This window comes from Actinomadura sp. KC06, from assembly GCF_004348735.1.
Taxonomy (GTDB): Bacteria; Actinomycetota; Actinomycetes; order Streptosporangiales; family Streptosporangiaceae; genus Spirillospora.
In genome coordinates, this window is sequence record NZ_SMKT01000005.1 from 1 (window position 1) to 56,574 (window position 56,574).

The following is a 56,574-nucleotide window of genomic DNA, read 5'->3' on the forward strand; positions in this document are numbered from 1 at the left end:
CCCGGCAACCCCCGCCGGTACCCGGACCGGCGAGCGTCGGCTGGGGAGCTTCTTCGATTGTGCGTGAGCGGCCATCGCCGTGGCGATGCTCACACCGGGCGGGAATGTATGACGTGGCACACTGGTTGCCAAGCATGAACGCGTGCTCCGGGGTCGGTGAAATTCCGAACCGGCGGTGACAGTCCGCGACCCGGCCGAAGCCATCGGCCGGTTGACCTGGTGGAACTCCAGGACCGACGGTGAAAGTCCGGATGGGAGGCAGCGCGCGGCACGTCCCTGCCCAGGGGCGTGCGCCGGCGTATCGACGTCCCCCGGAGCCTGAACTAGGAGGCCCGGGAGATGTTCACAGGCATCGTCGAGGAACTCGGCGAGATCGTGCAGATCGAGCCGTCGGAGGGCTCGGTCGCGCTCACGGTCCGTGGCGCGCTCGTCACGCAGGACGCCGCGCACGGCGCGTCGATCGCCGTCAACGGCGTCTGTCTCACCGTCGTGGACGTCAAGGACGAGGTCTTCACCGCCGACGTCATCAAGGAGACCCTCGACAAGTCGAGCCTGGGGGCGCTGACGCCCGGCTCCAAGGTCAACCTGGAACGGCCCGTCCGCCTCTCCGACCGGCTCGGCGGGCATCTCGTCCAGGGCCACGTGGACGGCGTCGGCGAGATCATCTCCCGCGAGCCGGGGGAGCGGTGGGACGTCGTCACCGTCTCCCTGCCGCCCGAGCTGGGACGTTACGTCGTGGACAAGGGCTCGATCACCGTCGACGGCATCAGCCTCACCGTCGTCGAGGCCGCAGCCGACCGGTTCAGCGTCGCGCTCATCCCGACCACGCTCGCGCTCACCACGCTCGGCCACAAGAAGCCGGGCGACCCGGTGAACCTCGAAGTGGACGTCGTCGCCAAATACGTCGAACGCATGCTGGGCGACCGGCGATGAACTGGCTCGGCGCCGGATTCGAGGTTTTCGGCGAGCACATCCTCTGGACCGACCTCACCGGCAACGTCCTCTCGCTCGCCGTGGTGTGGCTCGCCATGCGCAAGACCCTCTGGACGTGGCCGGTGCAGCTCGCCGGTGCCTCACTTCTGCTCGCCGCGTCGCTGCATGCGCACGTCCCAGGGAACGCTCTAAAACAAGTGCTCTTCTGCGGGCTCGCCGTCTACGGGTGGGCCATGTGGACTCGTGGACGGCGAGAAGCCCACGGGCTGATCGTCCGGCAGGCGACGCTCAAGGAACGCGCCATTCTGGCCGGTGCGCTCCTGGTCGGCACGGCGGTGGTCGCGCAACTGTTCATGCATCTGGAGTGGCTGAAGATCGCCTGGTCGCCGTGGGCGAACGCCTACATCTTCGTCGGCAGCGCGGTGGCGACCTTCGCGCAGAGCCGCGCGCTCGTCGACTTCTGGGTCGTCTGGGTGCTGGTCGACCTGGTCGGGGTGCCGCTGGCGCTCAAGTCCGGGCTGTACGTCTCCGGCGCCGTCTACGGGATCTTCTTCGTGATGGTGCTGGTCGGGTTCAGGAACTGGCTCCGGGAGTCCCGGGCCGTGCAGGGGGCGGCGGGCCCCAGAGAGAAGGCGGTGACCGCATCATGAGCGGTAAGGACGGCGACGGGATCTTCGACTCCATCGAATCGGCCGTGGCCGACATCGCGGCGGGGCTTCCCGTCGTGGTCGTCGACGACGAGGACCGCGAGAACGAGGGCGACATCATCTTCGCGGCGGCCAAGGCGACGCCCGAGCTGCTGACGTTCACGATCCGCTACACCAGCGGCGTCATCTGCGTCCCGATGGAGGGCGCCGAGCTCGACCGGCTGCAGATCCCCCTGATGACGGCGCAGAACACCGAGCGCATGCGCACCGCGTACACGATCAGCGTGGACGCGCGGCTCGGCGTCACCACCGGCATCTCCGCCGCCGACCGGGCCCGGACGATCAAGACGCTGTGCGACTCGGCGTCAGAGCCGCGCGACCTCGTCCGTCCGGGGCACATCTTCCCGCTGCGCTACCACGAGGGCGGGGTGCTGCGCAGGCGCGGGCACACCGAGGCCGCCGTCGACCTCGCCAGGCTGGCCGGGCTCGCCCCGGCGGGCGTCCTCGCCGAAGTGGTGAACGAGGACGGCACCATGGCGCGCCTGCCGGAACTCCAGATCTTCGCCAAGGAGCACGGGCTCAAGCTCATCTCCATCGAACAGCTCGCCGAACACCGCAGGCGCCACGAGGCGATGGTCACCCGCGTTGTCGAGACCCGCCTGCCCAACAGGTACGGGACGTGGCGCGCGATCGGCTTCTCCAGCGCCATCGACGGCGGCGAGCACGTCGCGCTGGTCCTCGGGGAGATCGGCGACGGCGAGGACGTCCTGGTCAGGGCCCATTCGGAATGCCTCACCGGCGACGTCCTGCACTCCGACCGCTGCGACTGCGGCACCCAGCTCGACGCCGCCATGGAGCGCATCGCGGAAGAGGGACGCGGCGTCGTCCTGTACCTGCGCGGGCACGAGGGACGCGGCATCGGCCTGCTCGCCAAGCTGCAGGCGTACGCGCTGCAGGACAACGGGTCCGACACCGTCGACGCCAACCTGGAGCTGGGGCTCCCCGCCGACGCGCGCGAGTACTCCAACGCCGCGCACATGCTGCGCGACCTCGGCGTACGCTCGGTCCGGGTGCTGACCAACAACCCGGACAAGCTCAAGGGCCTGGACGGGTTCGGCGTGGACGTGCGGGGACGCGAGTCCATGCCCGTCGTCGTCACCGAGCACAACCGGCGCTATCTGACGGTCAAGCGGGACCGTCTCGGACACCAGATCGAGGGACTCTGATGAGCGGCGCGGGACGCCCCGAGGACATCACCGTCGACGCCGCCGGCGTCACGCTCGGCATCGTCTGCACCCGCTGGCACGAGCCGATCACCGACCGGCTCCTGGAGCGGGCGCTCGCGGCGGCGAAGGCGTGCGGCGTCGACCAGCCCGTCGTCGCCCGCGTCGCCGGCGCGCTGGAACTGCCCGTGATCGCCCAGCAGCTCGCCCGCGACCTGGACGCGGTCGTCTGCCTCGGCGCGGTCATCCGGGGCGCGACCGCCCATTTCGACTACGTGTGCGACTCCGTGACCGCCGGTGTGACCCGCGTCGCGCTCGACGAGTCGACTCCGGTGGGCAACGGGGTCCTCACGTGTGACACCATTGAACAGGCGATGGAACGCAGCGGGCTGCCCGGCAGCCCCGAGGACAAGGGATGGGAGGCGACTGTGGCCGCACTCGACACGGCACTGACCCTGCGAGGTCTGCGGCATCACGGTCACGCCGGGCACGGCCTGGAGCATATGTAGGGGTCTCAGGGGCCTTCGTCCCTGACCGGCTCGCACTCGGCTCTTGATCGTCCCGGGTTTTCACTCTCGTCCCATCGAAAGGCATATTCCGTGCTGTCACTCGTCCTGCCCAAGGGGTCGCTGGAGAAGGCGACCATGCAGCTGTTCGACGCCGCGGACCTCACCGTCCAGCGGACGTCGGACCGCGACTACCGCGCGTCCATCGACGACCCGCGGATCGAGCGCGTCCGGGTGCTGCGGCCGCAGGAGATCCCGACCTACCTCGAACAGGGCCTGTTCGACCTCGGCATCACCGGCCGCGACTGGATCACCGAGACCGACGCCGACGTGGTCAGCCTCGGCGAGCTGAAGTACTCCAAGGCGACGTCCAACCCCGTCCGCGTGATCATGGCGGTGCCGGACGGCGCGCCCTGGCAGAAGGTGTCCGACCTGCCGGAGGGCGTCCGGATCTCCACCGAGTTCCCCGCGATGACGCGGCGGTTCCTGGAGAAGCACGGCGTCAAGGCGACGGTCGTCCCGTCCTACGGTGCGACCGAGGCGAAGGTCCCCGACATCGTGGACGCGATCGTCGACCTCACCGAGACCGGCTCGTCGCTGCGCAAGAACGGCCTGCGCATCCTCGACACGCTCCTGACCAGCTACACCGAGCTGGTCGCCAACCGCGACGCCTACGAGAACCCCGAGAAGCGCGCCGCGATGGAGGACATCTCGCTGCTTCTCCAGGGCGCGATCCGCGCGCGCGGCAACGTCCTGCTGAAGCTGAACGTCGCGCAGGCCGACCTGCAGAAGGTCCTGGACATCATGCCCTCGATGTCGTCGCCGACCGTCACCTCGCTGGCGGGCGGAGAGTCGAACGCGGTGGAGTCGGTGGTCGCCAAGCGCGGCGTGAACACGCTGATCCCGGCGCTCAAGGCCGCCGGCGCTCACGACATCCTCGAAATCCCGATCTCGAAGATCGTTGACTGAGCCTCCGGCGCTGCCGACCGTGTGGCGTCCCCGCACCACCCGGATCGTCGCCTACCTCACGGCGGGCGTGATCATGCTCGGCCTGATCGCGCTCGCCGTGGTGGTGGCGCCCCAGTTCAAGACGTTCGACCGCGTCCTGATCGTCGGGTTCGGCGCCTTCATGGCCTGGATCCTGCACATGCTGGCCCGCTGCCGCGTCGCGGCCGACGAGTCGGGCCTCACGGTCGTCAACGCGTTCCGCACCCGCCGCCTCGAATGGCCCGAGGTCGTGGACGTCTCCATGACGACCGGCGACCCGTGGCCCACCCTCGACCTGGCGGACGGCACGTCCCTCAGCGCGATGGGCATCAACGGCGCCGAGAAGACCCTCGCCGCCCGCCAGCTCGCCGAACTCCAGTCCCTCCTCCACACCCGAGGCGAGGCCCCCGACCCCCGCTGACGGCGGGCGGCTCAGAGGGCGGTGATGAGGGTGAGGGTGCCGGCGGTGATGAGGGCGGCGGCCCAGAGGCGGTCGAGGTTGAACCAGGCGCGGCGCAGGACGGTCAGGCCGACGATCTCGTAGACGACGACGGCGATCGCGCCCGCGACGGCGAACATCGACAGGGTGTGCACGGCGGTGACGAACACGCCCGTCGAGACCGCGCTGCCGGACGCCGACGCCAGCCCGTGGTCGTGGCCCGCCGGAGCCGTCCCGGACGAGGTCAGCACGGGCAGCAGCATCAGGCCCGCGCCGTGCGCCGACGACATCAGGAACGACCACCCGGCGAGCTGCCACAGCGAGATCCGCATGCCGACCCAGCGGAAATGGCGCTTCGACAGCAGCCGCCACAGGCCGAACCCGGCCAGGACGGCGCCGCCGCCGATCGCGAGCGCCTGCGTCGCGACGACGGAGCGGGTGAGCGCGACGAGGATCGCGACCGCCCCGACGGACGCGGCGTGGCCCGCGGCGATGGCCGGGAGCGACTGCAGCACGAGGGTCCGGCTGCGCTCCTGGAAGCCGCGGGCCACGGCGAACAGCCAGCCCATGGCGGGGTTGACGCCGTGGAACGCGCCGAGCGCCACGAGGGCGGCGAGGGATCCTTCGGTCACGGGTCAGGGGTAGCAGTAGGAATCGGAGGAGGCGTCGCCGCCTTGCAGGCGCGTCTGGTGCGGGCGGAGCCCGCGGAACGCTTCGCCGTTCGGGAAGAAGCGCCGGTCGAAGGTGAAAGCGTCGGGAGTGGAGTCGAGTTTCGCCATCCACGCGCCGACCCCGTCGGGGAAGAACTGGTCGTCCCAGGAGCCGTAGAGCGAGTTGGTGATGTAGACGCGTTCTCCGTCGCGGCTTACCTCCACCATCTGCGGGCCGCCTGCGAGGGGCCGGTCAGGATCGGCGGGATGGGGTGTCCTGTTGACGATGCCGCCGATGCGGACGGAGCCTGCCTCTACCGGGTTGAACGGGTCGCTGACGTTGTAGCGCTTCAGCTCGCCGGTGCCCCAGCACGACACGTACAGCCACTGGTCGTCGACGGAGAGGTCGATGTCGGTGATGAGTGGCGGGACTGCGCCGAAGGGCTGGATGACTGGGGGAAGGGATGAGGCGTCTGCGGGCTCTGCAGGAATGGTGATGACCTTCTTGGCCGCCCAGGCGTCGCCGTCGTGGTGCCAGAGCCAGACGGACGCCGACAAGTCCTCGACGTTGACGACCACTCCCGCGAACCCGTACAGCTTGGTCGGATCGTGCGCGGGACGCAGTTCCAGCACCATCTGGTGTTCGTCGCCCAGGTCCACGGTCTGGACGTGCTTGCGCTTGCGCAGGTCGAAGAAGTTCAGCGAGTGCCCGTACTTGCGGCCGAGGAGCAGTTCGGCGACGACGCCGTCCTCCACCATGGACGGCGTGCCCCACTCGGACGTGACGAGGACGTCGTGCGCGATGTGCCACCAGGCGTCGTAGGCGAAGTACTGCGGTCCGCGGTCGACCTCCCAGCGGCCGAGCACGTCGAAGGAGGTGTGGTCGAGGAGGGCGATGCCGCCGGGCCCGTCCTCGCCGTTCGCGCCGCCGAGCGCCGTCAAGTACAAGCCCTCGGGCCCGCAGTGGACGGTGTGCGGACGCGAATACCCGGCACGTTTGGCCAGCTCGTCCGGCTCAAGAACCTTGACGATCTTCGGTGCGACAGGGTCGTCCTTGGTGTCGATGACGTACACCCGCGACGACCGCAGCCCCGGGACGATCAGGTAGCGGCGTTCGACGTGTGGATGCGGCGACCCGGGGCACAAGGCGCTGCTGCACGCGTTCCATCCGAAATGGTGCAGCTCGTCGCCGAGGAAGGGCAGGTCCGTCCAGCCGACGACGGAGCCGTAGGAGGCGGAGCCCGGGTCGACGTCCAGCACGGCGATCGCGTCCGGTTTCGCGGCGGTCCGGTCGAACGCGGCCACGTAGGCGAGCTTCTCGGCCGGCGCGGACGCGGCGTCGCGCGGGGAGGCGTAGAAGGTCGGGTCTGGCGTCCACAAAGCCATGATCGTCCTTTCAGATGACGGTGACCGGGTGCCGTACCACGGCGCCGAAGAGGTAGCCGAGCGTGTTGTGGGGGACGGTCGCGGGCTGGGTCGCGCCGGTCTCGTCGGTGGCGCGCGCAAGCAGCTCGTACGATCCCGGGCGCTGGGGCCGCCAGGGGAACTCCCAGCGCGTCCATCCGCGCGGGTCCGGGCGGCGGTCGCGGAGGCGGGCGGCGCGCCAGGTCGCGCCGCCGTCCGCGCTGACCTCGACCCGCCGGATCCGGCCGCCGCCCGACCAGGACCGGCCGCGCAGGGCGAGCGGCCGCGCCGCGGGCAGCGTCGCGTCCCAGGGCAGCTCGAACGCGGACTTGACGTTCATCGTGGTCAGCGGGGCCGACCCGTCCGGCGGGTACTCGGGGCCGAAGAGCCGGTAGTAGCGGGTGTTCCAGGGTGAGAACAGCGGCTCGTCCGCCACCTGGATGTCGCCGAGCCATTTCACGGACGCGATGCCGACCCACGACGGCACGGCCAGGCGGACCGGATGGCCGTGGTCGGGCGGCAGGGGCGCGCCGTTCATGCGGTAGGCGAGCAGGACGTCCTTCATCGCCTTCGCGACGGGGAGGGGGCGCCGCACGCGGCCGAGGTTCTCGCCCTTGTCCACGTAGTCAGCGTCCAGTCCGCGCGGCATGATGTCCACGGCCTCGCGGGTTATACCTGCGCGCCTCAGCACCGTCGACAGCCGGACGCCGTGCCACCGCGCCACGCCCACCGCGCCCAGCCTCCACGGGGTGCCCGAGGCCCCCTGCCCCTGCTGGGACGCGAAGAAGCCGCGCCCGTTGCCCGTGCACTCGATGGACGCCGTGAGGGTCTCGGCGGGGAGGCCGAGCAGGTCTTCGTAGGTGAGCTCGATCGGACGGTCTTCGGTCGGGCGCCCGGCCAGGCCGGTGCCCCACAGTTTGAGGCGCCAGGTGCGCGGGTCGATGAGCGGCGTGGCGGTGTGGTTGCGGACAAAGAACCGGTCGGCGGGCGTCAGGTAGCCCTGCCGGTGCATGGCCTCCCAGCGCATCTCGGCGTTGGTCCCGTGCTGGATGAACAGCTCCGGCGGGAGCGGCTTGACGATCCCGCCGGAAGCGGTGCCCGCCCGTGCGGCGCCGGCCCGCGCGGCGGTCGCCGCCGCCGCGGGAGGGCCGAGCGCGGTCAGCAGGCCGCCGCCGAGCCCGGCGGTCAGTCCCGCGCCGGCGGAGAGGCGCAGCAGCGCGCGCCGGGAGGGGGAGCGGAGGCGTTCGTAGGTCGCTTCGTCGGTCAGGTCGGGGTCGTCCCGGTCACCGGTTCGCATGGCTCCGATGCTGCTCAGCGACCGTCGGAAAGTCAACTTTCCATACCGATTTACTTGGATTAATGCGGGGATGTCCGGGCATGTGCGTCGTCCGTCCGGCTGAGTAGCCTGAGACCCGTGGGGAGACGGCGGCGATGACCCTGGACCTGGTCGGATCGCCCGCGGAGCTCGCGGGCCTGCTCGACAGGCACGCCTACCTGTGCGACGACGGGCTCGCGACCGCGTGCTTCCTCGCGCTGCGCATGGGGCGGCCGCTGTTCCTGGAGGGCGAGGCCGGCGTCGGCAAGACCGAGCTGGCCAAGACGCTCGCGCGGGCGCTCGGCGCGCCGCTGATCCGGCTGCAGTGCTACGAGGGGCTGGACGCGTCCCAGGCCCTGTACGACTGGGACTTCCCGCGCCAGCTCCTGCACCTGCGCGCCGCCGAGGCCGCGGGCGTCGGCGATGTCGCACGGCTGGAGGGCGAGCTGTACGACCGGCGCTTCCTGCTGGCCAGGCCGCTGCTCCAGGCGCTGGAGACGTCGCCCTGCGTCCTGCTCGTGGACGAATTGGACCGTGCCGACGACGAGTTCGAGGCGTTCCTCCTGGAGGTCCTCAGCGACTTCACGATCACGGTCCCGGAGCTGGGGACGATCAGCGCGGAGCGCCCGCCGGTCGTCGTGGTCACGTCCAACCGCACCCGCGAGGTCCACGACGCGCTGAAGCGGCGCTGCCTGTACCACTGGCTGGAGCACCCGTCGTTCGACCGCGAGGTCGCGATCATCAGGCGGCGGCTGCCGGGCGCGGCGGAGCGGCTCGCCGCCCAGGTCGCGCGGGCCGCGCAGCGGATGCGCGAGACCGGCCTGCTGAAACCGCCCGGCGTGGCGGAGACCCTCGACTGGACGGAGGCGCTCGTCGCGCTCGGCGTCCGCGACCTGGACCCGGCGGCCGCGGCGGTGACGCTCGGCGCGGTCCTCAAGTACCGCGAGGACCAGCAGCGCGTGCTCGGCGGGGGCCTGGAGGCCCTGCTCAACGGTGGCGGCGGGGGGTGAGCCGGACGTGGAGCGGGACGTCACCGAGACGATGGTCGGGTTCGCCAGGACGCTGCGCGCGGCGGGCGGCGCCGCCGATCCCGAGCGGGTGCAGGCGATGCTGGCGGCGCTCGACCATCTCGACGTCCTCGACCCGTCCGACGTGTACTGGGCCGGACGCCTGACGATGTGCGCCGACCCCGACGACCTCGCCCGCTACGACCGGTGCTTCGCCGCGTACTTCTCCGGAGCGACGGCCCGTCCGGGGCGCAGGCCGCCGCCGCCCGTGGTCGTCCGCCGGACGACGATGCCCGACCCGGGCACGGCCGACGGCGGTGAGCGGAACGACGGGCTGAAGGCGGCGACCGCCAGCGCCGTCGAGGTGCTGCGCGACCGGGACATGGCGCGGCTGACGGCCGCCGAGCGCGCCGAGGTCGCCCGCCTCATCGCGGCGCTTGACGCGGGCGCCGAGCGGCGCAGGTCGCGCAGGTTCGCGCCCGCGCCCACCGGACGGCTCGACCCCGCGCGGACCATCCGGGAGACGCTGCGCCGCGGCGGCGAGACGTCCCTGCTGAAACGCCGGACGCACCGCACCCGCCCCCGCCGCGTCGTGCTGATCGTGGACGTCAGCGGATCGATGAGCCCGTACGCCGACGCCCTGCTGCGCTTCGCCCACGCCCTGTCGATTTCCAGCGGGGCACGCTCCGGCGGGCGCGGCGTGGAGGTGTTCAGCGCCGGGACGCGCCTGACCCGCCTCACCCGCGAGCTGCGGCACCGCGACGCGGACGCGGCGATGGCGGCGGCGTCCGCGGCGATCCCGGACTGGAGCGGCGGCACCCGGCTCGGCGAGGAGCTCAAGGAGTTCCTCGACCGGTTCGGGCAGCGCGGCCTGGCCCGCGGCGCGGTCGTGGTGATCGCCTCGGACGGCTGGGAGCGCGGCGACGCCGGCCTGCTCGGCGAGCAGATGGCGCGGCTGCACCGGCTGGCGCACCGGGTGGTGTGGGCGAACCCGCATAAGGCGCGTCCCGGGTACGAGCCGCTGACGGCGGGGATGGCGGCGGCGCTGCCGCACGTCGACGACTTCACGTCCGGGCACAGCCTCGCGGCGCTGGAAGAGCTGGCCCGCCTCGTCGGCGGCGGCTCAGGGAAGGGGAGCGCACATGCGTGACGTGCTGGACGACATCGCCCGCTGGTACGCGTCCGGGGAGACGTTCGGGCTCGCGACCGTCGTGAACACCTTCCGCAGCGCGCCGCGCCCGCCGGGCGCGGCGATGGCGGTGTCGGCCTCCGGCGAGGTGGCGGGCAGCGTGTCCGGCGGCTGTGTCGAGGGCGCCGTCTACGAGCTGGCGCAGTCGGTGATGGAGAGCGGCGAGCCCGTCGTCCAGCGGTACGGGGTGAGCGACGACGACGCGTTCGCGGTCGGCCTGACCTGCGGCGGGATCCTCGACGTGCTCGTGGAGCCGGTCGGCCGGGCGACGTTCCCCGAGTTCGCGGGCGTGGCCGCGTCCATCGGGGCGCGCGAGCCGGTCGCGGTCGCCACCGTCGTCGCGGGGCCGGGGACGATCGGCGCGCGCCGCGTGATCTGGGCCGACCGCGCGTCCGGGTCGCTCGCGCCGGACGCGCCCCACGCCGCCCGCCTCGACGCCGCCGTCGACGACGACGCGCGCGGCATGCTCGCGCAGGGCCTCACCGGCCAGCGCCACTACGGCCGCGAGGGGGAGCGGCGGCTGGACGAGCTGGCCGTCTTCGTCCACTCGTTCGCGCCGCCGCCCCGCCTGCTGGTGTTCGGCGCGATCGACTTCGCCGCCGCCGTGGCCCGGATCGGCAAGTTCCTCGGCTACCACGTGACCGTGTGCGACGCGCGCCCCGTGTTCGCGACGCCCAAGCGGTTCCCGGAGGCGGACGAGGTCGTGGTCAAGTGGCCGCACAAGTACCTGCAGGAGACGGGCGCCGACGTCGACGCGCGGACGGCGATCTGCGTCCTGACCCACGACCCCAAGTTCGACGTGCCGCTGCTGGAGGTGGCGCTGCGCACCGATGCCGGGTACGTCGGCGCGATGGGGTCGCGCCGCACCCACGACGACCGCCTCGCCCGGCTCCGGGAGGCGGGCCTGTCCGAGACCGAGCTGGCGCGGCTGCGCTCGCCGATCGGGCTGGACCTCGGCGCCCGCACGCCGGAGGAGACCGCGGTGTCGATCGCGGCGGAGCTCGTCCAGCTCCGATGGGGCGGGTCGGGGCGCCCGCTCACCGACACCACCGGCAGGATCCACGCCGACGCGCCCTGACCGCACTACCCTCGCGGAATGACTCTGCACGGTGCGGAACCGCCGGCGGGCCTGCTGCTCGCGGCCGGAGAGGGCAGCCGGCTCGGACGGCCCAAGGCGACGCTCGAACTGGACGGTGAGCGCCTCGTCGACCGCGGCGTCCGGATGCTGCGGGACGCGGGCTGCTCACCGGCCATCGTCGTGGTGGGGGCCGAGCCGGTCGAGGTGATCGGCGCGGTCGTCGTCCCGAACCCGCGGTGGCGGGACGGCATGGGCTCCTCGCTGCGCGCCGGGCTCGCCGCGCTGCCGCCCGCCTGCCCCGCCGCCGTCGTCGCGCTCGTCGACCAGCCGCTGATCACCGCCGCCGCGGTCGGACGCCTGATCGCCGCCTACGAGGCCGGCGCCGAGATCGCCATCGCGACGTACGGGGGAGAGCGGCGCAATCCCGTCCTGCTGCGGGCGGCGCATTTCGGCGCCGCGGCCGAGGCGGCGGTCGGCGACACGGGCGCGCGCGACTTCCTGCGCGCCCATCCCGACCTGGTCACGCCCGTCCCGTGCGACGATGTCGCAGCGCCCGACGACATCGACACACCCGACGACCTGACCGCGCTCAGGCGCCGCGGGCACGAGCCCGGGTGACGGCGCGCCCGCGGGCGGACGGGGTCAGGACGCGGGAAGGACGCTCTCGTCCAGGGCGCCGCAGTCGACGGCGCGGCGGAGCCGGGAGGTCAGCGCCTTGATGGTGGCGGGCTCGTCCAGGACGCCGCTCGCCTCGCCCGACGCCTGCTCGTGCCACGCGCGGACCCGTCCGATGACGTCGTCGACGCCGCTCAGGTGGAACGCGTACACGGCCGCGTACCGGCTCGGCAGGTGCGCGGGATGCAGGTCCCAGCCCTGGTAGAAGCCGTGCGAGAGCGAATGCCTGACGTGCGCCGCGTGCGTCGCCCAGGCCGCGTTGACCTCGTCGGGGCCGTCGTTGCGCGGGATGACGTTGGTGGAGCCGTCCGACAGCCGCACGCCGGTGCCCGCGAACGACACCTGCATGACGTGCCGGGCGAAGTCGCAGGCGGGATGGTCGAGGCGCTGCTCGTGCGGCGGCAGCCCCAGCGCGGCCGTGTAGTCGTAGACGCCGAAGTGCGCGGCGGTGAGGCGGCCCGCGGCGGCGGTCGCGATGGCGCGCAGCCCGGTCCGGCCGTCGCCGTCCAGGATCGCGTCGGGCGTCTCGATCTGCACCTCGAACCGCAGGATGCCTGACGGCAGCCCGAGCGCCGTCTCCAGCCGGTCCAGCCACTCGGCGAACAGGGCGACGTGCTCGGCCGCGACGACCTTCGGGAACGTGATCGTGAACCCGCCGGGCAGCCGGCCGAGCCGGTCGCGCAGCGCGGTGAGGAACCCGTCGAGCGTCCGCATCGAGCGCTCGTGCCCGCCGTCGGCGAACGACTTCACCCGCACGCCCCAGTAGTGGGGGAGGCCCTTGACCTGGTACGCGGCGGCGACGGCCTCGACCACCTGCTCGATGTGGCCGTCCTCCTCGGCGTCGGGGCGCACGCCGTAGCCGTCCTCGAAGTCGATCCGCACGTCCTCGACCGGCTCGGCGGAAAGCTTCGCCGCGACCCGCTCGCGGACCAGCCCGGCGATCTCCGGGTCGAGCCCGAACGCCGCGCCGAACGACCCGGCGCCCGGCGTGTGCGTGTTCAGCAGCCGCAGCGCCTCCGCGCCGAAGTCGGCGGGGGTCGAGCGGGAGAACCGGTCGGCCGGGACGTACACCGTGTGCACCGGCTGGCGGCCGTCGGCGCCGCCGGGCCGGCGCTCGCCGTGCTCGTCGCGGACGGCGGCGATGCGATCGGACAGGTCGTCGTACGAGGAGACGCTGAGATTCACTCCGATATGATCCCTCACCCCGCGCCCGCTAGGGAACCAGGGCCGCTTAGGTGACCGCCTGGATTCCCCAGGTTCCGGTGAACTCGGTGCCCGGTTCGAGGTGCCGCAGGCCCTCGCCGGACGCGAACGCGTTCGGCGGGCACGTCATCGGCTCGACGCCTAGCCCTTCGCGAGGGTTCGGGGCGTTGTCGGCGGTGTAGATCTCCATCCATGGGTGTGACTCGTCCGCCCAGAGCCCCACCGTGCGGGCGGCGCTAGCGAGGGTCACCCAGGCGCGGCCCTCGCCGTCGCGGTTCAGGCCGGTGAACGCGTTGTCGATGCGCCGGTCGCTGAGCAGCGGGCCCTTGCGCAGGTCGTACTTCGTGCCGGTGACGTCGAGGGACGGCCCGGACGGGATCATCCGCTCGTCCACCGGCAGGTAGCGGTCGGCGCCGAGCGTGACCGAGCAGGAGTCGATCGGCTCCCCGGCCGTGAGGTACGGGTGCGCGCCGTGGCCGTACGGGGCCGTCACCGTGCCCGCGTTCCGTGCCGTGATCCGGACGTGCAGGCCGTCCGCCTCATTCAGGACGTACTCGGCTTCCAGGTCGAGGCGGAACGGGTAACCCGCCGTACCGAGGAGCCGGTGGGTCAGCCGCACCCGGTCGGGCCGCTGCTCGGCGGCCCGCCACGGCGCCCACCGGACGAGCCCGTGGATCGCGCAGTCCCGCTCCGGCTCGGACACGTCGAGCTGATGCGCCGCGCCGCCGTACGCGTAGCGGCCCCGGTCGACGCGGTTCGGCCACGGGATCAGCAGCTGCCCGAACGCGGCCGGCGCCGGTTCGTCGGCGCCGTAGGTCAGGATCAGCGGCCGTCCGTCGTGCGTCAGCTCGCGCAGGCCCGCGCCCGCCTCGGTGACGACGGCCTGGTACGGGCCCGCGCTCAGCGCGTACTGCTCCCCGGTGATCAGCTCGCTCATGGCGGCACGCTACCCCCGCACGCAGGGGTTACGCGGTCTCCGCGAGGGCGTGCAGGGCGTCGGCGAACACGTTCGCCGGCGGCTCGACGAGCCCGGCGCCGACCTGGCCCGTCCCGGCCTCGCGTCCGGCGATGCCGGTGTCGATGACCGGCAGGATCCCGGTGCGGACGACGCGGGTCACGTCCACGCCGACGGGGGTGCCGCGGAACGACAGCAGCGGGATCTGCAGCGCGGGATGCTCGGCGAGGGTGATCTCGTACATCCGCTGGGTCGCGGCGATCGCGTCCGGGACCTCGCCGCCGACGAACCGGACGATCGCGGGCGCGGCGGCGAGCGCGAACCCGCCCATCCCGGCCGTCTCGGTGATCGCCGAGTCGCCGATGTCGGGGTTGGCGTCGTCCGGGCCGTAATCGCCCAGGTAGAGGCCGTCGGGGACGCCCGCGGGGCCGGTGAACCAGCGGTCGCCCGTCCCCGACACCTGGACGCCGAAGTCCGTGCCGTTGCGGGCCATCGCCACGACCAGGCTGGACCCGGGGACGTTCCGCGCCGCGTCCGCGCACACCTTCGCCGCGGCCATCCCCGCGTTCAGGAAGAAATGGTCGTTGCCCGCCGCGAACCGCAGCGCCTCGGCGGCCCGGCCGCGCGGCACGTCCTCGGCGGCGAGCAGGCCGGGCGCCAGCTCGCGCAGCAGCAGCGACGTCGCCGCCCGGTTCCGGTTGTGCAGCTCGTCGCCCATCTGCAGCGCCTGCGCCATGACCGACATCAGGTCGAGCGGACCGTGGCGGCGGACGGCCGCCTGCAGCGCGGGCCCGAGCACCTCGCCCATCCACGTCAGCCGGTCGATCACCTCCGGCCCGTACGCCCCGTACCGCAGCACCTTCCCGAGGCCCTCGTTGAGCGAGCAGTACGCGGTGCCGCCGTGCTCGGCGTCCTCCACGACCAGCATCCACATGGACCGGCTGACGACGCCCGCCATCGGCCCGACCGCGGCGTAGTGGTGGCACGGTTCGAGCGTCGCCGCGCCGCGCTCCAGCGCGTGCTCGGCGCCGAGCGGCGTCTCCGCGAGCCCTTCGAGGAGCATCGCGCCGATGAGCGCGCCGCGCATCGGACCGGACGCGCGCTCCCATTCCAGCGGCGGGCCCGCGTGCAGGAACGTCGCCTCGTCCAGGCCGAGGACCTCGCGGGCGGGACGTACGTCCACCAGATGCGGGCGGGACGAGACCATCCGCTGCACGGCGCGGGCGTTGGCGTCCGCGTGGCCGGGGTCGCCGAGCACCGCCGCGAGCGCCGCCTCCGTCCCGGCGGGCGGCGGCCGCCAGCCGACCCTCTCCACCGGGACGGCCTGCTCCGCGAGCGCGTCCGCGAGGACCTCCACCCCGGTCGCGACCACCCGGGGGTCGCGGGCGAGGAGACCGCCGAGCGGGTGCCGCTGGTCGGTCATCAGCGCACCTTGCGGGGGGACGACCCCCCGCACCCCCCGGTTCGCTGCGCTCATCCTGACATCCCTTCGACCATCGATAGAGCGTGCCGGGCGGCCTGCGCGTTGGACGCGAACACGTCCGCGCCCGCCTCGCACAGGGCCGCCGCCTGCCGGTCGCGGTCCTGCGGGTCGGCGGGCGTCCCGCACAGCGACACGACGACGCCCAGGTCGGGACGGTCCCGCACCGCGTCCGCGATCGCCGGGGCGAGGGAGGCGGCCGGGTCGGGCTCCGCGCCGTGGCCGAGCACCACGTCCAGCAGCAGGACGCCGCAGCCGGCGTCGCCCGCCTCCGCCCGGACGGCCTCCAGCCGCAGCGCCGGGTCGATCATCGGGTGGGCGCGGCCCCGCGTGTAGGCGTCGTCGCCGAAGTCGGTGAAGCGGTGGCCGCCCGCCGCGTCCGCGCCCCGCGCCGCCAGATCCCAGCCGAGCGCGTCGCGCGCGATCGACTCGGCCTCGTCGCGGAGCGTCCCGCCGGCGAACAGCCCGCGCAGCGCCCGCCCCGCCACCGGCGCCGGACGCCGCGCCGCCTTCCAGCGGGGCCACTCGGGAACCGTCCGGCGCAGCGCCTTCAAGGTCTTCTCCGCCGCCGCCGTCAGGTCGTCCTCGCCCGCGGCCGGGAGCGCGAACACGACCGGGGTGTCGAGGCGGCGGGCCGCCTCCCGGATCAGGTCCGCGACCTGCGGCGCGGGCGGCTTGGACACCAGCACGATCAGCTCGGTGGCCGGGTCGGCGTCGAGCGCCGCCAGCGCCGCCAGCGCCGACCGGCCGCTGACCTCGGGCGACAGGTCCCGCCCGCCGACGCCGAGGACGTGGCTGACGCCGACGTCCGCCTCGTCCAGCAGGCACATCAGCTGCTGCGCGCCCGTCCCGGACGCCGCGACCATGCCGACCGGGCCCGGACGGACGGCGTTCGCGAACCCGAGCCCCGCGCCGCCGATCACCGCCGTCCCGCAGTCGGGCCCCATCACGATCAGCCCGCGGCGGGCGGCGGCCTCCTTCAGCAGGATCTCCTGGGCGAGCGGCACGTTGTCGCTGAAGATCATGACGTTGAGGCCGGCGTCCAGCGCGTCCATGGCCTCGGGGAACACGTGCGGGCCCGGCACCGACAGCAGCGCCACGGTCGCGTCCGCGCGGGCGGCGGCGGACGCGGTCGTCCGCGGCGGCGCCATCGTGCCCGGCACTCCCGTATCGGCCGGGCGGGATGCCTCGCGGAGCAGCCCGTCCAGCGCGTCCCGCGCCCGGTCGAGCGCCTCGCTCTCCGCCCGGACGGCCACCACCAGGTCGTCCGGTCCGGTGTCCGCCGGGACGCCGAAGCCCATCCGCGCCAGCATCTCGCGGTTCAACTCGGTGCCCATCGCCACCATCGCTGCAGCCACGTCCGGCCGCTCAGACAGCGAACGGCTGACCCGCATCAGCGTGACCGAATCGTGGTAGCTCCCAGGGCGCACCTCGACCCAATCGCTCATGCGGACCTCCGGTGGGGGGCGACCCCCCACACCCCCCGGTTCGCTTCGCTCATGCGGTGACCCTGGAAGCTTGACGCACAGCACTCAGGGCGAGGGCGGCGCGGCAGCCCGCGAGGATGCCCTGGGCGAGGTCCGCGCCGGACGTGTGGCCCACCGCCAGCAGGCGCCGGACGGCCTGGCCGGTCACCAGCGCGTCCTGCGGCTCGTGGCCCGCGACGCAGCGCAGCACCGCCGCGACCTCCGCGCCCGCGCCGCCCGCCGCCGCGCAGTGCAGCAGCGTCGCGGCCAGCGCGGTCGTGCGGGTGCCGGCGTCGGCGGTGACCGCCGCGCCTAGCCAGTCCGCGAGCCATACGGCCGTCCGGCCGTGCCGGAGGGCGTCGCCGACGCTGCGCAGCGACACCAGCAGGCCGCACAGGATGTCGTCGCCGCTCGGCGTCAGGCCGGGGCCGAGCCCCACGATCCGCTCCGCCGCCTCCACCGCGCCCGCGAGGTCGCCCTCGGCACAGCATTCGGCGAGCGCGGCCGGGTCCGGATGGTCGCCGAGGCCGCCGCCCGCCGTCCCCGCGCCGGTCAGCATCCCGGCGTCGGCCAGCTCGGCCTCCAGGCACCGGACGCCGTAGGCGAGCGCGGACGCCTGCACCGGCCCGAGCACCGGCGCCGGGTCCCACCAGCGGCGGACGCGCACGTGCAGCGGACCAGCCTCCACCCGCCCGTCGCCGACCCACGCATCGCCGCCTTCCCGGATCGACCGGAAGGGCTGCTCCTTGCGCGTCGCCACGACGACCACCGAGTTCGGCAGCCGGTGCGCGTCGGACGTGACGACCGCGAGCACCCGCGGCTCCGGGCCGCCCCGCATCTCCAGGTACAGCGCCGCCGGGAACACGGCGATGACCCGCGCCGCGCGGCGCGGCGGATCGAGCAGCGGCCGCAGCGCCAGGCTCGCGGCGCCGGCGGCGGGCGGCCGCCGTCCGGGCCGGGCCGGAAGCGGGATCGGGTCGCGGACGAGTGCGGTCACGGAACCTCCCGAGGCCGGCGTCGGTCGCCGTCCGGCCTGCGGACGGCCCGGCCTCTGCCGAGACGGTAGAACGGCCCCCGCACCGGACGTATGGAGAAAGCTGCCAAGGATGCTTGTCATCGTTCGTCTTAGTTGTCAGTGTTGATCAGGAAGCGGTAGCGATCACGCCGTAACGGGCGATGTACGCACCAAATAGCGAGGTGACCCCTGGCATGAGCTACACCACCACAGCGGACCCGGGCCCACCGGCCCTGCGGCTCGCGAGCACCGGAACACTGACCTATGGCCTGTCGGTCGGAGAGGTCCTCGGCGTCAGCACCCTGAACGGCGCCCGCCTCATCGCCGGACGGGCCGGTCTCGAACGGATCGTCCAGCGTCTCAACGTGATGGAGGTCCCCGACATCCTGTCGTGGGTGAAGCCGAACGAGCTCCTCCTCACCACCGGCTACCCCCTGCGCAACACTCCCCAGTCGCTCGACAACCTGGTCTCCGACCTGGACGAGCGCGGACTCGCGGCCCTCGCCATCAAACTCGGCCGCTACCTGGACTCGCTCCCCGCCGAAATGATCGCGCAGGCCGACCGCCGCGGCTTCCCCCTGATCCTGCTCCCCAACGACGTCGGCTTCGACGACATCCTGAACCAGGTCCTGACCGACATCCTGAACCGGCAGGCGTCCGTACTCGCCCGCACCGAGGAGGTCCACCGCGCGCTCGTGCAGATCGTGCTGTGCGGCGGCGGCCTCCAGGAGGTCGTCGACGAGGTCGCGACGCTGCTGGACGTCGCCGTCGTCGTCGTGGACGGCGAGCAGCGCGTCCTCGCCGGCGCCGGCCCGGACGAGCACGTCCAGGCCATGCGGGCGTTCGACGCGGGCCGGCACGCGGCCTGCGGGCGCGGCGGCTGCGGCATCATCGGCGCGCACGGCACCGGCGACCACCTGGTCGTGCCGGTGATGGCGGGCGGCTTCGACCACGGCCGGATCATCGCGTTCAGCCCCGGCGGCACGCTGCGCGGCACCGACCTCGGCATCCTGGAGCGGGCCGCGACCGTCGCCGCGCTCGTGGTGACGAAGCAGCAGGCCGTCGCCGCCGTCGAGAGCAAGTACCGGGCCGACTTCCTGCGCGACATCCTCGCCGGACGCGCCGGCGACGATGACAGGGTCATCGCGCACTGCGCCGGCTTCGGCTGGGACCTCGACCGTCCCGTGATGGTCGTCGTCGCCGAGCTCGACGGCCGCCCGCGCGGCAACCCGTCCGCCCCCGAGACGGACGGGAAGGCCCGCGGCAAGGGCGCCGAGCCCGAGGCCGGCACCCGCGGCGGCGGCCGCGGCGTGGAGGAGCGGTCCGCGCAGGAACGCCTCGCCGCCGCGTGGACGACGGCGGTCCGGCGGCACGACCGCGGCGCCGCCGTCGCGAGCTTCGCGCACGAGGTCGTCGCGGTGATCGGCGCGGACGGCGGCGATCCCGCCGAGCTGACCGCCGGGCCCGTCCAGGCGATGCTCAAGGAGGCGTCGTCGATCTTCGCCGAGCACCTGCCGGTGCGCCGGACGTTCTCCACCGGCGTCAGCCGGACGGTGACGTCCCCGGCCGCGCTGCCCGAGGCCTACGAGCAGGCCGTCAAGGCCGTGCGGGTCGGGCGGCAGCTGAACGGCGCGAGCGCGCGGGCGCACTTCGACCAGCTCGGCGTGTACCGGCTGCTGAGCCTCGTGTCCGACCCGGAGGAGCTGCACGCGTTCGTCCGGGAGACGCTCGGCGACCTGGCCTCCGACGACGAGCCGGAGCTGGTCGACCTGCGCCGCACCCTGCAGGTGCTGCTGGAGACCAACCTCAACGTCGCCGAGACCGCCCGCCGCCTCCACTTCCACTACAACACGCTGCGGTACCGCATCGGGAAACTGGAGCGGATGCTCGGAGCGTTCACGGAGGACGCCCATCTCCGTCTCAACCTCACCCTCGCCCTTCACGTGCTGCGCATGCGCGGTATCTGAGAGTAACTGAGGGTAGTGACCCCGCCTCGGTGATCTTTCGGTGACGCGCCGCTCCTGCCGAACCGGCGCGTGGGCTTTGGCAGATGTCGCCGATGCCCGCCGACCGGGGTAGATCTACCGTGCCCGCATGAACGCGGACGGTTGAGCGGGGAGGGGCCTCGATGGTGTTCGGCTGGAAGCTGCACGGGGACGGGCGCACCCCGCCGCCCGGCGAGGTCGTCAGACCGGACGAGCGGCTGTCGTGGCCGCGCACCGCCGGGATCGGCGCCCAGCACGTGGTGGCGATGTTCGGCGCGACGTTCGTGTTCCCCGTCGTGATGGGCTTGGACCCGAACCTGGCGATCATGATGTCCGGGATCGCGACGATCCTGTTCCTGTTGATCGTCGGCGGCCGGGTGCCGAGCTACCTCGGCACCAGCGCGTCGTTCGTCGGCGCGGTCGCCGCGATCCGCGCGGCGGGCGGCGACAGCGCGACGGTGACCGGCGCGATCCTCGTCGCGGGCGCCGTGCTGGCGGCGGTCGGCCTGCTCATCCACTTCGTCGGCGGCGACGTCATCCACCGGGTGTTCCCGCCGGTGGTGACCGGCGCCGTCGTGATGCTGATCGGGTTCAACCTGGCGCCGGTGGTCGCGACCGTCTACTGGCCGCAGGACCAGTGGGTCGCGCTGGCGACGCTGGGCTTCGCGGTGCTCTGCGCGGTGCTGCTGCGCGGGTTCTGGGCGCGGATCGCGGTGCTGCTTGCGCTGGTGTTCGGGTTCCTGCTGTCGTGGCTTCTCGACAACACCGTCGGGACGATCACGTCAGTTCTCCCCGGCCAGAATCTTCTGGACGCGTCCGGCAAGCCCTGCGCGACCGAAGGCACGTACTGCGTCGCGACCGCGTTCCCGCATGACCGGGTCAACTTCTCCAGCGTGGACGCGGCCGACTGGTTCGGGTTCCCCAGCCTGCACGGCCCCGACTTCAAGACCTCGGCGATCCTGCTGGCGCTGCCGGCGGTCATCGCGCTGATCGCGGAGAACACCGGGCACGTCAAGGCCGTCGCCGCGATGACCGGCGACGACCTCGACCCCGTCCTCGGCCGGGCCATCACCGCCGACGGCGTCGGCACGGCGCTCGCCTCCGCGGTCGGGGGCTCCCCGACCACCACCTACGCCGAGAACATCGGCGTCATGGCCGCCACCCGGATCTACTCGACCGCCGCCTACTACGTCGCCGCCGCCGTCGCGATCCTGTTCGGGCTGTGCCCCAAGTTCGGCGCGCTGGTCGCCGCGACGCCCGGCGGCGTCCTCGGCGGCATCACCGTCGTGCTGTACGGGATGATCGGGCTGCTCGGCGCGAAGATCTGGATCGAGAGCCGGGTGGACTTCGCCGATCCGGTCAACCTCGTCCCCGTCGCGGCGGGCATCATCCTCGCGATCGGGAACGTGACACTGGACATCACCGACGACTTCCCGCTGCAGGGCATCGCGCTCGGGACGATCGCCGTCCTCGTCGGCTACCACGTCCTGAACGCGGTCCGCGGACCGAGCGGCCAGGGCGGCGGCGTCATCGCGCCCACCGACCGGGCGGCGGGATGAAGCCGCCGCCGTTCGGCTACCGCGCCCCGGCCACCGTTCGCGAGGCGCTGGACGCGCTGGACGCGGAGCCGTCCGGCAAGGTCCTGGCGGGCGGGCAGAGCCTCATCCCGCTGCTGAACATGCGGCTGGCCGCGCCGCCGGAACTGGTCGACATCAACCGCGTCGCCGAACTCGACACCCTGCACGTGGGGGACGACGGCGTCCGGGCCGGCGCGCTCGCCCGGCACGCGCGGGTGGAACGCTCACCGGAGGCCGCGGCCGTCCAGCCGCTGCTCGGGCAGGCGCTCCGGCACGTCGCGCATCCCGTCATCCGCAACCGCGGCACGGTCGTCGGGAGCCTCGTGCACGCCGATCCGGCCGCCGAGCTGCCCGCCGTCCTGGCCCTCCTCGGCGGGACGGTCGAGGCCGCGTCCGCGCGCGGGCGCCGCACCATCCCCGCCGAGGAGTTCTTCCTCGGGCCGATGGAATCGGCGCTGGAACCCGGCGAGCTGGCCGTCTCGGCGTTCTTCCCGGCCGCGCCGCCCCGCACCGGCACCGCGTTCACGGAGACGGCGCGGCGGCACGGCGACTACGCGCTCGCGGGCGTCGCCGCCGTCGTCACCCTGGACGAGGACCTGCGCGTCTCCGCGGCCCGCGCCGGGTACCTCGGGATCTCCGCGACGCCGCTCGTCCTCGACCTGACCGGCGCCGCCGGGCCGCACGGCGACTGGACGGCCGCGGCCGCGCACGTCCGCGAGCGGATCGACCCGGAGACCGACATCCACGCGGGCGCCGCCTACCGGCGGCACCTGACCGGCGTGCTCACCGAGCGCGCGTTCAAGTCCGCGGCGGCCCGAGCACTGTGGAAAGACGGGGCGCTGCGGAAGGCGGGGGACTGACATGAAGGCGGGGGAGTGACGTGGAGGAGAGCTTCGAGGTCGGGCTGACCGTCAACGGGACGCACCGCACCGCCCGCGTCCCGGCGCGCCGGCTGCTGTCGGACCTGCTCCGGCACGACCTCGGGCTCACCGGCACGCACGTCGGCTGCGAGCACGGCGTCTGCGGCTGCTGCACCGTCCTGCTGGACGGGGCACCGGTGCGGTCGTGCCTGATGCTCGCCGTCACCGCCTCCGGCCACGAGATCACCACCGTGGAGGGCCTCGCCGGCGAGGACGGGACGCCGTCGCCGGTGCAGCGCGCGTTCCGCGAATGCCACGGCCTGCAATGCGGTTTCTGCACGCCCGGGTTCCTCTGCACGGTGACGGCGCTGCTGCGCGAGACGCCGCGCCCGACCGAAGACCAGGTCCTTGAGGGCATCTCCGGGAACCTGTGCCGCTGCACCGGCTACCAGAACATCGTCAAATCGGTGCACCGCGCCGCCGACATTCTGGCTCTGTCCGCCGATGAAGGGGAGTCGTAGATGGGGACGCGGGTGTTCGGCGAGCCGGTCAAGCGCCGCGAGGACGCGCGCCTCCTCACCGGCCGCGGCCGCTACCTCGACGACCTGGGACGGGACGCGCTCGCGGCGGCGTTCGTCCGGTCGCCGCACGCGCATGCCCGGATCACCGACATCGACGTGGCCGGCGCCCTGGACGTCGACGGCCTCGTCGCCGTCTACACCTGGGAGGACCTTCCCGGACGGGTCGGCGAGCCGCTGCCGCTGCTGATCCCGCACCCCGCGCTCACGCACGGCCGCACCGGGTATCCGCTGGCGCGCGACGTCGTCCGGCACGTCGGAGAGCCCGTGGTGATGGTCGTCGCCCGCGACCGGTACCTGGCCGAGGACGCCGCCGAACGCATCCGCGTGGAGTACGAGCCGCTCCCGCCCGTCGTCGGCATCGAGGCCGCGACGCGGGCGGAACACCTCGTCCACGACGACGTGCCGGGCAATGTCGGGGCGGTGCTCGTCCAGGAGAACGGGGACGCCGCCGCCGCGATCGCCGCCGCCCCGCACGTGCTGGAGTTCAGCCTCGCGATCGAGCGCAGCGCGTCCATGCCGCTGGAGGGACGCGGCGTCTACGCGCGGTGGGACGCCGACGACGGGTCGCTGCGCGTGTACTCGTCCACGCAGGCGTCCACGAGCGTCCGCGCCGCGATCGCCGCGCGGCTCGGGCTGCCGAACGGCAAGGTCGAGGTCGTCGCCCCGGACGTCGGCGGCGGGTTCGGCGTGAAGATCGTCCACCCGTGGCCGGAGGAGGTCCTCGTCCCGTGGGCCGCGCGGCTCCTCGACCGCGAGCTGAAATGGACCGAGGACCGCCGCGAGCACTTCGTGTCCGCCGCGCACGAGCGGGGGCAGCTCCAGGACGTCCGCGTCGGGTTCGACGACGCGGGCCGCATCCTCGGCCTGGACGTGAAGATCCGGCACGACCACGGCGCCTACACCCCGTACGGGATCATCATCCCGATCGTCACGTCCACGCAGCTCCTCGGCCCGTACAAGATCGGCGCCTACCGGGCGGAGGTCACGAGCCTCTACACCAACACGCTGATCGTCACCCCGTACCGGGGCGCGGGACGCCCGCAGGGCGTGTTCTGCATGGAGCGGACCATGGACCGCGTCGCCCGCCACCTCGGCCTCGACCGCGCCGACGTCCGCGCCGCGAACCTCATCCAGCCCGACGAGTTCCCCTACGACCAGGGCCTCACCTTCCAGGACGGCCGCCCGCTGATCTACGACTCGGGCGACTACCCGGAGCTGCTCCGCAAGGCGCGCGAGCTGATCGGCTGGGACGGCTTCGACGCCGAGCGCGCCGCCGCCGCGTCCCGGGGCCGCCGCCTCGGCATCGGCCTCGGCGTCTACGTGGAGGGGACGGGCGTCGGCCCGTACGAGGGCGGGCACGTCGAGATCGACACGGCCGGGCGGGTGCACGTCTCGACCGGGCTGACGTCGCAGGGCCAGGGCCACGAGACCGTGTTCGCGCAGATCGCGGCCGCGGAGCTGGGCGTCCCGATCGGGGACGTGCACGTCACGACGGGCGACACCCGCCGGTTCGGGTACGCGGTCGGGACGTTCGCGTCCCGCGCCGCCGTGATGAGCGGCAACGCGATCGCGCTGGCATGCCGGAAGGTCCGCGGCAAGGCGCTGCGGATCGCGGGCGAGGCGCTGGAGGCCGACCCGCGCGACCTGGAGATCACCGACGGGGTCGTGCACGTCAAGGGCGACCCGTCGGCGTCGGTGCCGCTGCGGACGGTCGCCGTCCTGTCGAACCCGCTGCGGTACGCGTTCGACCAGGAGGCTGCCGCGGCGACGCAGTTCGCGGTCGGCCGCCCCGTCACCGAGCCGCCCGTCGCGGCGGGGGACGAGCCGGGCCTGGAGGGGCGCGACTACTACTCGCCCGTCCGGTCCACGTTCGCCGCCGGGGCGCACGCCGCGATCGTGGAGGTCGACCCGGACACGGCGGAGATCGCGATCCTGCGGTACGCGGTCGTCCACGACTGCGGGCGGCTCATCAACCCGATGGTGGTGGAGGGGCAGATCCACGGCGGTGTCGCGCAGGGCATCGCCGGCGCGCTGTACGAGCGGATGGTGTACGACGAGTCGGGCCAGCTGCTGAACGCGTCGTTCATGGACTTCCTCATGCCGTACGCGACGGAGATCCCGCGCATCGAGACCGATCATCTGGAGACGCCGTCGCCGCTGAACCCGCTGGGCATCAAGGGCGCGGGGGAGGCGGGCGTCATCCCGGTGTCGGCGGTGATCGCCTCTGCGGTGGAGGACGCGGAGGGCGTCCGCGTGGACGCGATGCCGCTCTCCCCGGACACCCTCTACGAGCTGCGCGAACGGGCGGCGAACGACCCGACGTTGGTCGTCCGGGAAAACGCGAGGACGTTGTAGTGCTGGCGGGGTCGGCTCGGGTGCGGGGGACCTCAACCCCGCCAGCGTGTTGACCCTAGTGAACGGGGGTGCGGGCTCTCGGCGTAACCGGGATTCCTCCGGGAAGGTCGGCTTTCAGCCGCCCGTGGGCGCGGGCTTGTCGGGGGCGTTGCCGCCGAGCGACTTCGGCAGGTAGTTCTGGACGGCGGCGGGACGGAACCCGGCCTGCTGGATCCAGCCGAGGATCGTCAGGAGGTCCTTGGCGAGCCCCTTGCGGTAGTGCATGAGGATGATGTCGCCGGGCCTGAACCCCTTGCCGCCGTCGCCGCGCGCGAAGCCGTTGAACCCGACGCCCGGTCCGGTGGTGCCGTTGTAGAACTCCGCCGACCACAGCAGCACCGACTTGATGCCGCACTCCTTGGCGACCTGCCGCGTGGTCTGGTTGAAGCTGCCGAACGGCGGACGGAAGATCTCGGGACGGCGCCCGTACTGCTTCTGGATCTGGTCGGAGGCTTCGCAGATCTGCTTCTTCTGCCTGTCGGCGGGGAGCGTCCCCATGTTGGGGTGGCTGACGGTGTGGTTCTCCATGCGCGAGCCCGCGTTGCGCATGGCCCAGAAGTACTGTCCCTGGCCCTTGATGTAGGTGGAGGTCAGGAACGTCATGATGGGAACCTTCCGCGTGCGGACGAGGTTCACGAACTCCGAGTCGTACTCGTAGCCGTCGTCGATGGTGAGGAAGACGACGCGCTCCTGCGTCTCGATGCTTCTGATGACCGGGGGCAGACCGTCCTGGGACGGCGGCGGAGGCGTCCAGGAGCCGGGCTTCGGCGTCGCCCACTTCTGGTCGCCGAGGACGGCGGCGAGCTGCGTCCGCATCGACGGCCCCGAGTCGCCCGCCCGCGCGGTGAGGACGGGCCAGCCGCCCGCGGCCACGCCGACCACGGCGGCGGCAACCATGCTGATCACGGGCGTCGTACCTCGCATCGGCCGCGTACTCCGTTCGGTTCGGCTGGGGGTTCGCATCGGTTGACGCGCGGGTGGCGAGGGGAGTTCGCACCCGGCGGAACCTGCCGGACATATCTGACCATTTCCCAGGATCGGGCGGGCGCATCTGCCCAATCCTCGGCGTGTACTCGGCAGATGTTGCCGTTCGGCGCGGCGGCGCCATTCCCTAAAGTCGGGTCCATGCAGCTCACCGGCAGTGCCACCGTCGCCGCGCCGCTCGCCCGGGTGTGGGACGCGCTCCAGGATCCGGCGGTCCTGGCGAGGACGATCCCCGGATGCCGCTCCCTGGAGGAGACGGGCCCGGACACCTACCGCATGACCGTCACCGCGGGCGTCGCCTCGATCCAGGGGACGTACGTGGGGCGGGTCGAGCTCGCCGATCCCGACCCGCCGCGCTCGTTCGTCCTGCGGGCGCGCGGCCAGGGGGCGCCCGGCACGGTGGACGCGACCGTCCGCGTCCGGCTCACCGGCGGCGACGGCTCGACCCGGATCGACTACGACGCGGACGCGGTCGTCGGCGGGATGGTCGGCGGCGTCGGCCAGCGGATGCTCGGCGGCGTCGCCAAGCGCACCGCGGGCGAGTTCTTCGCCGCGGTCGAACGCGACCTCACCGCGCCCCCGCCCGCACCCGCTGAACCCGAGGCCGCGGCTCCGGACGCGCAGGCCGGGACGGGCGCCGTCTACGCGGGACGCGCGGCGGCCGTCCCGGAGCGCGCGACCACCGGCTGGCCGATGATCGTCGCGTTCGGCTCCGGCGGCCTCGTCGCACTCATCGGCGTGCTGATCGGCTACCTGCTGGGGCGCCGCTCCCGCCGCTGAACTGCCAGCCGTCGAGGGGCAGGGAGCGTCAGCTCACCCCGACGAGGTCGACGACGAAGATGAGCGTCTCGCCCGGCTTGATGGCCGGGCTCGGGCTGCGGTCGCCGTAGGCGAGGTGCGGCGGGATGACGAGCTTGCGGCGCCCGCCCACCTTCATCCCGGCGATGCCCATGTCCCAGCCCTTGATGACGCGGCCGGAGCCGAGCTCGAAGTCGAGCGTGCCGCCCCGGTTCCAGGACGCGTCGAACTCCTCGCCGGTCGACCACGACACGCCGACGTAGTGCATCGAGACGTTCGAGCCCTTCGCGGCCTCCGGCCCGTCGCCCTCGGTGATGTCGGTGATGTCGAGGTACGCGGGCGGCTGTCCCTCGGGGAAGTCGATCTCGGGGCGTTCCAGGGCCATGAACGGGCTCCAGCGTCTCGTCGGAAATCGGAACTGCTCAGCCTAGCCCTAACGCGCCCTCACGAAACACGATCCCGTCCGTTGGCAGATTGCGACGGTTTCGCAGGTGGGCGGCGTCCGGTAGACCCGTGTTCATGAGGCGGCTGCGGATCGGGATCGACACGGGCGGGACGTTCACCGACGTCGTCGCGCTGGACGAGGACGGCGGCGGGCTCGTCACCACGAAGACGCCCTCGACGCCCGCCGACCCCGCGGAGGGGTTCGCGGACGGCGTCGCGAAGATCCTCGCCCTCCTCGGCGCGGAACCGGCGGACGTGGCCGCGCTGTCGCACGGCACGACGGTCGCGACGAACCGCCTCCTGGAGGACCGGATCGACGACCTCGGCTTCATCACCACCGAGGGCTTCGAGTCGATCCTGGAGATCGCGCGGCAGAGCGTCCCGGACGGCTACGGCAACAGCTACTTCTGGGTGAAGCCGCCGCGGATCGTCCCGGCGCACCGGGTCCGGACGGTCGGCGGGCGGCTCGACCACACCGGCGCCGAGCTGCGCCCCTTCGACGAGGCGTCGGCGGTCGCGGCGGCCCGCTGGTTCCGCGAGGAGGGGATCCTCGCGATCGGGGTGTGCTTCCTGCACTCCTACGCCGACCCGTCCCACGAGCTCGCGATGCGGGACGTGCTGGCCCACGAGCACCCGGACGCGGTGGTGTCGCTGTCGTGCGAGGTGCTGCGCGAGTACCGCGAGTACGAGCGGTCGGTGACGACGCTCGTGGACGCCGCCGTCAAGCCCGCCATGAACGGCTACCTCGCGCGGATCGCGGAACGGCTCGCTGGGCGGGTCGCGTCCCGGCTGCTGGTGATGAAGAGCAACGGCGGCGTGCTGTCGGCGGACGAGGTCGCCCGCCAGCCGATCACGACCGTCCTGTCGGGCCCGGCCGCCGGAGCGCTCGGCGCGGCGTTCGTGGTGTCGCACAGCGGGCACGGCTCGGTCGTGACGCTGGACGGGGGCGGGACGTCCACCGACGTCGCGGTCGTCCTGGACGGCGAGCCGACCCTCACCACCGAGGGCTCGATCGGCCGCCACCCCGTCAAGATCCCGATGATCGACATCGTGACGGTCGGGGCGGGCGGCGGGTCGGTCGCGTGGCGGTCGCCGGACGGCGCGCTGAAGGTCGGGCCGCGCAGCGCGGGCGCCGACCCCGGCCCGCTCTGCTACGGCCGCGGCGGCACCGAGGTGACGGTGACCGACGCGCACGCCGTCCTCGGCCGCATCCCGCCGCACCTGCTCGGCGGCGAGGTGCCCCTGGACGTGGCCGCCGCCCGCGCGGGCCTCGACGCGCTCGCGGACCGGCTCGGCCTGCCCGTCGAGCGGGCCGCCGCCGGCATCCTGGAGATCTCGGCGTGGAACCAGGCCAACGCGATCCGGCAGATCACCGTCAAGCGGGGCCTGGACGTCCGCGACTACCCGCTGGTGGCGTTCGGCGGGTCCGGTCCGCTGCTGGCCTGCCGCCTGCTGGACGTGCTCGGCCTGCCCGCCGCCGTGATCCCGGATAACCCCGGCAACCTGTCGGCGTTCGGGCTGCTCACGGTGGACGTGAAGAACGACCACGTCCGGACGCGCGTCGTCCGCGACGCCGAACTCGACCCCGCCCTCCTGGACGAGATCTACACCGACCTGGAGTCGGAGGCCGCGCAGGCGCTCGCCCGCGAAGGCTTCCCGGACGATCGCCGCCGCTTCGCCCGCTCCGCCGACCTGCGCTACTACGGGCAGGCGTTCGAGGTGCGCGTCCCCGCCCCCGCCGGGCACCAGGACGAGGCGTTCCGCGCCGAGGTGGTCAGCCGGTTCCACGACGCCCACGAGGCCCTCTACGGGTACTGCTACCGGGACGACCCGCGGCATCCCGTCGAGTGGGTCAACCTCCGCGTCTCCGGCATCGGCCCGATCGCCCGCCCGCGCCTCACCGAGCGTCCGCCGGGAGACGGCGACCCCTCACGCGCCCTGACCGGCACGCGGACGGTCCACTTCGACAAGTGGGAGGAGACGGCCGTCTACCGCCGCGAGAAACTCGCCCCGGGCGACACCGTGACGGGCCCGGCCGTCATCGAGGAGTTCGGCTCGACGCTGCCGCTGCACCCCGGCTTCACCGCGGAACTCGACGGCTTCGGCAACCTGGTGGTGACCCGATGATCATCGACCCGATGACCGTCGATCCGATCCTGCTGGAGATCGTCGAGGGGACGCTCGCGTCCGTCGAGCGGGAGGTCGAGACGGCCATCGCGCGGACGGCCCGCTCCCCGATGATCCGCGACGCGCACGACTTCCGCGCCGGGATCCACGACCGGCGGCTCCGCAAGCTGACCGGCCGCTCGTACTCCGCGCTCGTCCAGCCGATCGCCCGCGACTTCCCGCCCGAGGAGATGCGTCCGGGCGACGTGTTCTTCCACAACGACGTGTACCTGTCGGAGGGCGGCATCGGGCATCTGCCGGACCTGTGCGTGACCGTCCCGGTGTTCCACGAAGGCGAGGTGGTCGCGTTCGTGCAGGCGTTCGGGCACCACGACGACATCGGCGGCGCCGTCCCGGGATCGATGCCGAGCCATGCCCGCAGCGCGTTCGAGGAGGGCCTGATGGTCCCGCCGATCAAGCTGTGGGACCAGGGCGTCCCGAACGAGGCGGCGCTGACGATCATGACCCGCAACTCGCGGATGCCCGACTCGCTCGCCGGCGACCTGGACGCCGAGTGCTCCGCCTGCCTGATGGGCGCCCGCCGCCTCGGCGACCTGTTCGCCCGCTACGGCCGCGCCGCCGTCGAGGCGTGCTTCGACGCGATCATCGACCGGACGACGGAGACGTTCCGCCGCGAGCTGCTCGCCAAGATCCCGGACGGCGTGTTCGTCTGGGAGGACTACGCCGAGCACGACGGCGTCGACCCGCCCCGCCTGCACGCCCAGCGCATCACGCTGACGGTCGACAAGGCGGCGGACGTCCCGCTCGTCATCGACTTCGCCGGGACGTCCCCGCAGGCCAAGGGTCCGATCAACCACGCGGGCGACTACTCCGGCGGCGTGTTCCTGAAGAAGTGGCTGGCGCCCGTCCTGCGGAACCTGGCCGACACGCCGGAGCGGGCCGCCGAGCTGGACGTCAACGAGGGCGTCGTGCCGCTCATCGAGATGCGGTTCCCGGAGAAGGGCACGCTGCTCACGCCCGTCTTCCCGGCCCCGACGAACGCCCGGACGTTCGTGATCCTGCGGCTGCTCGGCGTCCTCGCGGGCGTCCTGGCGAAGGCGACCGGCGGGCGGATGCCCGCCGACCAGGAGACGATCCGCTACACCGGCGTCTACGGGGAGGACGACCGCGGCCCCTACCTGATGCGGGAGGTGCTCGGCGGCGGCTCCGGCGGCCGCTACTACGCCGACGGCGAGGACACCATCCACGTCGTGCCCGACTCCCGCAACATCCCCGCCGAGTTCGCCGAGGCCCGCTGGCCGTTCATCGTCGAGCGCCTCGGCCTCGCCGCCGACTCCGGCGGGCCGGGGGAGTACCGGGGCGGGCTTGGCTACGACAAGCACATCCGGATGCTCCGCGACGCCCACTACATGTCGATCGCCGACCGGTCGATCCTGTCGTGCTGGGGCGTCAACGGCGGCCGCGCGGGACGTCCCTTCCGCGTGGACATCGACGGCGAGGAGATGGACGGCCTCGTGGACGACCACCCCGTCAAGGCCGGGCAGGTCATCCGCATCCGCACGACCGGTGGAGGCGGCTGGGGCGACCCGCTGAAGCGCGACCCGTCCCGCGTGGCCGCCGACGTCCGCGACGGCAAGGTGTCGGTGGACGGCGCCCGCGACGACTACGGCGTCGTCCTGACCGGCGGCGTCGTCGACGAGGAAGCGACCACGGCCCTGCGGGAACGCCTGCGCGCCGAACGCGGGCCCGCGCCGTTCTTCGACAGAGGCCCGGGCTATGCCGAGCTGTCGGGCGGGTCGCCGTCCGCCGACGTCGACGCCGTCGAGTAGGTCCGGAAGCGATGGGACGTGAACGTGGTGCCGTCCACGAGGAGGTCGGAGCGGGCGCGAGTGCCGTCGGCGGCGAAGAACGCCGTCTCGCGGGTGCTCCACGCGTCCCAGGCTCCGGCGTACTCGGGGCCGTCGCGGTCGATGGCGCGGGCGCGGCGCAGGTCGTGCGGCGCGTCGATCCAGACGCGGAACGCGGCGGGCGACCCCGCCCACGCGGCCCCGACGCCCTCGACGATCAGGACGGGCCCGGCCGGGATCTCCTCCTCCCGCCCGTACAGGTCGTGGTGCCAGTCGTAGCGGCGCAGGTGAGCGGGCCGCCCGTCGCGGAGCGGGTCGAGGACGGCCGCGCGGAGCGGCCCCCACCAGGTGAGCGGGTCGGCGTCCCACGGGACGCGGAAGTCGTCCGACCGCACCACCGGCGCGCCGACCAGCACCTCGGCGAGATGATCGGCGAACGTCGACTTCCCCGCGCCGCTCGGCCCGTCGATCGCGACGACGCGCGCCACGCCGCACGACGGCGGCAGGACCAGCAGCCGGGCGGCGAGCGCGGGATAGGTCAGGGCTGCACCCTGCGGGAACGACACGGAAGGCATACTTCCAGGACGAGACGGAGAGGGGCGACCATGGACCTGCTCGGCGCGACGGGCGGCCCGGTGCGGATCGCGGGACGCGGCCTGCCGCGCGACGAGCTGCTCGGCTGGGCGTCGGCCGTGGCCGCGGAGATCCGGGGCGCGGACGCCGTCGCGGTCCACGCCACGGCGTCCCTGGAGACGGTCGCGGCGGTCGTCGGCGGCCTCCTCGCGGGCGTCCCTGTCGTCCCCGTGCCGCCCGACTCCGGCCCCGCCGAACGCGCGCACATCCTCGGCGACTCCGGCGCGAGCCTCCTCCTCGCCGCCCGCGACGCGACCCCTCCGGCGGAAGGCGAACCGCCCCTCATCCCGGTCGACGCGCTCCCGCACGACGGGAGCACGAAGGCCGAGGCCGACGCCGACGCGACCGCGCTGATCCTCTACACCAGCGGGACGACGGGCGCGCCGAAGGGCGTGCTGATCTCGCGCGGCGCGATCGCCGCCGGGCTGGACGCGCTCGCCGAAGCCTGGGCCTGGACCCCGGACGACGTCCTCGTCCACGGCCTGCCCCTGTTCCACGTGCACGGGCTCGTCCTCGGCGTTCTCGGGGCGCTGCGGGTCGGCTCGCCGCTGGTGCACACCGGACGTCCGAAGCCCGGCGCCTACGCCGGCGCGGCTCAGAACGACGGCGGGAGCCTGTTCTTCGGCGTCCCCACCGTCTGGTCGAGGACGGCCGCCGACCCGTCCGCCGCGCGTGCGCTCAGCAGCGCGCGGCTGCTCGTCTCCGGCAGCGCGCCGCTCCCCGTGCCCGTCTTCGAGCGGCTCGCGCGGCTGACCGGGCACCGGCCGGTCGAGCGGTACGGCATGACCGAGACGCTCATCACGATCAGCGCCCGCGCCGGCGGCGACCGGCGTCCCGGATACGTCGGCACGCCGCTGACCGGCGTCGAGACCCGCCTCGCCGCCGAGGACGGCGGTCCCGTCCCGGCGGACGGCGAGACGCCCGGCGAGCTGCACGTCCGCGCCCCGCTGCTGTTCAAGGGATACCTCAACCGCCCCGACGCCACCGCCGAGTCGTTCGCCGCGGACGGCTGGTTCCGCACCGGCGACATCGCGACCATCGGACCGGACGGCTGGCACCGCATCGTCGGCCGCGCGTCCACCGACCTGATCAAGAGCGGCGGCTACCGGATCGGCGCGGGCGAGATCGAGAACGCGCTGCTCGCCCATCCCGCCGTCCGGGAGGCCGCCGTCGTCGGCACCCCGCACGACGACCTCGGCGAGCAGGTCACCGCGTACGTCGTCGCCGACGGCGTCGCCGAACGGCAGCTGATCGACTTCGTGGCGGAGCGGCTGTCGGCCCACAAGCGGCCCCGGGTGGTGCACCTGGTGGAGTCGCTGCCGCGCAACGCCATGGGCAAGGTCGTCAAGACCCGCCTGGACGACATGACGCCGTAGGAAAGGCTCCCCCAATGCGCCTCGTGACCAACGCCCGCCTCACCGGACGCGACGGCCCGCACGACATCGAGATCGACGGCGGCCGCATCGGCCGCATCGCGCCCGCCGGGCGGCTCGCGGGCGAGGAGTGGATCGACGCGACCGGCTGCTTCGTGAGCCCGCCGTTCGTCGAGCCGCACGTCCACCTCGACACGGCGCTCACCGCCGGGGAGCCGCGCTGGAACGCGTCCGGGTCGCTGTGGGAGGGCATCGCCGTGTGGAGCGAGCGCAAGGCGGCGCTCACCCGCGACGACGTCGTGGCCCGCGCGTCGGAGGTGCTGCGCTGGTACGCGGCGAACGGCGTCCTGCACGTCCGCAGCCACGTGGACGTCACCGACCCCGGCCTCGTCGCGCTGGACGCGATGCTCGCCGTCCGCGACCAGGTCGCCGACGTCATCGGGCTGCAGCTCGTCGCGTTCCCGCAGGAGGGCGTCCGCTCGTTCGACCAGGGCGCCGAGCTGCTGGAAGAGGCCGCCCGCCGCGGCGTGGACGCGATCGGCGCCATCCCGCACTACGAGGACACCCGCGAGGACGGCGTCCGCTCCCTGGAGATCGCGTTCGACATCGCGCAGCGCCACGGCCTGGCCCTCGACGCCCACTGCGACGAGATCGACGACGACCAGTCCCGTTTCGTGGAGGTCCTGGCGGCGCTCGCCCGGCGCGGCGGCCTCCGCGAACGCGCCACCGCGTCGCACACCACGGCGATGGGCTCCTACGGCGGCGCCTACTCCGGCAAGCTCCAGCGCATCATCGCCCGCTCCGGAGCCAACCTCGTCTGCAACCCCCTCGCCAACCTCGCGCTGCAGGGCAGGTTCGACGGCTATCCGAAGCGGCGCGGCCTCACCCAGGTCAAGGAGATGCTCGCCGCCGGGGTGAACGTCGCGTTCGGGCACGACGACGTCATGGACCCGTTCTTCCCGCTCGGCACCGCGTTCCCGCTCCAGGTCGCGCTCGTCGGCGCCGCCGCCGCGCAGCTGACCGCGCCCGCCGAGATCGACGAGGCGTTCGCGATGGTCACCGGACGGGCCGCGCGCGTCCTCGGGCTCGGCGACCGGTACGGCGTCGAGACCGGCCGCCCCGCGAGCCTCGTCGTGCTGCCCGCCGCGTCGCCGCACGACGCCGTCCGGCGGCAGACCCGGCCGAGCCACGTCGTCGCGCACGGCCGCCTGGTCGCCGAGACCCCGGCCGCCGCGACCCGCCTGACCTGGCCCGGACGGCGCCCGGAGACCGTCGACTTCGCCCGTCCCCGGACCGAGGCCCGCGTCCCGCGCGGCGCCGCCGGGAACGGCGCATGACACCTGTCATGCCGATCGGCTGACAGCCGCCGCCGGAACCGGTGATACGCGCTTCTACCGGCGGACGCGCCCCGATCGCGACGCTGGGGGCATGGATACCAGCACACCCATCCGCGTCGAGGGACTCCGCCAGCGGTACGGCGACTTCGAGGCCGTCGCCGGGATCTCCTTCGAGGTCAGGACCGGCGAGCTGTTCGCGCTCCTCGGCACCAACGGCGCCGGGAAGACGACGACACTCGAAGCACTGGAGGGGTACCGGGACGTCCACGAGGGGACGGTCCGTGTCCTCGGCCGCGACCCGCACCGCGAGCGTCGCGCCGTCCGCCCCCGGATCGGCATCATGCTGCAGGAGGGCGGCTTCTTCGCCGACCTCACCGTCGCCGAGACCGTCGATCACTGGCGCGGCTTCACCCCGGAGCCCCGCGACCGCGACGAGGCCATCGCCCTCGCCGGCCTCACCGAGAAGGCGGACGTGCGGGTGCGGCAGCTGTCCGGCGGCCAGAAACGGCGCCTCGACCTCGCGCTCGCGCTGCTCGGCCGTCCCGCCGTGCTGTTCCTCGACGAGCCCACGACCGGCATGGACCCCGAGGCCCGGCACACCACCTGGAAGATCGTCCGGGACGTCGTCGCGGGCGGCGCCACCGTCCTGCTGACCACCCACTACCTGGAGGAGGCCGAGCAGCTCGCCGACCGGCTCGCCATCCTGCACCGCGGCCGGATCGAGACGTCCGGGACGGTCGCCGACGTCGTCGCCGGGCACGGCGACCGCATCAGCTTCCAGATGCCCGACCGCGTCCGGGTCGCCGAACTCCCCGCCCTGCGCGGCGCCCGCGCCGACATCACCGTCGACGGCGGCCGCACCGTCGCCTCGTACACCGTCACGGGCCCCGGGCTCCAGGCGGGCCTGTACGACCTGCTGCGCTGGGCCGACGAGGAACGCGTCCGGCTGGACGGCCTGGAAGCCCGCAGCGCGTCGCTCGAAGACGTCTTCCTCCGCACCGCCGCCGAGGGAGCCTCCCGATGAACCTCACCGCGATGCTCCGCGTCTCACACCTGGACCTCACCCTTCTGTGGCGCAACAAGACGTCCCTGTTCACGGTCTTCGGCATGCCGGTGGTGTTCGCGGGGATGCTCGTCCCGATGAAGGGCGTCGACATGGACGGCGTGGACGGCGCGCTCCTGCAGGGCACCGGCCACCTCGCCTTCTTCCTCGTGTTCGCCGTCCACATGAACCTCGTCACCGTGTTCACCGCCCGCCGCGAGGACCTCACCCTCAAACGGCTCCGCGGCACCGCCCTGTCGGACGCGGAGATCACCGGCGGCAGCGTCCTCACCGCGACCGCGATGTACGCCGTCCAGGTGCTGGCGCTGCTCGTCGTGCTCGGCGTCGCTCTCGGCGGCCGGTTCCCAGCCGACCCGGTGCTCGTCCTGGCGGGCCTCGCGGGCGGCGTCGCCGTCTTCGCGGCGCTGGCGTTCGCGCTCTCCGGCGTCAGCCCGAGCGCCGAGCTGGCGCAGCTCATCGTCCTGCCGATCACGTTCGGCTGCATGCTCGGCGCCGGGGTCATGTTCCCGCTGGACGACCTGCCGGGATGGCTCGCCCAGATCAGCCGCCTCACCCCGCTCAGCCCCGTCGTGGAGATCACCAGGACCGGGTACTTCGGGCAGGACTTCCACGCCCACTCCGCGCACCCGCCCGTCGGGATCCTGGAGGGCTGGCGGACATGCCTGCCGTCGTTCGCCGTCCTCGCCCTCTGGGGAGTGCTCGGCCGGATGCTCGCGGCCCGCTGGTTCCGCTGGGAGCCCCGGCATGCCTGATCGGCCGCGCGGAGCCGATTACAGTGCGGGACGGGAAGGAGGCGGGACATGACGGTCGCGACCACGGCGGACCTCGAAGCGCGCGACACCCGCAGGCTCGAACGCTACCGGCGGATCACCTACCGCTCGTTCCTGTGCGCCGCCGTCGGCTTCCTTGGGCCGAGCCTCGCCGGGCTGAGCATCGCCTACACCGACGGCCACGTCGGCGCCCCCCTCGCCGTCCTGGTCCTCGTGGGACTGGCCCTGCTCACCTGGTACTACGCGCGGCTCGTCAAGACCGGCCTGGCGGGCAGGGCGTCGCGCCGCGACGTCGTGCTCAGCGGCGCGCTGGCGGCCGCGCTGAGCGTGATGATCCTGACCGGCCCGCTGTTCAACGTCATCCCGGCCTTCTGGGTGTCCGCGGTGGTGCTGTCACCGCTCAGCCGCAGGCAGATGGCCGCACTGTGCGTCGCCGTCGCGGCGTTCTGCTCGGTCCTCACCACGGTCGCCGCGCAGCGTCTCGCCCCGGACGGAGCCCTTCCCTGGTACGGGCTCCTTCCGCTCATGTTCGGGATCTACGTCGTCGGCTGCGGCGTCACCGTGTTCCTCAACCGGTACCAGCGCCGCATGTGGGAGATGCACCGGGAGACCCACGCCGCCCGCGACGCCCTCGCGCGGCTCGCGGTCACCGAGGAGCGGCTCCGCTTCTCCCGCGACCTGCACGACCTCCTCGGCCACAGCCTCTCCCTCATCGCGGTGAAGAGCGAGCTGGCGATGCGGATGGCGGGCACCGACCCCGACCGCGCGGGCGCCGAGATGGCCGACGTCCGGCGCACCGCGCGGGAGGCGCTGCGCGAGGTGCGGTCCGCCGTCAGCGGGTACCGCGCCGTCGAGCTGGACACCGAGCTGGCCGGGGCCCGGGTCGTGCTGGAGGCCGCCGGGATCCGCTGCGAGATCGGCGACCCGCCGGACACGCTGCCGTCCGAGGTCCGCTCGGTGCTGGCCTGGGTCATCCGGGAGGGCGCCACCAACGTGATCAAGCACAGCGAGGCCCGGCGCTGCGCGGTCGCGCTGACCGCCTACGACGGGTCCGTGGTGCTGGAGATGCGCAACGACGGCGTCCGCGGCCCGGCCGCCGGGCGGGACGACGGGAGCGGATCCGGCCTCACCGGGCTCGCCGAGCGCGTCGCCGTCGTCGGCGGCGAGATCACCTCAGGCCGCCACGGCCGCGACGGCTTCCTCCTGCGCGCCGCCGTCCCGCTCCCCGCCCCCGGCGAGGACGGCGCCCGCACCGGCGCGGTCACCGGGAGGACGGCGTGATCCGCGTCCTGCTCGCCGACGACGAGCACCTCATCCGCGGCGCCGTCGCCGCGCTGCTCGGCCTGGAGCCCGACCTGGAGGTCGTCGCCGAGGTCGGCCGGGGGGACGAGGTCGCCGCCGCGGTCGCCGAGCACGCCCCGGACGTCGCCGTCCTCGACATCGAGATGCCCGGCGCGGACGGCCTCACCGTCGCCGAGCAGCTCACCGCGACCGGCGCCCGCTGCTCGATCTGCATCCTGACGAGCTTCGGCCGCCCCGGCTACCTGCGCCGCGCGATGGCCGCCGGCGTCCGCGGCTTCGTCGCCAAGGACGCCCCCACCCAGGAGCTCGCCGCCGCCATCCGCAAGATCCACGGCGGCGGCCGCTACTTGGACGCCGAGCTCGCCGCCAGCGCGATGGCCGCGGGCGACAACCCCCTCACCGACCGCGAACGCGAGGTCCTCCGCCTCACCGGCACCGGCGCCGAGACCGCCCGCATCGCGTCCCAGCTGCACCTGTCCGAGGGAACCGTCCGCAACTACCTCTCCACCGCCATGACCAAACTGGGCGAATCCAACCGCCTCGCCGCCGTCCGCGCCGCACGCGACATGGGCTGGATCTGACGCCCGTTAGTCTGGTCGGCGTGAGCGAGCCTCTCGTAGCGCGGATGCAGGGATTCGGCGAGACGATCTTCGCCGAGATGTCGGCCCTCGCCGTCCGGACCGGCGCCATCAACCTCGGCCAGGGCTTCCCGGACGAGGAGGGCCCGGAGGCCGTCCTGGACGCGGCCGTCGAGGCGATCCGGACCGGCGCGAACCAGTACCCGCCCGGCCCGGGCCTGCCGCGACTCCGTGAGGCGGTGTCGGCGCAGCGGCTCGCGCGGTACGGGCTGTCGTACGACCCGGCGACCGAGGTGTTCGTCACCGTGGGCGCCACCGAAGGCATCGCGGCATCGGTGCTGGCACTGGCCGGTCCCGGCGACGAGGTCATCGTTTTCGAGCCCTACTACGACTCCTACGCCGCCGTGATCGCGCTCGCCGGGGCGGTGCGCAGGCCCGTCACGCTCCGTCCGGTGGAGGGGCGCTTCACGTTCGACCCCGACGAGCTGCGCGCCGCGGTCGGCCCCCGCACCAAGGCGATCCTGGTGAACTCGCCGCACAACCCGGCCGGGACCGTGTTCACGCGCGCCGAGCTGGAGGCCATCGCCGGCGTCTGCCGCGAGCACGACCTCGTCGCGATCACCGACGAGGTGTACGAGTACCTGACCTTCGACGACGCCGAGCACATCCCCCTCGCCACCCTGGACGGCATGCGCGAGCGGACGGTGGCGGTGTCGTCCGCCGGCAAGTCGTTCTCCGTCACCGGCTGGAAGACCGGCTGGGTGACCGCGCCCGCGCCGTACGTCCGGGCCGTCCAGACGGTGAAGCAGTTCCTCACCTACGCGGTCAGCGCCCCCTACCAGCGCGCCGCCGCGTACGCGCTGGCCAACGAGATCCCCTGGGTCGAGGAGCTGCGCAAGTCGCTGCAGGCCAAGCGCGACCGGCTCATCACCGGCCTGGAGGCCGCCGGGTTCAGCACGTACCGGCCGCAGGGAACCTACTTCGTCCAGGCCGACATCCGGCCGCTGGGCTTCACCGACGGCATGGCCCTGGCCCGGGCGCTGCCGGAGAAGGCGGGCGTCGTCGCGATCCCGACGCAGGTGTTCTACGACGACGCCGCGGCGGGCGCGCACTTCGTCCGCTTCGCGTTCTGCAAGAAGGACGAGGTCATCGACGAGGCCGTGGAACGGCTCGCCCGCCTCCGCTGATCGGCGCGGATTGCCGAAGAAGCGGCGGCCGTTGGGCGGAATTCGCCCATGAGCGGGACGCCCGGCAGGGCTAGCGTTCGGCCTGTGAGCTGGAACGGCGGGGGCGCGCTCGACGGTGAGCGGGTCCTGATCGCGCTCGGCGGCAACGCCATGACCGCGCCGGACGGCAGCGCCGCGCCGGACGCGCAGGCGGCCGCGATCGAGGCGGCGATGGGCCCGGTGGCGGACCTGGTCGCGGCGGGCGCGCGGGTCGCGCTCACGCACGGGAACGGGCCGCAGGTCGGCAACCTGCTGATCAAGAACCGGCTGGCCGCGGGCGTGGTGCCGCCCGTCCCGCTGGACTGGTGCGGCGCGCAGACCCAGGCCACCGTCGGCGTGATGATCATGAACGCGCTGGAGCGGGCGCTGGCCGGGCGGGGCGCGGCGCGTCCGGTGTCCACGGTCGTGACGCGGACGCTCGTGGACGCGTCCGACCCCGGCTTCGCCGCCCCCGCCAAGCCGATCGGCCGCTACTTCCCGGAGGCGGACGCGCGCCGGGCCATGGCACGCGGCGAGGTGTGGCGGCAATTCGGCGAACGGGGCTGGCGCCGGGTCGTCGCGTCGCCGGAGCCGCTGGAGATCCTGGACGCCGGCGCTGCGGCGGCGCTGCTGGACGCCGGGCACGTCGTCGTCGCGGCGGGCGGCGGGGGAGTGCCCGTCGCCCGCGTGGACGGGACGCTGCGCGGCGTCGAGGCCGTCGTCGACAAGGACCTCGCGGCGCAACTGCTGGCGCGGCGGCTCGGCGCGTCCACCCTGGTCATCGCGACCGACGTCGAGTACGCGATGGCCGGGTTCGGGACGCCGGCGGCCCGCCCGCTGCGCCGCACGACCCCCGCCGAGCTGGCGGAGCTGGCCGCCGCCGGGCACTTCGCCGGCGGCAGCATGGGCCCGAAGGTGGAGGCGGTGCGGCGGTTCGTCGCGGCCGGCGGGCGGCGCGCGGCGATCGCGTCGCTGGCCCGGCTCGGCGCGGCGACGCGCGGCGAGGCCGGGACGATCATCGAGGCGTGACCCGGGGTAGAGAGAGTCGAACAGAGCAGCTGAGGAGCGATGACGTGCCCGATCCGATCGAAGTCCGCAAGATCCCCATCGAGAGCGTGACCGACGCGTCCGGGCTGGCCCGGCTGATCGACGACGGCGTCCTGGACGCCGACCGCGTCCTCGCCGTCGTCGGCAAGACCGAGGGCAACGGCGGCGTGAACGACTACACGCGGCTGCTCGCCGACCGGGCGTTCCGCGAGGTGCTGATCGCCAAGGGCACGCGCCCCCCGGACGAGGTCGGACGCGTCCCGCTGGTGTGGTCGGGCGGCACCGACGGCGTCCTCAGCCCGCACGCCACCGTGTTCGCCACCGTCGACCCCGCGACCGCGCCGCGGACGGACGAGCCGCGCCTGTCCGTCGGCGTCGCGATGAGCGAGATCATCCGGCCCGAGGACATCGGCCGTCCCGCGATGGTCGAGACCGTCGCCGCGGGCGTCCGCGAGGCCATGAAGACCGCCGGGATCGACGACCCGGCCGACGTGCACTACGTCCAGACGAAGACGCCGCTGCTGACGCTCGACACCATCAACGACGCCAAGGCGCGCGGACGCGACGTCGTCACCGAGGACACCCTCAAGTCGATGGACATCTCCAACTCCACCACCGCGCTCGGCATCGCCGTCGCGCTCGGCGAGATCGAGCCGCCGTCCGCCGCGCAGATCCACAAGGACCTGTCGCTGTACTCGTCCGTCGCGTCCTGCTCGTCGGGCGTGGAGCTCGACCGGGCGCAGATCGTCGTGGTCGGCAACGTCCGCGGCATCGGCGGCCGCTACCGCGCCGGGCACGGCGTGATGAAGGACGCCCTCGACGCCGACGGCATCTGGGCCGCCATCGCCTCGGCCGGCCTCGACCTGCCCGACCGCCCTCGCACGTCCGACCTGGGGGAGCGGCTCGTCAACGTGTTCATCAAGTGCGAGGCCGACCCGTCCGGCTCGGTCCGGGGCCGCCGCAACATCATGCTGGACGACTCCGACGTGCACTGGCACCGGCAGATCAAGGCGTGCGTCGGCGGGGTCGCGGCGTCCGTCACGGGCGATCCGGCGGTGTTCGTGTCCGTCGCGGCCGTGCATCAGGGGCCGTCCGGCGGCGGCACCGTCGCCGCGATCGCCGACCTCGGCTGACGAAAGCGAAACGGAGAGTATCCGATTCGACACCCACCGCAGTCGCCGGAGGATATAGCCTTCCTGCCGTGTCCGGACTGACCATTCCCGAACCGCAGTTCCCGGAGGACGACGGCGGCGCCGACCCGCGGCTCTGCGAGGCGCTCGCCGGGTACGCCGCCGGCCGCCTCGGCGCGCACGTGGTGCTGCGGCGGCTGCAGGGCGTGCGGCTGCTGGTGCCGATCGTCGCCGTCCTCACCGAGGAGGAGGACGTCGAGCCCGGCGAGCTCCGCCGGGAGAAGTCGAGCGACATGGCGCTCCCGACGCTGATCGGCGACGACGGCCGGCGCGGCGTGCTCGGCTTCACCTGCACCGAGACGATGCAGGCGTGGCGGCACGACGCCCGCCCCGTGCCGATCCGCGCGGGCGACGCGTGCCGCGCCGCCCTGGACGAGGGCGCCGACGCCCTGGTCGTGGACGTCGCGGGCCCCGTCCCGTTCGCCGTGGACGGCCTGCGCCTGCACCTGCTCGCCGAGGGCCGTCCCGTCCCGCCCCCGCACGAGGACCCGGACGTCCTCGCCGCCGTCGAGGCCGCGTTCGGCTCCGACCAGTCCGTCAGCGGCGTCCGCGTCACCGAGGGCGAGTCGACGGAGCTGGCCGTCCGGTTCGCCGTCGTCGAAGGCCACGACGAGCGCCGCACCGTGCAGCGGGTCTCCGACCGCCTCGCCGGACTCCTCCGCGGCCACATCGTCGGCGGCGTCGAACTGAGCGTCACCCGCCGCGCCTGAAACCCCGTCGGCACGCGACCCTGACGGTCGCCTAGAACCAGGTGATCGGTAGGCCGTGCGAGGGGCCTTCGCCGAGGATCCTGCGGTTCCCGTCCGGCCATGTCCGCAGGGTCACGACCTGGACGGAGTCGAGGCGGGAGGCGTCGCGGGCCTCGAACGTCAGGTAGGCGACGGGCGCGTCCTCGGTGGCGGCCGCGCCGGCGTTCTCAACGTGCCGGATGACGCGCGCCGCCTCGTCCGCGGACATGTACGGCTGCATCGACGAGTGCCACACGACCGTCGCGGCGCCCGGCTTCGGGGCGAGGCCGTCCAGGAACTCGGCGGCGCCCGCCCGTACCACCCTCGCCGGGACCCGCGCGGCCACCTCGAACGCGGCCCGCAGCCGCTCGACCCGCGCCGTCTGGTCGGGCCACACGTACGACAGCAGCCGCAGCCGCGCCTCAGGCGAGGCCGGGTCCAGCGGCGCCGGGTCGCAGCCGAGGCGTTCCGCGACGGTGAGCGGAACGTTCGGCGGGAGGGCGCCGTGCCAGGCGTCCGGCAGCACCACCGGCGATTCGGGCCCGTAGCCGCCGTGCTCGTGCAGGATCCGGAAGTGATCGGCGCGCAGGTTGAGGCCCGCGCTCGCGCCGATCTCCAGCAGCCTGACCGGCAGGCCGTGCGCCGCGGCGGCCGTGAGCAGCCCGCCGACCAGCGGGGACGCCCGCCCGACCTCGTTGGTCTGCGGCGGGTCGGCGAGCCCCGCGCGGATCTCCGCCCCGTGCGCGACCAGGACCTTCCGGAACGCCGGCCAGGCGTCCAGCGGGTCCGCGGTCCCGCCCGCGGTCGGGTAGTGGGCGGCGAGGTCCGGCACGCGCCCCTCCAGGACGAGCCGGTGCACCGTCCCCAGCATCCCGATGACGAAGCCGGCCTCCGTCCGCGCGCCGAGCACGTCCCCGACGAGGTCCGCCGCCTCGTCCGCGGCCCGCGTCAGCAGCTCCGCGTACATCGGGGACCCCAGCTCGGCGCACGCCCGGGCCTGCTCCAGCAACTGCTCTCTCATCGCCCTCCCGCCTTCCGCGACGAGCCTCCCAGATGGCGGCCGCCGTCACGGAGGGCGCCGCGGACTCAATAGGATCAGGGCATGCTGCGCTGGTTGACCGCGGGGGAGTCCCATGGCCCGGCCCTGACCGCGATCGTGGAGGGGCTGCCGGCCGGTGTGCGCGTGACCTCGGCGGACATCGCCGAGGAGCTGCGCCGCCGGCGGCTCGGCCACGGGCGGGGCGCCCGGATGAAGTTCGAGCAGGACCAGGTGACGATCGTCGGCGGCGTCCGGCACGGGACGACGCAGGGCGGCCCGGTCGCGATCGAGGTCGGCAACACCGAGTGGCCCAAGTGGGAGACGGTCATGTCGGCCGACCCCGTGGACGCCGCCGTCCTGGAGGCGCAGGCGCGCAACGCTCCGCTGTCGCAGCCGCGGCCAGGCCACGCCGACCTCGTCGGCATGCAGAAGTACGGCTTCGACGACGCGCGGCCCGTCCTGGAGCGGGCGAGCGCGCGGGAGACGGCGGCGCGGGTCGCGCTCGGCACGGTCGCCAAGGCGTTCCTCAAGCAGGCCCTCGGCGTGGACGTCCTCAGCCACGTGATCGCGCTCGGCGAGGTCGAGGCACCCGACGGCGTCCTGCCCGAGCCCGGCGACCTCGCCCGCGTGGACGAGAGCCCGGTGCGCTGCTTCGACGCGGACGCGTCCGCCGCGATGGTCGCGCACATCGACGAGATGAAGCGGGCCGGGGACACCCTCGGCGGCGTCGTCGAGGTCATCGCCTACGGGCTGCCGCCCGGCCTCGGCAGCCACGTCCACTGGGACCGGCGGCTCGACGCGCGGCTCGCCGGGGCGCTGATGGGCATCCAGGCGATCAAGGGCGTGGAGCTCGGCGACGGCTTCACCACCGCGCGCCGCCCCGGGTCCCGGGCGCACGACGAGATCGACGGCACGCCCGAGGGCGTCCGCCGCCGGACGAACCGGGCCGGCGGCGTCGAGGGCGGCATGACGACCGGCGAGGCGCTGCGCGTCCGGGCCGCGATGAAGCCGATCTCGACCGTCCCGCGGCGGCTGGACACCATCGACGTGAAGACCGGCGAGCCCGCCAAGGCGATCAACCAGCGCAGCGACGTCACCGCCGTGCCCGCCGCCGGCGTCGTCGCGGAGGCGATGGCCGCGCTCGTCCTGGCGGACGCGGCCCTGGAGAAGTTCGGCGGCGACTCCGCCGAGGAGACCGCCCGCAACCTGCGGGGATACCTGTCCTCGCTGACGATCAAGTGAACTGGATCCGCTGACCATGCGACCGAAGGCAGTCATCATCGGCCCGCCCGGGTCGGGCAAGACCACGATCGGCGCCGCGCTCGCGGACCGGCTCGGCGTGCCGCTGCGCGACACCGACGCCGACGTCGAGTCCGCGGCGGGCAAGCCGATCGGCGAGATCTTCATCGACGACGGCGAGGAGCGCTTTCGCGAGCTGGAGCGCTCGGCCGTCGCGGCGGCGCTGGCCGAGCACGAGGGCGTCGTCGCGCTCGGCGGCGGCGCCGTCCTGGCGGCGGAGACGCAGGAGCTGCTCGACGGGCACGCCGTCGTGTACCTGCGGGTCGGGCTGTCCGAGGCGATCAAGCGGGTGGGGCTGGCGTCGGCGCGGCCGCTGCTCGTCCTGAACCCGCGCAGCCAGATGCGCAAGCTGCTGGAGGAGCGCCTGCCGATCTACGAGCGGCTCGGCACGATCGAGGTCGACACCGACGGCCGCGACCCGGCCGAGATCGTCGAGGAGATCGCGAAGGCACTGGAAGGCGCGGCGTGACGCAGTCGCGAGTGCACGTGGGCGGCCCCGACCCGTACGACGTGGTCATCGGGACGGGAGTCCTCGGCGAGCTGCCCCGCATGGTCGGCGAGCGCGCGCGGACGGTCGCCGTCGTCCACGCCGAGGGCCTGCCGGAGATCGCCCGCCCGGTGTGCGGCGCGCTGGAGCAGGCCGGGTACACGGTGCACGCGCTGCCGGTCCCGGACGGGGAGGCGGCCAAGGAGACCGGCGTCCTCGCCGGGCTGTGGTCGGCGTTCGCCCGGCACGGCATGACCCGGACGGACGCCGTCGTCGGCGTCGGCGGCGGCGCGACCACCGACCTCGCCGGGTTCGCGGCGGCGTCGTGGCTGCGCGGCGTCCCGGCCGTGCTCGTCCCGACGACGCTGCTCGGCATGGTCGACGCGGCCGTCGGCGGCAAGACCGGCATCAACATCCCCGAGGGCAAGAACCTCGTCGGCGCGTTCCACCCGCCCGCCGGCGTGCTGTGCGAGCTGGCCACGCTGGTCACGATGCCGCGCGAGGACTACATCAGCGGCCTCGCCGAGATCATCAAGGCCGGTTTCATCGCCGACCCGAAGATCCTGGAGCTGGTCGAGGACGACCCGGCGGGCGCCGCGTCCCCGGACGGCCCGCACACCCGCGAGCTGGTCGAACGCGCCGTCCAGGTGAAGGCGGACGTGGTGTCCGCCGACCTGAAGGAGAGCGGCCTCCGGGAGATCCTGAACTACGGCCACACGCTCGCGCACGCCATCGAGAAGGCCGAGGACTACCGCTTCCGGCACGGCCACGCCGTCGCCATCGGCATGGTGTACGCGGCCGAGCTGGCCCGTCTCGCCGGACGGCTGCCCGCCGGGGTCGTCCAGCGGCACCGGGACATCCTCACGTCCGTCGGCCTGCCCGTGTCCTACGCCGCCGACTGGGCGGGGCTGCGCGCCACGATGACCATCGACAAGAAGTCGCGCGGCTCGACGCTGCGGTTCGTCGTCCTGGACGGCGTCGCGGAGCCCGGCCGACTCGAAGGGCCGGACGAGGAGCTGCTCGCCGCCGCCTACCGTGAGGTCTCCCGATGACGACCCGCGTGCTCGTCCTGAACGGGCCGAACCTGCGGCGGCTCGGCGTCCGCGAACCCGACGTGTACGGGACGACGACCCTCGACGACATCGCCGCCCTCTGCCGCGACACCGGCCGCCGCCTGGACCTGGACGTCGAGGTCCGGCAGACCGACGACGAGGCCGAGATGCTGCGCTGGGTCCACGAGGCCGCCGACGGGCGCGTGCCCCTGGTGGTGAACCCGGCCGCGTTCACGCATTACTCGTACTCGCTGCGGGACGCCCTCGCCCAGCGCACCGCGCCGCTCGTCGAGGTCCACATCAGCAACCCGGCCGCGCGCGAGGAGTTCCGCCACACGTCGGTCGTCGCGGGCGTCGCCACCGGCACGATCGCCGGATTCGGCGCGATGTCGTACGTCCTCGCCCTCCAGGCCATCGCCGACCTGATCAACGAGAAGTCCGGAAAGGGCTAGGTCTCCCGGACGGCCTGGCGGGTCAGGTCCTTGAGCTCGGTGACGACGTCGTCCAGCGGGGCGACGTCGCGGTGGGCGCGGCAGAGGATCGTGGCGCCCTCGACGGCGGCGAGGATCAGGCGGGCCAGGCGGGCGGCGCGGTCGTCGGGGACGCCGGCGTTGCCGAGCCCCGTGGCGAGGGTGTCGCGCCAGCGGTCGAACGCCGCCGCCGCGGCCGCGGCGAGCTGCGGGGCGTCGTCGTGGCTCTCCACGGTGACGGCGACGATGGGGCACCCGGCGCGGAACTCGCTCTTGATCAGGACCTGCCGCCACCAGCCGGTGAACGCGTCCACGGCGGACGCGGCGTCCCCGCCCTCGGTGGCGGCGAGGATCCCGGCGTTGAGGTAGTCGCCGGCGTAGCGGACGGCCTCCTCGGCGAGCTGCGCCTTGCCGTCGGGGAAGTGGTGGTAGATCGACCCGCGCGGCGCGCCGCTGTGCGCGATGACGTCGCGGAACCCGGTGCCGCTGTATCCGCGCTCGCGGAAGAGGAAGGCGGCGCTGCGCACCATGCGTTCCCGGCTGTCGGTCCCCATGACTCGATTATGACATTCATCATAGGCACTTCGCATTGACCATGACGTCCGTCATAGGAATGGTTGCCTATGACGGACGTCATACCGACCGGAGGGGGTGCGGGGCATGGAGACCACGGCCGGCCTCGAGCAGCTGAGGGACCTGCTCGACATGGGCATGGAGAAGGGGTACGGCATCGGCGCCCTGCTCGGCATGACGGCCGAGTCCCTGGAGCCCGGACGGGTGGTGTTCGCCCTCACGCCGCGCACCGACTTCAGCAATCCGCTGGGCATCGTCCACGGCGGCATCCTGTCCACGCTGCTCGACTCGGCGATGGGCTGCGCCGTGCACACCGCGCTGCCGGACGGCGCCGGTTACACGACGCTGGAGCTGAGCGTGAACTTCGTCCGGCCGGTGCCGCTGGAGGGCGGCCGGCTGGTGTGCGAGGGCACGACCGTCCATGTCGGGCGCAAGCTCGCCACCGCCGAGGGGCGCGTCCGCAACGAGGACGGCAAGCTCGTCGCGCACGGGACCACGACCTGCATGGTCTTCCCGCCCGCTACTCGCGAGTAAGGTCGTCTCGGGCACGGATGAAGGAGACCCTCGTGATCGATCTCCAGCGCGACGGAGACGTGTACGTCCTGCGGTTCGACGCCGGCGAGAACCGCTTCGGACCCGAGTTCCTCGACGCCGCCGAGGACGCGCTCGGCACGGTGGAGAAGAACGAGGGGCCGGGCGCCCTCGTCACCGTGGGCACCGGCAAGTTCTACTCCAACGGCCTCGACCTCGACTGGCTCGGCGCCCACCCGGACCGGTTCGAGGACTACCTGCGCCGGGTGCACGGCCTCTACGCGCGGATCCTGTCGCTGCCGATGCCCACCGTCGCGGCGCTCAACGGGCACGCGTTCGCGGGCGGCGCGATGCTCGCGCTCGCGCACGACTTCGCCGTCATGCGGACCGGCCGGGGCTACTTCTGCCTGCCCGAGGTCGATCTCGGGATGAGCTTCACGCCGGGCATGGACGCGCTGATCCGGTCGCGCCTGCCGAAGACCGTCGCGCACGAGGCGATGATCACCGGCCGCCGGTACACGGCGGAGGAGGCGCTGGCGGCGGGGATCGTCCGGCGCGCCGCCGCCGAGGACGAGGTCCTGCCCGCCGCCGTCGAGCTGGCCGCGTCCCTGGCGGGCAAGGACGGCCGGATCGTGGCGAAGATCCGCACCGGCATGTACCGGACGGCGCTGGATGCCCTGAACGGCCCCGCCCTGGGCTGACCTCCGCGTCCGTCCTTCAGCGCCCCGGCGGCCCCGGCGCGTTCGCTCGGCCGCGCGTAGGTTACGGTCGACTGGAATCAGATTCGGTTCATGGAGGGAACGCCGATGCGCATCGGGATGTCGATCAGCTACTCCGACGCCGGTTTCCGGCAGACCGTCGATGAACTGGCCGACTACGAGAAGGCCGGCCTCGACGTCGTGTTCGTCGCGGAGGCCTACAGCTTCGACGCGGTGAGCCAGCTCGGCTACATCGCCGCCAAGACCGAGCGGCTGGAGATCGCGTCCGGGATCATGCAGATCTACACCCGGACGCCGACGCTGACGGCGATGACCGCCGCGGGCCTCGACTTCGTCTCGGAGGGCCGGTTCACGCTCGGCATCGGCGCGTCCGGGCCGCAGGTCATCGAGGGCTTCCACGGCGTCCCCTACACCGCGCCGCTCGGCCGCACCCGCGAGATCATCGAGATCTGCCGGAAGGTGTGGCGGCGCGAGCGGCTGGAGCACGGCGGCAAGCACTACACGGTGCCGCTGCCCGCCGACCAGGGCACCGGGCTGGGCAAGCCGCTGAAGCTCATCAACCGTCCCGTGCGCGCCGACATCCCGATCGTCGTCGCCGCGATCGGCCCCAAGAACGTCGAGCTGACCGCCGAGATCGCCAACGGCTGGGAGCCGATCTTCTACATGCCGGAGAAGGCCAAGGACGTCTGGGGCGGGCCGCTCGCCGCCGGGAAGGCCCGCCGCGACCCGGCCCTCGGGGAGCTGGACGTCGTCGGGCAGGCCGCGCTCGCCATCGGCGACGACGTCCAGGGCTTCCTGGAGTTCGGACGCCCGATGGCCGCGCTCTACATCGGCGGCATGGGCGCCAAGGGCAGGAACTTCTACAACGACCTGGCCCGCCGCTACGGCTTCGAGCGGGAGGCCGACGAGATCCAGGACCTCTACCTCGCCGGCAAGAAGGACGAGGCCGCCGCCAAGGTCCCGCACGAGCTGCTGGAGAAGATGTCGCTGATCGGGCCCGAGGGCCACGTCCGGGAGCGGCTCGCCGCGATGCGGGAGTCCGGGGTCACGACGCTGAACGTGTCGCCGATCGCGGGCGACCACAAGAGCCGGCTCGCGCTGATCGAGAAGGTCAAGGAGATGGCCGCCGGCCTCTGAACGGGCACGGCGCGCCGGTGATCGGGCGGCGTGCCGCAGGCGCCCCGGCACGCCGCCCACCGGGTGGCTCACACCGCGGATCACGCTAGACCGCCCCGCCGCAAAAGTCGAGGGTTGTTCATGTTTTGTGATCCCGCGGAGACGGCCTCCCCACCCGCCCGGACGGTGATCTAGAGTCTGACCATGGGGGAGACGCACACCGCGCGCCGCCGCCGGCTGGCCGCGCTCGTCGCCGCACGCGACGCCGACGCCGTGCTGGTGACCCGGCTCGTCAACGTCCGCTACCTGACCGGCCTCGACAGCTCGCGGGCCGCGCTGCTCGTCCCGGCCGAGGGCCCGGCCGTGCTCGCCACCGACGCCAGGTACGCCGGGACGGCCGAGCGGGTCTGCCCGGAGCTGCCCATCGTCGTCGACAGGCTCGTGTCGGAGGCGCTGACCGCCCGCGCCGCCGCGGACGGCCACCGCCGCCTCGGCTTCGAGGCCCACGACCTCACCGTCGAGCACCACGCCACCCTCGCCGAGAAGGCCGAGGTCGAGCTCACGCCGCTCGGGCACCCGGTCGAGGAGCTCCGCATGGTCAAGGACGAGGAGGAGATCGCGCTGCTGCGGGAGGCGTGCGCCATCACCGACCGCGCGTTCGCGGCCGTCCTCCCCGAGATCCGCGCCGGCGTCACCGAGCGGGCCGTCGCGATCGCGCTCGAACGCGCGATGGTGGACTCCGGGGCCGAGCGCCCCGCCTTCGAGTCGATCGTCGCGTCCGGGCCGAACGGCGCCGTCCCGCACCACCGCCCCGGCGGCCGCGAGCTCCAGCCCGGCGACCTCGTCACCATGGACTTCGGAGCCCTGTACGACGGCTACCACGCCGACATGACCCGCACCGTCGCGATCGGCGAGCCCGCCGGCTGGCAGCGCGACGTCTACGACCTCGTCCACCGCGCGCAGCTGGCCGGGATCGGCGCGGCCCTCCCCGGCGCCGAGACGAAGGCGGTGGACGCGGCCGCCCGCGACGTCATCAAGGACGCCGGGCACGGCGACGCGTTCGGCCACGGGCTCGGCCACGGCGTCGGCCTGGAGATCCACGAGGCTCCGCTCATGGGGTACGACAAGACCGGTAAGCTGATGGACCGGGTTCCGATCACGGCGGAGCCGGGGGTCTACCTCACCGGCCGCGGCGGGGTCCGCATCGAGGACACGCTCGTGGTCCGCCCCGGCGGCCCGGAGCTCCTCACGACAACCACCAAGGACCTGCTCGTCCTCTAGGCGCGCGGGCCGCGACGGGAGAACAGCGCAGTGGCGACGACGAACGACCTGAAGAACGGCATGACGCTGAAACTCGACGGCCAGCTGTGGACCGTCCTTGAGTTCCAGCACGTCAAGCCCGGCAAGGGCGGCGCGTTCGTCCGCACCAAGCTCAAGAACGTGCTGTCGGGCAAGGTGGTCGACAAGACGTTCAACGCAGGCACCAAGGTGGACGTGGCCAGCGTCGACAAGCGGGAGATGCAGTACCTCTACCGCGAGGGCGAGGACTTCGTCTTCATGGACACCGAGACCTACGACCAGCCGCACATCCCGGAGTCCGTCGTCGGCACCGCCGCGAACTACCTGCTCTCCGAGCAGAACGCCGTGATCGCGTTCAACGACGACAACCCCCTGTACATCGAGCTGCCCGCCGCCGTCGTGCTGGAGATCACCGAGACCGAGCCCGGCCTGCAGGGCGACCGCTCCACCGGCGGCAGCAAGCCCGCCACCCTGGAGACCGGCGCGCAGATCCAGGTGCCGCTGTTCATCACCACCGGCGAGAAGGTCAAGGTCGACACCCGCTCCGGCGAGTACCTCGGCCGCGGCTGACCTGATGAGCGGAGCGAACCGGGGGGTGTGGGGGGTCGCCCCCCACGGAAGACACGCATGAGCGCACGCACCAAGGCACGCAAACTCGCACTCGACATACTCTTCGCGGCGGAGCTGCGGGACGAGGAGCCCACGGCCGTCCTCGCCGCACGGGGCCGCCCCAACCAGGACGAGCTCGCCGAGTACCCGCACGCCGTCCGGCTGATCGAGGGCGTCCAGCAGCACCGCGAACGCGTCGACGAGCTGATCGCCACGTACGCGACCGGCTGGACGCTGGAGCGGATGCCGGTCGTCGACCGCAACATCCTGCGGATGGGCACGTACGAGCTGCTCTGGGTCGACGACGTCCCCGACGGCGTCGCGGTCAGCGAGGCCGTCGGGCTGGCGACCGAACTGTCCACCGACGAGTCCCCCCGCTTCGTCAACGGCCTCCTTTCCCGCCTCCAACAGCTCAAGCCCTCCCTCTCCCTATAGGCTGGCCGCGCAGGTCACAGCGGCCTCAGCCACCGCCGCAACCCCGCAGCAACCCCAACCGTCGCGATCGCGACCGAAGGCAGTTTCGAGCGGAGCAAGAAACTGATCGCGCAGCGAGCCGCCAGGCGAGACGGAGCGATGCAGCGATCGCACCGCGTTTCTCGACGATGGAGGCCCGCCAGGGCCGAAGGAGGAGAGAAATGCCAATGAGACACAGTCGAGTGCGGAGTGCGGTCTTGTGGGACGCGCTGCGCGCCGTGCTCGACCGCATCGCGCCCGAGGCCGGGCGGAGCGAGGTCGTGGACGTCGGCGGCGGCACCGGCGGGTTCGCCGTGCCGCTCGCCGAGCTCGGGCACCGGGTCACCGTCGTCGACGCCAACCCCGACGCGCTCGCCGCGCTGGAGCGCCGCGCCGCCGAGTCCGGGGTGACGGTCCGCGCGGTGCAGGGCGACGCCGTCGACCTGCCCGACCTGCTCGGCCCGGACGCCGCCGACCTGGTCCTCTGCCATAGCGTCCTCGAGTACGTGGACGACCCCGGCGCGGCGATGGCCGCGATGGCCGGGACGGTCCGTCGCGGCGGCTCGGTCAGCGTCCTCGCCGCCGGGCAGATCGCCGCCGCGCTGCATCGCGCGCTGGCCGGGCACTTCGACGACGCCCGCCGGGTGCTGACCGGGACGTCCGGGCGGTGGGGCGAGGGCGACCGCATGCCCCGCCGGTTCACCCGGGAGACGCTGTCGGCGCTGGTGCGCGGCTCCGGCCTGCGGGTCGCCGAGCTGCACGGCGTCCGGATCTTCGCCGACCTGGTGCCGTCCGGCATGCTGGACGGCGATGCGGGCTCCGCCGACGCCATGATCGCGCTGGAGTCGGTCGCGGCCGTCCATCCCGTCCTGCGGGATCTCGCCACCCAGCTGCATCTGGTGGCCGATCACGTCCCCCCTCCGGGGGGTCTGGGGGGTCGTCCCCCCGGAGGGCACAAGCCAGCAGAATGACACCGTGAGCCGCAAGCAGCAGCTGCACCGGCCGGGGCCGCAGCCCGGTCCGCCCGCCGACGACACCGGCTGCCACATCCTGCACGTCGACATGGACGCCTTCTTCGTCAGCGTCGAGCTGCTGGAGCGGCCCGAGCTGCGGGGACGTCCCGTCATCGTCGGCGGGGCCGGTCCGCGCGGCGTCGTGTCCGCGGCGTCCTACGAGGCCCGCTCGTTCGGCGTGCACTCGGCGATGCCGATGACGCGGGCGCGGCGGCTGTGCCCGCGGGCCGTCGTCCTGCCGGTGAGCCACGGCAAGTACTCGCGCGTGTCCGGGGCCGTGTTCGAGATCTTCCGGTCCGTCACGCCGCTGGTGGAGGGCCTGTCGCTGGACGAGGCGTTCCTGGACGTGGCGGGCGCCGGGCGGCGGCTCGGCCGTCCCGCCGAGATCGCGCGGCTCATCCGCGAGCAGGTCAGCGCCCAGCAGGGCATCACCTGCTCGGTCGGCGTCGCGAGCACCAAGTTCATCGCGAAGCTGGCCTCGACGCGCTGCAAGCCCGACGGGATGCTCGTCGTGCCCGCGGACGGCGTGGTCGACTTCCTGCACCCGCTGCCCGTCGCGTCCCTCTGGGGCGTCGGAGAGCGGACGGAGCAGACCCTGACCCGGCTGGGCCTGCGGACGGTCGGGCAGCTCGCCCAGGTGCCGCTGAGCACGCTGCAGCGCGAGCTGGGCAACGCGGTGGGCGCCCACCTGCACGAGCTGGCCTGGGGCCGTGACCCGCGCGAGGTCGTCCCGCACACGCCCGACAAGAGCATCGGCGCCGAGGAGACGTTCGACACCGACGTCGACGACCCGGAGATCATCCGCCGCGAGCTGCTGCGGCTGGCCGAGCGGGTCGGCGCCCGGCTCCGGGCGAGCGGGAACGCGGGCCGGACGGTGAGCGTCAAACTACGGATGGCGAACTTCAAGACGATCACGCGGGCGCGCACGCTCGCCGAGCCCACCGATCTCGCTCGTGTGATCTATGTCACAGCCCGTGATCTCTATGAGGGGGCCGGGCTGGAACGGGTACGACTCCGGTTGGTCGGGGTCCGGGTGGAGAACCTGGGCCCCGCCGGCGCGGCCCCCCGCCAGCTCGCCTTCGACGAGCCGGAACGCGGTTGGCGTGAGGCCGAGCGAGCCATGGACCAGGTCGCGCACCGGTTCGGCCGCGGTGCGGTCCGCCCCGCCGCGCTGGTCCGGCGCGAGGACGGCGACGGACGTGACGGCAGGGACGGAACACCATGAGAGAAGGCTGTGGGGTGACCGGCGCCGGGCCCTTGAGGGGCCGTCTGCTTTCGTGCGCGGCACAGTGCTCGTATTCTGGGCATATCACCGTTGAGGTTCGCGTCCTGCATCGGACTCCCCGCCGCGGGGCTGTCGTTGGGAGGTGCCGTGCCGCTCTCTGAGCACGAGCAGCGCATGCTCGAACAGATCGAATCGGCGTTGTACGCCGAGGATCCGAAGTTCGCTCACGCGGTTCGCTCGACCAGCCCACAGGTCCACTACAAGCGCCGGATCGTCAAGGCGGCCTTCGGGTTCGTCGTCGGCGTCGGCGCACTGATGGCCGGCCTCGTGATCAACGAGGGCACGGTCACCATCGCGGTGAGCGTCACCGGCTTCCTGCTGATGGTGGTGTGCTGCGTCTGGGCGCTGACGAGCTGGAAGCGCATGACCGGCATCGGGAACGAGGCCGCGGCCGGCGGCGACGGCAGGCAGCCCGGGCAGCCGAGGCAGCCGAGGCAGTCGAAGCCGGCCAAGGCGGGCTTCATGGAGCGCATGGAAGAGCGCTGGCGCCGCAGGACCGAAGGCGACTGACCCCTTCCTGAACGTCCCGGCCGTACGCGGGCAGGTGTCCGCGCGGGCCGGGACGAACGCGTCTCCAGGGGTGTCCGTCCTGGGGGTACTTGCCCGGGTGCTACTTGCGGCGGAGGCGGGCGGGCAGGTCGTTGAGGCGGGCCTTCGCGTCCAGCGCGCGGTTCCCGGCCGACTGGAGCGTGGTCAGGGTCTGCGCCATCGTCGACGGCGGCAGCAGCCTGGCGCGCCAGCGCGTCCCGCGGCCCACGGACGCGGCGAACGCGTCGCGGACCGTCCGGACGTCCGCGCGGAGCCGCTCCGGCGGCTCGGGGGAGCGGGACAGGGAGTAGCGCGCCAGCTCCTCGGCGCGGGCGATGCGGGTGAGCGCCTGCTCGACCTCGCCGTCCAGCTCCAGCAGCTCGCCGAGGCGGCGCGCGGTGGCGCGCGGGGAGTCGCTCGCCCGCCATTCGAGGCCGTGGTCGAGCGCGTCCGCGCGCATCTCCCGCCACGCGGCGTGCGCGGCGCCCGCGGGATCGGGCGACGGCGCCCGGACGGCCGCGCCCGGCGGCGCGCCCGGCCGGGTCCGGGTCCGGGTCCGCGACGGCGACAGGGACGGTGACATCAGGGCCGCCCAGCGGCGCCGCCGGGTGAACGTCCGCAGCGCCATCGGAACGGCCAGGAGAAGCAGGATCAGCACCGCGCCCGCCAGCCACGGCGCCGCGGAGAACCCGCCGTCCTCGTCGTCCTGCGCGGCGGCGCCGCCGGTCTCGCCCGTGTCGTTGCGGCCCCGCGCGGACGGCTGCGGCGCGGGCGCCTGGTTGTCGGCGGGCGACGACGTCTCCGGCGCGGGCGCGCTGTCGCTCCCCTCGCTGCCGCCGCCGGTGGACTCGGGAAGGCTGTACTCGGGGGTGGCGGCGGTGCCCTGCCCGCCCGCGCCCGACGGCGTCGGCTCGAAGCGGACCCACCCGGTCCCGTCGAAGTACAGCTCGGGCCAGGCGTGCGCGTCCCGCGACCGGACGACCCACTGCCCGGGACGGACCTCGCTGCCCGAGGTGTAGCCCATCGCCACCCGGGACGGGATGCCGAGGATCCGGGCCATCAGCGCCATCGAGGCGGCGAACTGCTCGCAGTAGCCGCGCTTGCTG

General features: G+C 73.4%; 55 protein-coding genes and 1 riboswitch (1 of these 56 only partly in view). Of the genes, 41 read left to right on the forward strand and 14 right to left on the reverse strand.

The genetic code is table 11. The features are described 5' to 3' along the window. Window positions 1-138: 138 nt before the first annotated feature. Window positions 139-269, forward strand: a riboswitch (FMN riboswitch). Between the two features lie 70 nt (window positions 270-339). The 6 genes from E1287_RS03005 (at window position 340) to E1287_RS03030 (ending at window position 4,717) form a co-directional block, all read left to right on the forward strand. Further along, entirely contained in the window at window positions 340-933 is a 594-nt protein-coding gene (locus tag E1287_RS03005; RefSeq protein ID WP_131963243.1) for a riboflavin synthase, read from the forward strand. Then, window positions 930-1,583, forward strand: a complete 654-nt coding sequence (gene pnuC / locus E1287_RS03010) for a nicotinamide riboside transporter PnuC (protein ID WP_131963244.1) — start codon at window positions 930-932, stop codon at window positions 1,581-1,583. Before E1287_RS03005 ends, pnuC begins: the two co-directional genes overlap by 4 nt. Beyond that, a complete protein-coding gene (locus E1287_RS03015) occupies window positions 1,580-2,806 on the forward strand; it encodes a bifunctional 3,4-dihydroxy-2-butanone-4-phosphate synthase/GTP cyclohydrolase II (protein WP_131963245.1) in 1,227 nt (408 codons plus the stop codon). The genes pnuC and E1287_RS03015 overlap by 4 nt, the downstream gene beginning before the upstream one ends. Further along, the gene (gene ribH / locus E1287_RS03020) at window positions 2,806-3,312 is read left to right on the forward strand and encodes a 6,7-dimethyl-8-ribityllumazine synthase (protein ID WP_131963246.1); all 507 of its coding nucleotides are present in this window, start codon (window positions 2,806-2,808) and stop codon (window positions 3,310-3,312) included. The genes E1287_RS03015 and ribH overlap by 1 nt, the downstream gene beginning before the upstream one ends. Window positions 3,313-3,402: 90 nt before the next feature. Next, window positions 3,403-4,278, forward strand: coding sequence for an ATP phosphoribosyltransferase (gene hisG / locus E1287_RS03025; RefSeq protein WP_131963247.1), 876 nt, complete (start codon window positions 3,403-3,405; stop codon window positions 4,276-4,278). Next, complete coding sequence (locus E1287_RS03030) at window positions 4,271-4,717, forward strand: PH domain-containing protein (RefSeq protein ID WP_347813945.1); 447 nt, start codon at window positions 4,271-4,273, stop codon at window positions 4,715-4,717. Before hisG ends, E1287_RS03030 begins: the two co-directional genes overlap by 8 nt. An 11-nt stretch (window positions 4,718-4,728) precedes the next feature. Here E1287_RS03030 and E1287_RS03035 read toward each other — a convergent pair whose 3' ends face one another. Genes E1287_RS03035 through E1287_RS03045 form a run of 3 tightly spaced genes read right to left on the reverse strand, consistent with a single transcriptional unit; the run spans window position 4,729 to window position 8,086 of the window. After that, window positions 4,729-5,367, reverse strand: a complete 639-nt coding sequence (locus E1287_RS03035) for a hypothetical protein (RefSeq protein WP_131963248.1) — start codon at window positions 5,365-5,367, stop codon at window positions 4,729-4,731. 3 nt (window positions 5,368-5,370) lie between these two features. Then, window positions 5,371-6,771 carry a selenium-binding protein SBP56-related protein gene (locus E1287_RS03040; protein ID WP_131963249.1) on the reverse strand — a complete coding sequence of 467 codons (1,401 nt, stop codon included), beginning with the start codon at window positions 6,769-6,771 and terminating at the stop codon, window positions 5,371-5,373. A 10-nt stretch (window positions 6,772-6,781) separates the two neighbouring features. Beyond that, the gene (locus E1287_RS03045; RefSeq protein ID WP_131963250.1) at window positions 6,782-8,086 is read right to left on the reverse strand and encodes a sulfite oxidase; all 1,305 of its coding nucleotides are present in this window, start codon (window positions 8,084-8,086) and stop codon (window positions 6,782-6,784) included. A 134-nt stretch (window positions 8,087-8,220) separates the two neighbouring features. Between E1287_RS03045 and E1287_RS03050 the strand changes: the two genes are divergently transcribed. Genes E1287_RS03050 through E1287_RS03065 form a run of 4 tightly spaced genes read left to right on the forward strand, consistent with a single transcriptional unit; the run spans window position 8,221 to window position 11,996 of the window. Then, window positions 8,221-9,114, forward strand: a complete 894-nt coding sequence (locus E1287_RS03050; protein ID WP_131963251.1) for a MoxR family ATPase — start codon at window positions 8,221-8,223, stop codon at window positions 9,112-9,114. 7 nt (window positions 9,115-9,121) lie between these two features. Continuing rightward, window positions 9,122-10,261 (forward strand): VWA domain-containing protein, encoded by a 1,140-nt coding sequence (locus E1287_RS03055; RefSeq protein WP_347813946.1) that lies wholly within the window; start codon window positions 9,122-9,124, stop codon window positions 10,259-10,261. After that, window positions 10,254-11,378 carry an XdhC family protein gene (locus E1287_RS03060; RefSeq protein ID WP_131963252.1) on the forward strand — a complete coding sequence of 375 codons (1,125 nt, stop codon included), beginning with the start codon at window positions 10,254-10,256 and terminating at the stop codon, window positions 11,376-11,378. Before E1287_RS03055 ends, E1287_RS03060 begins: the two co-directional genes overlap by 8 nt. An 18-nt stretch (window positions 11,379-11,396) precedes the next feature. Next, window positions 11,397-11,996 (forward strand): nucleotidyltransferase family protein, encoded by a 600-nt coding sequence (locus E1287_RS03065; protein WP_131963253.1) that lies wholly within the window; start codon window positions 11,397-11,399, stop codon window positions 11,994-11,996. A gap of 24 nt (window positions 11,997-12,020) precedes the next feature. On the opposite strand, the gene E1287_RS03070 is transcribed toward E1287_RS03065, so the two are convergent. The 5 genes from E1287_RS03070 to E1287_RS03090 are packed head-to-tail and all read right to left on the reverse strand — an operon-like array spanning window position 12,021 to window position 18,154. Beyond that, window positions 12,021-13,238, reverse strand: a complete 1,218-nt coding sequence (locus E1287_RS03070) for an aldolase (RefSeq protein ID WP_131963254.1) — start codon at window positions 13,236-13,238, stop codon at window positions 12,021-12,023. A gap of 46 nt (window positions 13,239-13,284) precedes the next feature. Beyond that, complete coding sequence (locus E1287_RS03075; protein WP_131963255.1) at window positions 13,285-14,193, reverse strand: aldose 1-epimerase family protein; 909 nt, start codon at window positions 14,191-14,193, stop codon at window positions 13,285-13,287. 28 nt (window positions 14,194-14,221) lie between these two features. Further along, window positions 14,222-15,634 carry a DUF1116 domain-containing protein gene (locus E1287_RS03080; protein ID WP_131963256.1) on the reverse strand — a complete coding sequence of 471 codons (1,413 nt, stop codon included), beginning with the start codon at window positions 15,632-15,634 and terminating at the stop codon, window positions 14,222-14,224. 50 nt (window positions 15,635-15,684) lie between these two features. Beyond that, on the reverse strand, window positions 15,685-17,139 hold the full coding sequence (locus tag E1287_RS46220) for an FdrA family protein (protein ID WP_131963257.1): 1,455 nt from the start codon (window positions 17,137-17,139) through the stop codon (window positions 15,685-15,687). A gap of 49 nt (window positions 17,140-17,188) precedes the next feature. Beyond that, entirely contained in the window at window positions 17,189-18,154 is a 966-nt protein-coding gene (locus E1287_RS03090) for a DUF2877 domain-containing protein (RefSeq protein ID WP_243718541.1), read from the reverse strand. Between the two features lie 212 nt (window positions 18,155-18,366). Between E1287_RS03090 and E1287_RS03095 the strand changes: the two genes are divergently transcribed. From E1287_RS03095 to cutA, 5 genes are all read left to right on the forward strand, one after another. Further along, complete coding sequence (locus tag E1287_RS03095) at window positions 18,367-20,139, forward strand: PucR family transcriptional regulator (RefSeq protein ID WP_131963259.1); 1,773 nt, start codon at window positions 18,367-18,369, stop codon at window positions 20,137-20,139. A gap of 161 nt (window positions 20,140-20,300) precedes the next feature. Continuing rightward, a complete protein-coding gene (locus E1287_RS03100; protein WP_131963260.1) occupies window positions 20,301-21,716 on the forward strand; it encodes a solute carrier family 23 protein in 1,416 nt (471 codons plus the stop codon). Beyond that, window positions 21,713-22,594 carry an FAD binding domain-containing protein gene (locus tag E1287_RS03105; RefSeq protein WP_131963261.1) on the forward strand — a complete coding sequence of 294 codons (882 nt, stop codon included), beginning with the start codon at window positions 21,713-21,715 and terminating at the stop codon, window positions 22,592-22,594. Before E1287_RS03100 ends, E1287_RS03105 begins: the two co-directional genes overlap by 4 nt. Before the next feature lie 20 nt (window positions 22,595-22,614). Continuing rightward, window positions 22,615-23,115 carry a (2Fe-2S)-binding protein gene (locus E1287_RS03110; protein WP_131963262.1) on the forward strand — a complete coding sequence of 167 codons (501 nt, stop codon included), beginning with the start codon at window positions 22,615-22,617 and terminating at the stop codon, window positions 23,113-23,115. Next, complete coding sequence (gene cutA, locus E1287_RS03115) at window positions 23,116-25,530, forward strand: aerobic carbon-monoxide dehydrogenase large subunit (RefSeq protein WP_131963263.1); 2,415 nt, start codon at window positions 23,116-23,118, stop codon at window positions 25,528-25,530. A 114-nt stretch (window positions 25,531-25,644) separates the two neighbouring features. On the opposite strand, the gene E1287_RS03120 is transcribed toward cutA, so the two are convergent. Further along, window positions 25,645-26,466: a polysaccharide deacetylase family protein gene (locus E1287_RS03120; protein WP_243718559.1), complete on the reverse strand. Its 822-nt coding sequence runs from the start codon at window positions 26,464-26,466 to the stop codon at window positions 25,645-25,647. 228 nt (window positions 26,467-26,694) lie between these two features. Between E1287_RS03120 and E1287_RS03125 the strand changes: the two genes are divergently transcribed. Beyond that, a complete protein-coding gene (locus E1287_RS03125) occupies window positions 26,695-27,333 on the forward strand; it encodes a carbon monoxide dehydrogenase subunit G (protein WP_131963265.1) in 639 nt (212 codons plus the stop codon). 28 nt (window positions 27,334-27,361) lie between these two features. Here E1287_RS03125 and E1287_RS03130 read toward each other — a convergent pair whose 3' ends face one another. Next, on the reverse strand, window positions 27,362-27,736 hold the full coding sequence (locus E1287_RS03130; protein ID WP_131963266.1) for an FKBP-type peptidyl-prolyl cis-trans isomerase: 375 nt from the start codon (window positions 27,734-27,736) through the stop codon (window positions 27,362-27,364). 134 nt (window positions 27,737-27,870) lie between these two features. On the opposite strand from E1287_RS03130, the gene E1287_RS03135 reads away from it, so the two are divergent. Both E1287_RS03135 and E1287_RS03140 read left to right on the forward strand, forming a co-directional pair. Then, a complete protein-coding gene (locus E1287_RS03135) occupies window positions 27,871-29,922 on the forward strand; it encodes a hydantoinase/oxoprolinase family protein (RefSeq protein WP_131963267.1) in 2,052 nt (683 codons plus the stop codon). 11 nt (window positions 29,923-29,933) lie between these two features. Next, window positions 29,934-31,751 (forward strand): hydantoinase B/oxoprolinase family protein, encoded by a 1,818-nt coding sequence (locus tag E1287_RS03140; protein WP_207933983.1) that lies wholly within the window; start codon window positions 29,934-29,936, stop codon window positions 31,749-31,751. On the opposite strand, the gene E1287_RS03145 is transcribed toward E1287_RS03140, so the two are convergent. Beyond that, complete coding sequence (locus tag E1287_RS03145) at window positions 31,697-32,335, reverse strand: AAA family ATPase (protein WP_207933984.1); 639 nt, start codon at window positions 32,333-32,335, stop codon at window positions 31,697-31,699. The two genes, E1287_RS03140 and E1287_RS03145, sit on opposite strands and share 55 nt — an antisense overlap. Window positions 32,336-32,374: 39 nt before the next feature. Between E1287_RS03145 and E1287_RS03150 the strand changes: the two genes are divergently transcribed. The 10 genes from E1287_RS03150 to E1287_RS03195 all read left to right on the forward strand — a co-directional run bounded on the left by E1287_RS03150 (window position 32,375) and on the right by E1287_RS03195 (window position 42,977). Continuing rightward, the gene (locus tag E1287_RS03150) at window positions 32,375-33,778 is read left to right on the forward strand and encodes an acyl-CoA synthetase (protein WP_131963269.1); all 1,404 of its coding nucleotides are present in this window, start codon (window positions 32,375-32,377) and stop codon (window positions 33,776-33,778) included. 14 nt (window positions 33,779-33,792) lie between these two features. After that, the gene (codA, locus tag E1287_RS03155) at window positions 33,793-35,112 is read left to right on the forward strand and encodes a cytosine deaminase (protein ID WP_131963270.1); all 1,320 of its coding nucleotides are present in this window, start codon (window positions 33,793-33,795) and stop codon (window positions 35,110-35,112) included. Window positions 35,113-35,203: 91 nt separating this feature from the next. Beyond that, window positions 35,204-36,136, forward strand: coding sequence for an ABC transporter ATP-binding protein (locus E1287_RS03160; protein ID WP_131963271.1), 933 nt, complete (start codon window positions 35,204-35,206; stop codon window positions 36,134-36,136). Next, window positions 36,133-36,927 (forward strand): ABC transporter permease, encoded by a 795-nt coding sequence (locus E1287_RS03165; protein WP_131963272.1) that lies wholly within the window; start codon window positions 36,133-36,135, stop codon window positions 36,925-36,927. The genes E1287_RS03160 and E1287_RS03165 overlap by 4 nt, the downstream gene beginning before the upstream one ends. 48 nt (window positions 36,928-36,975) lie before the next feature. Beyond that, entirely contained in the window at window positions 36,976-38,226 is a 1,251-nt protein-coding gene (locus E1287_RS03170; protein WP_131963273.1) for a sensor histidine kinase, read from the forward strand. Beyond that, window positions 38,223-38,828, forward strand: coding sequence for a response regulator transcription factor (locus E1287_RS03175; RefSeq protein WP_131963274.1), 606 nt, complete (start codon window positions 38,223-38,225; stop codon window positions 38,826-38,828). The genes E1287_RS03170 and E1287_RS03175 overlap by 4 nt, the downstream gene beginning before the upstream one ends. A 20-nt stretch (window positions 38,829-38,848) precedes the next feature. After that, window positions 38,849-40,012 carry a pyridoxal phosphate-dependent aminotransferase gene (locus E1287_RS03180; RefSeq protein WP_131963275.1) on the forward strand — a complete coding sequence of 388 codons (1,164 nt, stop codon included), beginning with the start codon at window positions 38,849-38,851 and terminating at the stop codon, window positions 40,010-40,012. Window positions 40,013-40,096: 84 nt separating this feature from the next. Continuing rightward, on the forward strand, window positions 40,097-41,059 hold the full coding sequence (locus E1287_RS03185; RefSeq protein WP_243718543.1) for a carbamate kinase: 963 nt from the start codon (window positions 40,097-40,099) through the stop codon (window positions 41,057-41,059). A gap of 44 nt (window positions 41,060-41,103) precedes the next feature. After that, window positions 41,104-42,210, forward strand: a complete 1,107-nt coding sequence (locus E1287_RS03190) for a ring-opening amidohydrolase (protein WP_131963277.1) — start codon at window positions 41,104-41,106, stop codon at window positions 42,208-42,210. A gap of 68 nt (window positions 42,211-42,278) precedes the next feature. Then, window positions 42,279-42,977, forward strand: a complete 699-nt coding sequence (locus tag E1287_RS03195; RefSeq protein ID WP_131963278.1) for an SseB family protein — start codon at window positions 42,279-42,281, stop codon at window positions 42,975-42,977. A gap of 31 nt (window positions 42,978-43,008) precedes the next feature. On the opposite strand, the gene E1287_RS03200 is transcribed toward E1287_RS03195, so the two are convergent. Next, window positions 43,009-44,016, reverse strand: coding sequence for a DUF2332 domain-containing protein (locus E1287_RS03200; protein ID WP_131963279.1), 1,008 nt, complete (start codon window positions 44,014-44,016; stop codon window positions 43,009-43,011). Window positions 44,017-44,097: 81 nt separating this feature from the next. Between E1287_RS03200 and aroC the strand changes: the two genes are divergently transcribed. From aroC to aroQ, 4 genes are read left to right on the forward strand one after another with little or no spacing between them, the layout of a single operon-like run. Then, a complete protein-coding gene (gene aroC, locus E1287_RS03205; protein WP_131963280.1) occupies window positions 44,098-45,276 on the forward strand; it encodes a chorismate synthase in 1,179 nt (392 codons plus the stop codon). A 10-nt stretch (window positions 45,277-45,286) separates the two neighbouring features. After that, window positions 45,287-45,802, forward strand: coding sequence for a shikimate kinase (locus E1287_RS03210; protein ID WP_131963281.1), 516 nt, complete (start codon window positions 45,287-45,289; stop codon window positions 45,800-45,802). Beyond that, complete coding sequence (gene aroB / locus E1287_RS03215) at window positions 45,799-46,872, forward strand: 3-dehydroquinate synthase (protein WP_131963282.1); 1,074 nt, start codon at window positions 45,799-45,801, stop codon at window positions 46,870-46,872. Before E1287_RS03210 ends, aroB begins: the two co-directional genes overlap by 4 nt. Next, the gene (aroQ, locus tag E1287_RS03220) at window positions 46,869-47,324 is read left to right on the forward strand and encodes a type II 3-dehydroquinate dehydratase (RefSeq protein ID WP_131963283.1); all 456 of its coding nucleotides are present in this window, start codon (window positions 46,869-46,871) and stop codon (window positions 47,322-47,324) included. Before aroB ends, aroQ begins: the two co-directional genes overlap by 4 nt. Here the strand turns inward: aroQ and E1287_RS03225 are convergent. Further along, window positions 47,321-47,896, reverse strand: coding sequence for a TetR/AcrR family transcriptional regulator (locus tag E1287_RS03225; protein WP_131963284.1), 576 nt, complete (start codon window positions 47,894-47,896; stop codon window positions 47,321-47,323). The two genes, aroQ and E1287_RS03225, sit on opposite strands and share 4 nt — an antisense overlap. A gap of 106 nt (window positions 47,897-48,002) precedes the next feature. On the opposite strand from E1287_RS03225, the gene E1287_RS03230 reads away from it, so the two are divergent. From E1287_RS03230 to E1287_RS03270, 9 genes are all read left to right on the forward strand, one after another. Beyond that, window positions 48,003-48,449, forward strand: a complete 447-nt coding sequence (locus tag E1287_RS03230) for a PaaI family thioesterase (protein ID WP_131963285.1) — start codon at window positions 48,003-48,005, stop codon at window positions 48,447-48,449. A 32-nt stretch (window positions 48,450-48,481) separates the two neighbouring features. Then, window positions 48,482-49,147 (forward strand): enoyl-CoA hydratase-related protein, encoded by a 666-nt coding sequence (locus tag E1287_RS03235; RefSeq protein ID WP_131963286.1) that lies wholly within the window; start codon window positions 48,482-48,484, stop codon window positions 49,145-49,147. Window positions 49,148-49,252: 105 nt separating this feature from the next. Continuing rightward, window positions 49,253-50,302, forward strand: coding sequence for an LLM class F420-dependent oxidoreductase (locus E1287_RS03240; protein ID WP_131963336.1), 1,050 nt, complete (start codon window positions 49,253-49,255; stop codon window positions 50,300-50,302). Window positions 50,303-50,485: 183 nt separating this feature from the next. Next, the gene (locus tag E1287_RS03245) at window positions 50,486-51,562 is read left to right on the forward strand and encodes a Xaa-Pro peptidase family protein (protein ID WP_131963287.1); all 1,077 of its coding nucleotides are present in this window, start codon (window positions 50,486-50,488) and stop codon (window positions 51,560-51,562) included. A gap of 30 nt (window positions 51,563-51,592) precedes the next feature. After that, a complete protein-coding gene (gene efp, locus E1287_RS03250) occupies window positions 51,593-52,150 on the forward strand; it encodes an elongation factor P (RefSeq protein ID WP_131963288.1) in 558 nt (185 codons plus the stop codon). Window positions 52,151-52,207: 57 nt separating this feature from the next. Continuing rightward, window positions 52,208-52,624 carry a transcription antitermination factor NusB gene (gene nusB, locus E1287_RS03255; RefSeq protein ID WP_131963289.1) on the forward strand — a complete coding sequence of 139 codons (417 nt, stop codon included), beginning with the start codon at window positions 52,208-52,210 and terminating at the stop codon, window positions 52,622-52,624. A 206-nt stretch (window positions 52,625-52,830) separates the two neighbouring features. Further along, entirely contained in the window at window positions 52,831-53,613 is a 783-nt protein-coding gene (locus tag E1287_RS03260; protein ID WP_131963290.1) for a methyltransferase domain-containing protein, read from the forward strand. A 4-nt stretch (window positions 53,614-53,617) separates the two neighbouring features. Beyond that, on the forward strand, window positions 53,618-54,880 hold the full coding sequence (locus tag E1287_RS03265) for a DNA polymerase IV (RefSeq protein WP_131963291.1): 1,263 nt from the start codon (window positions 53,618-53,620) through the stop codon (window positions 54,878-54,880). A gap of 147 nt (window positions 54,881-55,027) precedes the next feature. Beyond that, on the forward strand, window positions 55,028-55,450 hold the full coding sequence (locus tag E1287_RS03270) for a DUF3040 domain-containing protein (RefSeq protein WP_131963337.1): 423 nt from the start codon (window positions 55,028-55,030) through the stop codon (window positions 55,448-55,450). Between the two features lie 100 nt (window positions 55,451-55,550). Here E1287_RS03270 and E1287_RS03275 read toward each other — a convergent pair whose 3' ends face one another. Continuing rightward, on the reverse strand, window positions 55,551-56,574 hold the 3' portion of the coding sequence (locus E1287_RS03275) for a DUF3488 and transglutaminase-like domain-containing protein (RefSeq protein WP_243718544.1). 1,469 nt of this gene lie beyond the right edge of the window; 1,024 of the gene's 2,493 nt are visible here — the last part of the coding sequence; the start codon falls outside the window, past its right edge — the gene reads right to left on this strand; its stop codon occupies window positions 55,551-55,553.

Bases quoted from the DNA above. Each gene is read 5' to 3' on its own strand.
- E1287_RS03200 (WP_131963279.1), bottom strand. From the start codon at position 44,016: ATGAGAGAGCAGTTGCTGGAGCAGGCCCGGGCGTGCGCCGAGCTGGGG.
- E1287_RS03050 (WP_131963251.1), top strand. From the start codon at position 8,221: ATGACCCTGGACCTGGTCGGATCGCCCGCGGAGCTCGCGGGCCTGCTC.
- nusB (WP_131963289.1), top strand. From the start codon at position 52,208: ATGAGCGCACGCACCAAGGCACGCAAACTCGCACTCGACATACTCTTC.
- E1287_RS03165 (WP_131963272.1), top strand. From the start codon at position 36,133: ATGAACCTCACCGCGATGCTCCGCGTCTCACACCTGGACCTCACCCTT.
- E1287_RS03005 (WP_131963243.1), top strand. From the start codon at position 340: ATGTTCACAGGCATCGTCGAGGAACTCGGCGAGATCGTGCAGATCGAG.
- E1287_RS03130 (WP_131963266.1), bottom strand. From the start codon at position 27,736: ATGGCCCTGGAACGCCCCGAGATCGACTTCCCCGAGGGACAGCCGCCC.
- E1287_RS03075 (WP_131963255.1), bottom strand. From the start codon at position 14,193: ATGAGCGAGCTGATCACCGGGGAGCAGTACGCGCTGAGCGCGGGCCCG.
- codA (WP_131963270.1), top strand. From the start codon at position 33,793: ATGCGCCTCGTGACCAACGCCCGCCTCACCGGACGCGACGGCCCGCAC.
- E1287_RS03045 (WP_131963250.1), bottom strand. From the start codon at position 8,086: ATGCGAACCGGTGACCGGGACGACCCCGACCTGACCGACGAAGCGACC.
- E1287_RS03245 (WP_131963287.1), top strand. From the start codon at position 50,486: ATGGGGGAGACGCACACCGCGCGCCGCCGCCGGCTGGCCGCGCTCGTC.
- E1287_RS03225 (WP_131963284.1), bottom strand. From the start codon at position 47,896: ATGGGGACCGACAGCCGGGAACGCATGGTGCGCAGCGCCGCCTTCCTC.
- E1287_RS03105 (WP_131963261.1), top strand. From the start codon at position 21,713: ATGAAGCCGCCGCCGTTCGGCTACCGCGCCCCGGCCACCGTTCGCGAG.
- ribH (WP_131963246.1), top strand. From the start codon at position 2,806: ATGAGCGGCGCGGGACGCCCCGAGGACATCACCGTCGACGCCGCCGGC.
- E1287_RS03015 (WP_131963245.1), top strand. From the start codon at position 1,580: ATGAGCGGTAAGGACGGCGACGGGATCTTCGACTCCATCGAATCGGCC.
- E1287_RS03240 (WP_131963336.1), top strand. From the start codon at position 49,253: ATGCGCATCGGGATGTCGATCAGCTACTCCGACGCCGGTTTCCGGCAG.
- E1287_RS03125 (WP_131963265.1), top strand. From the start codon at position 26,695: ATGCAGCTCACCGGCAGTGCCACCGTCGCCGCGCCGCTCGCCCGGGTG.
- E1287_RS03100 (WP_131963260.1), top strand. From the start codon at position 20,301: ATGGTGTTCGGCTGGAAGCTGCACGGGGACGGGCGCACCCCGCCGCCC.
- E1287_RS03040 (WP_131963249.1), bottom strand. From the start codon at position 6,771: ATGGCTTTGTGGACGCCAGACCCGACCTTCTACGCCTCCCCGCGCGAC.
- E1287_RS03140 (WP_207933983.1), top strand. From the start codon at position 29,934: ATGACCGTCGATCCGATCCTGCTGGAGATCGTCGAGGGGACGCTCGCG.
- aroC (WP_131963280.1), top strand. From the start codon at position 44,098: ATGCTGCGCTGGTTGACCGCGGGGGAGTCCCATGGCCCGGCCCTGACC.
- E1287_RS03060 (WP_131963252.1), top strand. From the start codon at position 10,254: ATGCGTGACGTGCTGGACGACATCGCCCGCTGGTACGCGTCCGGGGAG.
- E1287_RS03170 (WP_131963273.1), top strand. From the start codon at position 36,976: ATGACGGTCGCGACCACGGCGGACCTCGAAGCGCGCGACACCCGCAGG.
- E1287_RS03150 (WP_131963269.1), top strand. From the start codon at position 32,375: ATGGACCTGCTCGGCGCGACGGGCGGCCCGGTGCGGATCGCGGGACGC.
- E1287_RS03080 (WP_131963256.1), bottom strand. From the start codon at position 15,634: ATGACCGACCAGCGGCACCCGCTCGGCGGTCTCCTCGCCCGCGACCCC.
- cutA (WP_131963263.1), top strand. From the start codon at position 23,116: ATGGGGACGCGGGTGTTCGGCGAGCCGGTCAAGCGCCGCGAGGACGCG.
- E1287_RS03260 (WP_131963290.1), top strand. From the start codon at position 52,831: ATGAGACACAGTCGAGTGCGGAGTGCGGTCTTGTGGGACGCGCTGCGC.
- E1287_RS03095 (WP_131963259.1), top strand. From the start codon at position 18,367: ATGAGCTACACCACCACAGCGGACCCGGGCCCACCGGCCCTGCGGCTC.
- E1287_RS03135 (WP_131963267.1), top strand. From the start codon at position 27,871: ATGAGGCGGCTGCGGATCGGGATCGACACGGGCGGGACGTTCACCGAC.
- pnuC (WP_131963244.1), top strand. From the start codon at position 930: ATGAACTGGCTCGGCGCCGGATTCGAGGTTTTCGGCGAGCACATCCTC.
- E1287_RS03230 (WP_131963285.1), top strand. From the start codon at position 48,003: ATGGAGACCACGGCCGGCCTCGAGCAGCTGAGGGACCTGCTCGACATG.
- E1287_RS03120 (WP_243718559.1), bottom strand. From the start codon at position 26,466: ATGGTTGCCGCCGCCGTGGTCGGCGTGGCCGCGGGCGGCTGGCCCGTC.
- E1287_RS46220 (WP_131963257.1), bottom strand. From the start codon at position 17,139: ATGAGCGATTGGGTCGAGGTGCGCCCTGGGAGCTACCACGATTCGGTC.
- E1287_RS03065 (WP_131963253.1), top strand. From the start codon at position 11,397: ATGACTCTGCACGGTGCGGAACCGCCGGCGGGCCTGCTGCTCGCGGCC.
- E1287_RS03160 (WP_131963271.1), top strand. From the start codon at position 35,204: ATGGATACCAGCACACCCATCCGCGTCGAGGGACTCCGCCAGCGGTAC.
- aroQ (WP_131963283.1), top strand. From the start codon at position 46,869: ATGACGACCCGCGTGCTCGTCCTGAACGGGCCGAACCTGCGGCGGCTC.